A 49317-nucleotide genomic window follows, 5' to 3' on the forward strand; every position below is an offset into this window, starting at 1 on the left:
CCCCGGCAGGGCCACCCAGGGCGCTGAGGCTGGCGCTCCCCGATTCGCCATGCGCGATCTTGCCGTCGCGGATGTCGGTGAAGCGAATGTCACGATAGGTCGTGGACTGCTTCTGCTCGCCGAACGCCTGCTCCATGGTGAGCTCGGGCGCGCTGATCTCGGTTGCGGTCAGCTTCGCGATTCGGGTCGAGGCGGTTTCGTTCGCACCGCTGGCGAAAAGCGCGAGGAAGGCGTCCTTCTCGAGATTCGAGCCTTTGACGGCGACCTTCGGGATGCTGATGACGAGCCGGCCCAGATCGATGCGGACGTTGTCGACCTGGAAATCCGCGGCCCAGGCAGGAGCGGAAAGCGCGACGAAAACAGCCGCGAGGGCCGTGTTCCCGAGATGCGTTGGCCGGCGAAGGCGCGCAGCGGTCATGATATTCTCCTGTTCAGTGCCGGGCGAAACTGCCGCAACCGAGCGGCGAAAGAAAGCCGTCCTTCGCTCGAGGGCGTCATAGGAGCGAATGATCATGACGGAATTCTTGACCTGAGACGGCGGAAAGCTGCCTTCTGCCGAAGATTCGCCATCGCCGCCTTCTAGCTCGGAGCCCGGCGACGATCGCCATGGAGTTCAGAAGCGATGCATGCCCTCCGGACCGCTTTCGCCGCAATCGCGCTTTTCCTCGTCGCGCTCGCTCCCCTGGGGGCGAGGGCACAGGCCCAGCCGGCCGCAGGGGAGGCGCCCGGGCTCGAAGCGCTGACGATCGTGAGCGGCGGCACGCGGCACGCTTTCCATGTCGAGGTGATGCGCACGCCGGACCAGCGCGCCAAGGGCCTGATGTATCGCAACTACCTGCCGCCGGACCGGGGCATGCTGTTCGACTTCGGAGGCAGCGAGCCGGTGGCGATGTGGATGCAGAATACTTATATTCCGCTCGACATGCTGTTCATCAGGGCCGATGGCACGGTCGCGCGCATCGCGGAGAACACCGAGCCGCTGTCGACGCGGACGATTCCGTCCGGCGAGCCGGTGCTGTCGGTGCTGGAAATCAATGGCGGTGTCAGCCGGCAGCTCGGCATCAAGCCGGGCGACAAGGTCGAGCACGCGCTGTTCAAGCGCTGAACGGCGACGGGCGGCGTCCTGTGGGGGCGAGACCGCTTCGCTTTGGCTTGCGGGTTCGGCCCATGGCGTGATAGCGAACCGCAACGTTTCGAGTGCCGTCGGGGTATAGCGCAGCCCGGTAGCGCATCTGCTTTGGGAGCAGAGGGTCCCAGGTTCGAATCCTGGTGCCCCGACCACTGGAAACGTCACGCCGCAGCCTGGCTTTCGGGTTGCATGGGATTTTGTGACGGCAGAGCGCTTTCATGACCGCACGCATCTATCGCCCCGCCCGCACGGCCATGCAGTCCGGCACGGCCAAGACCGAGCGCTGGCTGCTCGAATACGAGCCGGAAAGCGCCCGCCAGATCGAGCCGCTGATGGGCTGGACCTCCTCCTCCGACATGAAGAGCCAGCTCAAGCTCTGGTTCGACAGCGAGGCCGAGGCGGTCGCCTATGCGACGCGCAACGGCATCCCCTATCGCGTCGAGCAGCCGCATGAGCCGGTGCGCCGCTCGATCTCCTATTCGGACAATTTCAAGTTCTCGCGCATCGGCCAGTGGACGCACTGAAGCGTCGAGGCGAGGATAGAACCGGTTACGGGCCCGTAGCTCAGATGGATAGAGCAGCAGCCTTCTAAGCTGCTGGTCGCAGGTTCGAATCCTGCCGGGCTCGCCATTGATTTCATTGCATAATCTCCGTTTGTTCCGTGACGCATTCTGACAAGGATGCTGTTGGTCATTCTGACTTTTGGCCAGTTTCTGTTCGCACGGCGCGGCGTTTCCTGGCTCCGTTGGCGACCTGCTTCATGGTCTTTTTGACGTAGCGCGGAAGCACCTTCGGAGAGGTCTGCGCCGACTGAGCCAGGATCTCGCGATCGGTCATGTCGGCGTCGCCGGTCTCAGTCAGGCCACCGTGGCGGAAGGACGTGAAGGTGATGCTTTCGGGCAGTCCTGCTGCCTTGGCGATCCGCTTCACCTCGTGTCGCATGTAGGTGAGGTCCCCCCTGTTCCCGGTCGGCCAGGGGAGCGGGCGCCCCTCCTTATCGTCCTTCCAGTCCCGAACCAGCATTAGGCCGCCGATGCGCTCGCGCTTGATGGCGTCGAGCCGGGACATGAGTTCGGGGAAAAGCGGAACGCGCTCGGGTTGCTCCGGGTCGAAGAGCGGCCACCAGACCTCCTTGCCGGTCTTCGGGTGAACGATTCGCACGTCGTCGGGGCGCTCCTTCGGCCGATAATGTGCCACCTCGAAGGAGCGGAAGATGTGCTCGCCTCGCTGCAACCACTCCCAGGTGATCATTGCGGCGGTGCCGAGCGACGAGCGCTTCTCCTTGTCCGCTTGGGCGACGAAGGCTTGGAGCTGCTCAAAGGTCGCGTCGGCGTTCGGCGTCGAAGATTCGTTCAGGCCCATGCGGGAAAAAGGGTTCTCCTTCGGAACAATGGCAGGCTCGGCCCGATAGGCGATGTTCCACGCGCGCCGGCATGATTTCATGGCCGCATTGGTCGTGGTCTTCCGCTCGCGCGTGACCTCGTTGCCGTCGTCATCCGTCTCGGTGACCGTCAGAAGCGCTTCGAACAGCGCGTCGACCATCTTCGTGGTGATGTCGCCGACCGGCTGCGCTCCTACCCGTGCGCCCTTCCGAGCACCCTTCGTCAGCACGTAATCAGCGACCATGCTGAAGCCGCGTTCGTGATTGCGCTTCTGACCGTCGCTCAGATCCTTGTAGCTCTTGTGGTTCTTGTAGAGCATGACCAGCCAGTCGAAGGAGCCGACGGCGCCGCGGACCTCCACAAGGTCGCTCATGCCGGCCGTGCGCCAGGAATCGAACTGGGGCAAGACGACGTCCTCCGCGTGATCCCACGCAGCGTCGCGCTCGGTGCCCAGTGGGACATCCTGCATTGGGCAGCCGCGCTCTCGTGCCCACGACGGCACAGTGAAGTACCAAGCCCAGCGTCGCTGCCCGCTGAGCCACTTCTTATTGGTGTACCTGGGCTTCTTCCTGATCTTCATTGTCACACCATGTCGGCCAGGTCTTCGGACACGACGCGATCGGCCGCGCCGGCATCGAACCGCCTGCCAATGAAGGCGAGGCAGTAGGATCGGGTCCAGACCGGCTCCTTGGCCTTGCCTGTCCCGATCGAGCCACATGGTGGAGGAACTTCGCCGCGGACGACAGCCGTCGCCAGATCCTTGGTGTCCTTCCTGTCGAAGAAGGCCGCAGCCATATCGGCACGCATCATCTCCGGCCATGCGCCGTGTAACGGATAGCGAGCCGGTAGAGCGCGGGCCACGGTCAAAATCCCCCGCCCGAGAATTGCCCAGCCGCAGCGCGGGCGATGGCATCTCGCAGTTTCGAATTGAGGGCGAACCACTCGCCCCGGACCCGCGCGCCTGCAAATTCGTCGTGGAGGCGGCGCTCATCGCTCCTCTTCCCCTTGATGATGACGAAAGCCGTCATTTCGTCGGCGAGGCCTGTTTTCAACGCGCTCGCCCGCCCAAAAGGCTGGGTCGAAAACCCGATCTTCACAAACCGAGCGGTCATGAGGAAGTACAGGTAACCCTGGCGCCGCGACGGGGTCAGGACTGGTCCGTCGATCTCTTTCCGAGCATTTCTCATGCCCTCATAGAGTTCCACAGCGCGGGATTTTGCTTGGTCTGAAGCCGGTCCCAAGGGGCGGGACTCAAAGCCAGCCGGAATGACGCCGCGAGGTTCCCAATACGCGCGGCCATTCCTTTCCGAATAATACCGCGGCAAGTGCCGGCCGGCATCAGCGAGCGTGCCGTCGCCAAGGATCTCGGTCACCAGCATCGGACGGGCGCGCGCCATCGTCAGCCCTCCGCCTTAGGCAGCAGGGATGATCGGAACGCCCATAGCTGGTCAGCGCAGCGCTTGGCTGCTTCTGCCGCCTGCTCCCGCTTCTTGGACGGCCTGCCACTGGCGAGGATATCAGAGGCGATCGCATCGCAGAGATGCGCCGCATCTCCATATGCGCTGATCATCCCGAATCGGCCATCGCCGGTCGGCGCTGTCCGCGCAGCAACGTCAGCCATGAACTTGAGGTGCCTCGCTGTTGCCGGTCCCATCGCTACGCCCTCCTCAGCGCGTTGCCGGAGGAGACCATGCGAAAGCCGTCCTCGAATTCGAGGCCAACGGAATTCATCGTGCCGCGCGCGAAGACGCGGCAGCGCTGGCCTTTGCGGCCCTGGCGGTCCCATCGATAGACATAGGCGATGGAAGGGATGGCTGCCGGCGCCCTTTGCTGGGAGGTGGCGCCGGCAGCCTGCGCATCCGTCAACGGGAGGATTCGGATGGCGGGCTCAAGCTGTCCGACTGAGCGATTCGCAGCGTCATCCATATGGAGGGGGTCCATCAGAGCAGCCTCCCAGCCCGATCGTCGGCATCCGCGCGCTGACGGAATTCCGATTCCATCTCCTCGAAAATCCCGATCTGAAAATCCGCATCAGCCTGCTTCATCCGGCCTTCTGCAACGCGGGTCGCATAGACGCGCCGGCGAAAGCCGATCTCGCGGGCGAGGGCCTGCTGTTTCTGACGGGCGGTGAAGCGGTCAGACATCAAATGTCCTCCCCGGCTTCACGGCGCATTCGGCGATCTTCCTCACGATGCCAAGCCTCGTCGGCCGCGGCCTCGTTTAACACGGCGGCGTCATCGAGGATCGGAGTTCCAGGGATCTGAGGACCCCAATGGTTGAGAGTGTAATCGGTCACGCTAAGAGCCGAGATCGGCGTCATCGTGGGTGCTTCCGGCTTCGCGACATAGGGGTGCCCGTGGACATAGGCGCTGGTCACCCGGAGCCAGCCCCAGTAGACAGTCTCGAACATCCGGGCCTCCAGGCTGAAACCCTTTGCTCTGATGCGTTCGATCATGGCGGTGACGGCCTTGACGCCGGCCTCGTCGATCTCCGTGCTAGCCATCAACGCCCCTCCCGCCCTGCGTTGGCCTTCGCCCGCTGGATCGCTCTGTTCGTGATGGCGGCCCGTTCGACGTTCAGCCGCTTCCATTCGGATTTGGCTGCGTCGGCTCGGGCGAGAACCCGAGCCTCATCAGCCGTGAGGAAATCGCGCCAGGGCCATTTCGGGGTGCGGGGCTTGAAGCGGGACATCAAAACGGAATCTCGTCGATTGCCGCCGGGTCTATGCGCTGAGCATCGTCCATCGGCGTGATCTCGACATCGCGCTTCACGACATGAGCGACGGTCTGGAGGACGAAGAACTCGACATCCGGCACGACCCGAGCGAGACGCCGCGCTTCGACCAGGGCGCCCTCGGCGGTATGATGCCGCACAGTCGGCGCGCGCTGGCCGGCGCCGTAGATCATCCAAAAGGTGCGAGGCAGGCTCACGGCTTGCTCCTCTTGCGATTGGGGAAGGTGCGGGGGCTCATGTGAATCGCCGGGGAGGAAGGGGCTTGGACAGCGGAGCCGTGGCGCGGCACTGCGGCGGAGCCGGGCGGCGGATCTGCTTCGGCCACTTCTTCCGCTCATAGGCGCCGGTGTGCTTGTCCCGCTGGCGGTCGGCTTTGCGGATGCGGGTGACATCGGCAGCGGTTTTCGGCGCATCGCAGGTGACGCACTGAACCTTGCAATTCTCCAGCGTCGGCTCTCCGCCCAGCGCATCCGGAAGGATGTGGTCGTAGCGGAACTTGCCGGGCATCAGGTGCGCGCCGCAGGCCTCGCAGTGGCCCTTCGATCGCTCGAATGCTTGCGCTCGCGTCTTGCGGGAGAACTCGCGCCGCATCAAGCGTCCTCCAACTGATCAGCCGGCGACAGCAGGCTCTTGAAGATCGCGATGTCGGTCGGGCGGTCGAGGAGAGGGCGGAAGCACGAAAGCTGGAACCGGACGGCGCCGCTCAACGGGCCATCGGACTGCATCAGTTCGATCTCATAGAAGGAGACATAGACCTCCCCTTCCATGCCGGTTCCGAAGCTGGCCTCACCGACGACGAAGTCGCGAATCGTGAGAACTTCGTCGATCATCGGGACGCGAGTGGGGATCGAGAACTCACCCTGGTGGACGGAGCAAAAATCGTCCTCGATGCAGATGCATTTCGCTCCGGGGAAAGCCCAAGAATAGGGAGATGCCATCACCGCGCCCTCCGCGGCTTCAGGCGCTCTGCCGTCTCAGCCTCAAGCGCAGCGACATCGAGCCCGAGATCAGCGGCAAAATCTTTTGCCTGCTCGGTGAACAGCGCGAGCTCGTCCCGGCTCATCTTGCCGATGGATTTGAACTTCGCTTCGCCGCCGGCTGCATCGAAGGTGACGCCGTCGAGCCAATGATGCGTAGCCTTCAGGCTCGCCTTGAGCTTCTGGTCCGTCATGGTCTGGTCGGGGTGCGCTTCCGCGAAGACCTTCAGGAAGACGGAGATGAAAGCCCGCGCGCCCTGAGTGCCGGGCTCCCATTTCCGAAGCGAGAACACGGTATCGGCGGGGAACTCAGCGATAGCGTCGCGATCGCGACCACCGACGGCGCGCAGCGCCATACCGTCCCAGCGCGCGAGAATTTCGTCGCCGCGCTGCATGGCTCAGCCCTTCGCCTTTTCGAGCTCGCCCTTGCGGGCAGCGAAGTGGTTTTGCAGCCGCTCGATATTAGCGTGCTCTTTGATGCCGAGGGCGTGCCGGACGGGACGCGTTGCGCTCCACCAGGAGCGGACCTCCTCGTAGGCATTGAAGTCGCCGGCGGCGGCCAGCTTCGCCTTCACCAGAGCCTCATAGGCTTCCGGCGTGCTCATATCCTCTTCGGCTGAGGACTGGTCTTCAGCCGGCGGTGGTGGAACATCGTCGCTGGCCTCGTCGGCAGCCGGCGCCGCGGGGGCGGCATCAGTCTGTCGGGAAACGCGCGCGACATGCCGGTCGCGGATATCACGGGCCCGCTCCACGAAGCCGGTGAAGTCGGCAAGGACCGCCTCGACGTCCGTCTCGACGTACCAGGCTTCTACGTCATCGGAATTTGTCGCGAAGCCGAGCTTCTCGTCGAGGTTCGACAGTTCGGCTTCGGGATCAATCGCGTCTTCCGAGGGTGCCGCCGGCGCGTCGGCGGCCTGGGGGGCAGTTGTCGATGCGCCGGCGGCGTCCGCTGCATCCTTGGGAGCGATAGCAGCGGATTCGGAAACGATGACTGCATCCTCAACTTTCAAGGCCGAATTGAGTTCATCGTCAGAAGGAGGCGGCGGCGGGGCTGAGTTGTTCGAGGAGATCGGGCGATAATTGGCATCCTCCGTCTCGTCACCGATCATCTCCTCGGCGATCGGCATACCCTTGAGGATATCGGTGAAGGCATCGCGCAGCGCGAAGGCGCGCGCTCGCATGGCGAGCATCCGCTTCGGGTTCGTTACCCACGGCGTCGGCCCCTTCGGTCCAGACTTGTTCCAAAGCTTCGCGACTACCGCATCGGCGATCGAATATTCCTTGACGACCTCGTCCTCGCCCTTGCGCTTGACGATGCAGACGGCCTTGTAGTCGCGCTCATCGTCCTTCGGGGACGGCCAATCCGCTGGCGGCGTACCAACCAGTTTCTCGCTGAACTTTTCGAGCTGCCCCGATCCGCGAACGACCGCCAGGGCGAGGTCGCCCCAGATGCGCGGCGCGCCATTGATGACGGCGATGCCCTGCACGGCCTGCATCGGCTTCACGCCGATCTCCAAGCCGGTCAGGATCGCGACGGAAACCTTCTCCGGCGTGTCCATGCCGTACGGCACGAGCCCGCTCCGGGAGAGGACCTGGGCGAAGCGGTAGACGTCGTCGAAGGTCTGCGGAACGATTGCGTTGACGCTACCCGGAGACAAATGAGCGACGCGCTGATGCGCTGGTTCGATGTTCGCGACGGCAGTTGACGGGGTCTGAGCGTTCATGATGGCCTCTCAGGCGACGTATTCGAGGGTTTTCAGTTCGCAGCCCGGCACGGCGACGCCGGTCTTCAGGTTCTGCTCGGCCATCTGCTTGATGACCGTCACGAACTGGACCGGGGGCTCGGGGAGGGCCGCATAGAAGGCTGCCGCGGCGGGCAGGTCATTGATGACGGCCACCTTGCGCGTCCGAACCGTCGTGCTGCCGGTGGCGACCTTGCTGCGGCCGCGCACGGGCGCCTGCTCAACCGGGGCGGCTTCGCCCATGGCGGCGGCAGCTTTCGCGCGGGCCTCGCGTTCGGCCGCCTCCTGCGCCTCGACAGCCCGCTTCTTCGCCAGCGAATAGACCGACATTCCGGTATTGACCTTGGTGACCAAGGCATCGGCGCGGTCGCGCGGCGGAACGAACTTCTTCTGGATCTCCTTGGCCTGCTGATCGATCGGCTTTTTTGCCGCGACCCGCATGTCCTCGATCTTGCCGGAGAGTTCGCGCGCCCGTTCCTTCCACTTGTCGGCTTGGAGGGCGCGGACATCGTCTCCGGCGAGGACCGGCGTCTTGAAAAACTCTGCGATCTTCAACTCGATCAGATCGAGCTCTGCGATCAGCGCCTCGAACGGATCGGTCGGAAAGTTGGACCGGGCATCATCGAGGCTCTCAATGTCCTCGGGCCACGGCTGGTTCTTGTTGGCGACGGCGTCGTAGAGATCTGACGAGATCGCGTCGCGGCAGAAGAACGAGAAGGTCGTCTCAGCGAACGAGGCGTCAGCCAGACGGCGCGTCTGCTGACCCTTGCGGCCGATCCAGGCAAACATGGTCCCGTCGACGACGCGGATCAGGACCGGATCGCCGCGGTACCGGTAGCAGCCGCAGCGCGGCAGCTTGTCGGTCAGTTCCGGCTTCTGGCCGGCCAACTGCGCCTTCCAGTACGAGAAATCCTCTTTCAGCGCGGCGCTCATGGTCAGGCGCCCTTCTTCATCTCGATGGCCGGGACCATCTGTTCGGACACGAAGGCGGCGATCTTCTGAGCAACCACATCGCGGGCCTGCTTCGTCACCGTGGCGACGGCATTGGTGGTGACGGGCTCGATGTGCTCGCGGACCATCGTCGCGATGATCCAGGCGGCGCGGGTCTTCTTGTTGTCGCTATGGTAGCTGTCGACTTGCCCCTTATCGTTGACTTTGGTGTTGAGATAACTGTCGACGATGCCGGGGATCAGTTCGGCGAAGGTGACGGTCGGGCCAGTAGGAGTGCCCCACTCGTTGGTCTTCTGGCGCGGCTTGTCGAGTATCTCGCGAACAAGCGTTTCGGCGCGATCGCCGATGACCTTTCGGACGCCATCATCGACAAGCTGCTCGACCTTCTCCATGACGGACTTCTCGATCCGACGGGAGGTCGAGTTCTCCAATCGGCTCGCGATGCTGGCCGCGATGCTTTCCAGCGCGGAGCCCGGCATGTTCACGGTGGCGGTGATGCCTTTCGGGTTCACCTTCACCTCGCCCTCGGCGATCTCCTCGATCTCGTCTTCGTCGAAATAGTTCATGTCGTTTTCCTCATCGGGAGGCGGACGACCGGCTTGCCGTCGCGCCAGGCTGTGATTTGCAGCCCGGCTTTGCGGGCTTCCGTTTCGGCTTGGAGCCGCATGTGGACTGCGAGGGTGGCGCGCCTCAACGAACCATCGGAGGCGCGCCGGGTTGGCATCAGGCGGCCGTGTAGGCGTCGAAATCGACACTCTCGACCCAGTGCCGAGCCATGGTGTCGCCGTAGAAACTTGCGACGCGGATGTCGTTGCGCCGCCCGAACTGGGTAGAACCGGCCCCCTCGGCGAAATGCGGATCCGGCCGGTCGCGGACCTCCAACACGACATGCGGCTTACCCGCACCCTTCATGTTGGTGCCCCTGCGAGGGGTGATGAGATCACCCGGCTTGAAGGGGCAGCCGGTCAGAAAATCTGCATAGGTCTTCTGGAATTCGACGAGGACTTCCGCCGCCATCGCTGGCTCTCGGCCGTCGCTTTCGTCTCGCTCGCCCGCGATGTCGGCCAGCAATTCTGCGATTCCCATTGTTGTCTCCCTGAGTGAAATCGCAGTGCCGCTGCGCCGGTCGAAATTGGTCAGAACGGCCGATGCCGGGCGTCGGCTTCCGGATCGTGCCGGCGGGGTTCGACATCCCAGTCCTCATCGTCGTGGACGGGCTCATCGTTGCGCTTGATGGCCCACCAGAGGGCGGCGGCCAGCAGCACGGCGCCGCAGATGATCAGCCAGCCGGCATCGAAGGACTGGAACAGAGGTTCAGGCTGCATCGCGATCTCCCTTGGGTTTGCTGGAGAGGCGGACACCATCCCGGTTCTCGACCATCGAGAGCGGGCCGGGCGAAGGGGGAACGGCGGCCTGCGCCGCCTCCCCAGCAAGGCGTGAAACGCGCGTCACAGCAGCGATACCAATCCGACGAGGAAGGGACCGCCGATGACGAGTAGGAGGGCGGCGACTGCCTGCCCCGCGGTATTGGCGACACGTGCGACCTTGATCCGGCCGTCATCGGTCAGCCCATCAACCATGATGATCGGGATCACGGTGTACGGGACGCGATGAAGCTCGGTCAGGGATGCGGCCGAAGCCTTCGCACGGGCCTCATCGAGGTACTGCTTGAGGCAGGGCACGCGACCAGCTTCGACAGCATGCGCTACTATGCGCGCCTCGCTCAGGCTCTTGGCCGGGATATGAAGGACGCGAGTGGTCATGCTGCGCTCCGTTCGATGCGGTTGAGGAGGGCGCGAGCGCGGCCGAGATTGCGCATGCAGTAGGCGCGACGGTCGCGGTCGTTCAGCTTGTTGGCGCTGACCAAAGCTCGCGTCAGCGAAGACACGACGAGGTTCAGGTAGAGGGATTGAGCCGCAGGCGAGCGCTCGAGTTCCCAGCGTTTCGTGTCCAGGTGAGCGGCGCGCAGCCAGTATTCGTATTCGCGGAGCACGTCGTTCGTCACGCGGCCCTCCGAAGATCGGAAGGAACCGGAACAGCCGGACCCCAAACAAAATCGGGAACCCACTGGACGAATTTCACGCCAGAGACGTGCACGCCGAGATATTCGGGGTCGTTGCGGTCTAGGCAGTTTTCGAAGACCTGCACGACTTCCCAATCGACGGATGCCCAATCCTCGCCTGCCGGCATGCGGGTCGGGTGAACGAGCTTTGCCCAGTAGTGGCCGGACTCGGTCGGCGTCGGGAAACGGGGCATTAGGAAGCCCTCCGCAGGATTGCGCGGTTCCGAACCATGCGGCGGTTGGCGGATATCGCGTTCTCAGCGACATCCGAGGTGATCTCGGTCAGTTGCTCGTCGGTCAGCCAGTCGAGGCCGTCGCGATAGATGCGCTCGCTGATGGCGGTGATTGCCGTGCGCAGCGGGCTCTTGTGAGCGTCGAAGCTGCGGAGGAAGCGATCTTTGCGGTCGCGGGAGGCGTGCTTCATGGCCATCACTCAGCCGCCTGCAGATGGACGGTGATGTCGTCGGACGCCGCGATCCCGGCCAGCGAACGATCGAAGGAGGCGAGGGCGCGGGCGAAGGTGTTGCGCCGAGCGTCGATGATCTGATTGCCAATGGCGGACTGGATGGCATCCATCCGATCGAAGGTATGGACGTCAGGGCCTTCAATGGCCTCGATGACGAAGGGCTCGGTGCGCGGAGGCGTCAGGCCGTCCAGCGCGCCGGCCACAAAAGCGGCAGCCGCACCCCAAACCCGATCCTGTTGGTCAGCAATCCAAGCCTTGCGCTCATCATCGGCAAGGCGCCGAACCCAGGCCAGAGCCTCGGACGTGCAGGCTTCGATATCCGAACGGCGCCAGCGGGCCAGATCATCCGCCTTGCGAGCGACCGCAACCGAGACCTTTGCCTCGTCGATCTGTCCTGCGGCATCCAGAAACTTGAAGGCCATGTGATCCCCCATCGCCAGTTGGCTGATGGAAGTATCGCTACATGAAGTAGCGATCCATGTCAACACGCCATGTAGCGATCATCGCCGGGCGTTTCCTGACAGCACGAGTCAGTAGCGCGAAAACTCGACTCGACTCGTGGCGTCGCGTCTGGCTTCAATGGGAACGCAACGAGAACAAAACTGGGTGGCGTCGAGATGAGCCAATGGGCGGAAGAGGGGCCGTGGCGGCCGGAGTTATCGCTATTTCGAGCGATCGACATCAGGTGTGAGGACTGTGGCCGCACCAAGCGAATGCCGCCTGGTGAGATCCGACGGCACATAGCAAATGGCGTCTTCAGCCTGATTGGGCTGCACGACAAACTGCATTGCGCCGTCTGCCGCGACCGTGGCGGCCTCGGCAAAAACGTCAGCGTCTATCCAATCAAGCGAGGTGAGTGATGAAACCGTGGCATGAAGGATTGCCCGAGACGAAGCAGATCGTCGTGTTCCCGCCACTCGGCAAGGAGCGCGCGTTCAATGGGGCGCGCGAGCGGATCGAAGCGTACCTGCGCCGCGAGTTCCCAGAGATGCAGTTTGAATTTGAAGAGTACGGCCTACACGAGGATGCTAGCGTCATGCCGATGTGCGGGACTGTTGGCGGAGCGAACAGCCGCGTGCTGGCACCGCCGTCAGAGTTCAAGCTCCGCGAAATCGAGCGAGAACTGCACGCGTTCAAGTTCGCAGCGATCAGCCTTTCATAATGGCGCTGTTGTCAGGAGACACACTGACCACCCATTGATATGGGCTCATACCATGTTATCTTGCTCGTACTCCTCCGTGGCCGAATCCACTGCCTACGGCAATGGGCCCGCTCAAGGCGGCTGGCGGCTCGACCGCCTAGGCTCGGAGGACCCCGCCCTCAACGAAGTTGTCTGTGCCAAATCGTAAATCGGCCAGCCATCCCGGTGTCGCGCGATGGGTCCCGTACTCGGGCTAAGCGAAGAATCTGGTCGGAGAGATCGCATTTGTGAGGCGACGCGCCTTCCTTCTGCCTGTGCCCGTTGACGTGGAACGCTACGGCGCCGAGCAAGATGTCAACAATCTGAAGGCAGTTGCAGGTGTGTGACTCCTTAAATTGAACCCGCCTGAAAGGCCAGTCTGCATCGCGGCGATAGCGTCTGGCTCCGTTGTTGAGCACAGACTTCAGATCAGTAAGGGGGATTGGAGTGTTTCGGCTGTCTAGATAAACGTTCATCAGCTTTCCGCTATTCAAACGGAAAACCTTCAGAAGCAGTTGGTAAATCTCCTTATTGAAGCCGATCTCTCGAGATCCATCATTATAAGAGCCATCTTTGATCTTGCTGGTGTCTATGATGATCGAGTGGAATTGAATGTTATTCAACACGGGAATGGGAGAGAAGAATACATCAACAGATCGGCGGTAGGCATCCAGTTTGGACCGGCTGACCTTCGTCCAAGCCATTTCGCCATGGGGCAGCTCTGGCCAGCGCGCATCCGCGACCAGGTCGCGAAACAAATCGGCGCGAGCCGATGGTACGACCATGGCCCCGAGCGCTAGGTATCGGTGCTTTGTTTGGCTGCTCTCATCGACATAGACGTCGACGTAGTTTTCCTGCGAAGCTGGTATACCCACCGTTCAGACCGCCAGCCCCATAGCCTCGGGGTAGGGGATAACACGGAGAATTTGCTTCACTCGATCGATAGGGAAGCGGATCTCCTTCTCGGGGTTCTGCTGCCACAGAACAACCTCGCCACCACGTCGTGAGATGAGCTTCTTCACAAACGCGGGTCCGGCTTGACCCTCTTGCTCGGAATAGAGTTCGACCAGGACGTCATCGACGCCCTCGACCGGCTTGCGCCCATCAGGGTCTACGAAGATCGGCCAGCTCGGCTTGTAGGAATGGATCATGCTGTGGTTTCGAATGACGACGGCAAATGCTCGCTTGCGTCCGACGAGCCCAGCAGGTCGATCCAAGAAGTACTGGACTTCACCATTGAGCTGAAAATCGCCTTCCTCCTCTGACCCTCCGAGGGCAATACCAGGCACAGGAAGGTCTCGAGCTCCGCCGCGCAGGGCTCGATCAGAGAGAGGAATGCGCGCGCCGGCTACGATGAGCTCGTCCGGCTTGGAAAAGTCATCCTGGGAAGCGTCAGCACTGGGACCGAACAGGATTTCTTGAGCGGTGATGCTTACCCCGGCGGCGCGAAAGCGTCGCGCATATGTCTCGGCGTCGTTCTGGCCGATCGTCCGGCTGCCGTTTTCGTGGGCGCGATAGCTGGACTCTGCCCAACCATTTTCAATCGCCGCTGCTCGTGACGAGCGCCACCCCGCTTTGAGGCGAGCTTCAGCGAGCCGCTGCCCCTGAACTTTTCGAATGCGGTCGTCGGTCATGCTACAGAATGTAGCGCCCATATCGCTACGTGCCGCATTGACCAGTATCGCTACTTAGTGTAGCGATACGGATATGCACAGCTTCGCATCCGTGATCGACGCCTTTGGCGTGAAGGTGGTCGCCGAGCTTCTCGGCGTGAAGGAGAGCCATGTCCGCGTCATGAAGACGCGAGGCTCGATCCCTGCGGAGTACTGGGGACTGCTCATTGAGGCGGCGCCCGAGCACGGCATCAGCGGGGTCGATTACCCGCTCTTCCGCCAATTGCGATCCCAGAAGTTCGCTCCCGCGAGAGAGGTCGCCTGATGTCGCGCGCCCTCGATCTCATCGTCGGCGTTCTCTTCGTTGGCGCCCTTGCGGCCGCCGGTCTCATCGCGTTCGCGCCGATCCTGCTGATCGGCCTCGTTTTGTCGGGGCGCTAGTCATGGTGGGCCACGCGCTTCTCCATCCACTGCCATCATCTCCTTCGAATTCCGGTGGGGTGCGGGTTGCCGCCCGCCATCCCCGGAAGGTCGATCCCGCGTCCGCCACCAAGCGATCTGCAGTGCCGTCCTCGTCTGTGAGCCCACAGTCGCAGAGGCCGGATTCCATGTCTGGGAAAGACGTTTTCAAGATTGGGCAGATCAATGGCGAAGCTTGCCCTGATCGTGCGGTCGAGTTCATCCGCAAGCTCTATCCAAACAAGACCGCCGATTGCGTTTCTGCCGATACCGGCGTGCCGGCTCAAACGGTGCGGCGCTGGCTTGAAGGCGTTGCGAAACCATCATGGGTCGCGTTCTCCCGGCTCATCCTAGCCTATGGCCCTGCGTTCCTTGTTGCGGTGTTTCCGTCCCGCCCTCGTTGGCTGGACGATGCCTACCAGCGTGAACAGCTTGCCGAGCTCGAAGCCGAGCAGGCCCGCATCCAATCGAAAATCAGCGCGCTCCGCGCCAACAAGTGAGGAAGCCGCAGATGCGCGGACTTCTGGCTTTTCCATTTCGGCTTTTCGCGTCCGTTCTGATCGTCGCCTCCAAGGGCACGTCTCGGATCGCGAACGGCTGCGTCTCCATCGCCAGCTTCATCGATCCGCAGGAGCCTCGCCCATGAAATCCCCAGACTGGCATGACTATGCCAAGCGCCTCCATGCAGAGGGAAAGCTGATCGGCGAGATCGCACGCCGCCTTCGGCGCCCGCGCAGTTCCGTCGCTTGGGCGCTGGATGTCGGCGACACCAAGCTGAAGCATCGCGAGCGCGTCCGCATGCAGCGGCGCGCTCCCTCAGAACGGATTGTCCGCGAGCCGGTCCGTCGTCAGCCGGCACCGCCTGAGGCAACGTCCGAGCCGGTGATTGAGGCCGGCCGGAAGCCGACGCTGCCTCACATCAGCATGCCGGATCTCGATGCACGCGAGCCGATGCGCGTCCTGCGCTTCGCGCCGCGCACCCGGTTCAAGACACCGTCAGCCGGCGCCGAGCGCATCCGCCAGATCCATCAGCGGATGATCCGCGAGGGCCGCATCCCCGAGCCCGGCCTCCCCGAACAGCTTCACCACTGACCCGCAGCAGGAGCACGCACGCATGTCGGAATCAACCAAACTCCCAAATGCCCAACAGATGCTCGGCATCGCCAAGGAAAGTCTGCGCGCCAAGGACAAGGCGACGCAGCTCCATACGCCGGTCAAGGATCGGAAGAAGACTTTCTATGAGGTCGGAAACGGCAATCCGAAGGCGATGTCGCTGCTGGAAAGCCTTCTCAAGATCCACGGCAATAACGAAATCCGCGCGCTCGATACGGCTGCGCACTGCCAGCAGGCGATCGAAATCTTCCTCACCGAATGCCGCGAGAAAGGCCATGTGGCCAATCTTGACGATATGGCGCGCCAAGCTGGCGACGACGATGAGGCCGACGCCCCGCAGGAAACCGCAGCCGAGGCCGCGAACCGCATCTTCACCGAGCAGAACCGTGCCGCCGCTGGCGAAGCGCTCGATCTCGAAAACCTGAAGCCCGAGCCGCCGACTGAGCCCACCAAGCCGAAGGGCAGGGGACGCAAGAAAGCTGTCGAGGCCCAGGCCGAGGAAGCCCCTCCCGCTCCGGTCGATGACGATGTCCCGGCCGCTCCGTCTGAGGACTTCGACGAGGACATCCGTCCTGCCTTCCTGCGCGCTCGCGAGGAAGAGCGCGAAGCCGGTTCGGTCCACTGACCATGAAGCTGCTCACCTTCGACATCGGCGTGAAGACGGGATGGGCGTTTGCTCCGATCGGCGGAAAGCTGATCGGCGGAACGCGCCGTCTCGCCCCGTCGGGATCGGATCACGGCAAGATCGCGGGTGAGCAGCTTCAGTTCGTTGGCGACATGATCGGGCTGCACAAGCCAGACCGCGTCGCCTTCGAATTCTCGACACAGACGATTGCCGGAAAGCAAGGCCAGGGCTTCACCAACATCGACACCATCATGATGCAGGCAGGGATGCGCTGGGGAATTCTCGGCATCTCCCATCTGCTGCGCGTTCGCTGTGACGAGATCCAGCCTGCGCAGGCCCGCATCGCTTTCCTTGGCAAGGGCAAAGGCCGCCTGAAACGCGAAGAAGCCAAAGCAGCCGTCAAGCAGGAATGCCTGACCCGCGGTCTCGAATTCGTCGACGACAACCACAGTGACGCTCTCTGCCTCTGGTTCGCCGTCGCCTTCAAAGCCGATCCCGATTTCGCCGCCCGCGATGCCGTCGCCCGGATGCGGATGCGCGACCCCTTCATCGCAGGAGCCGCCTGATGCGCGTCGGTCTCACTCCGCGCCAGCTCGATCTGCTGGAATATTTGCGAGAATACATCGGCCGGGAAGGGCACGCCCCGACCTACGATCAGATGTCCCTCGATCTCAAGACGTCGAGGGCGTTCGCGCACAAGCTGGTCTGCGGTCTGATCGAGCGCGGCTATGTGCAGCGGCTTCAGAACCGGCCGCGCGCTCTGGCGCTCGTTGACGAGCCCGAACGCTTCGCTCCGGTCGTTGAGAAGCAGATCGCCGCCTACTGCAAGCGCAACAAGGTCGATCGCGTCGCCGCCGTTTCCCGTGCCGTTGAGGCCTTCTTCGGGCGCGCGGCATGAACATCGCAGAGCCAGAGAACCGCCGCGCCCGCGTATCCCATATCTGGGAGCGAGAGGAGCATGAGCACTACGTCGAAAGCGCCTGGGTTGGTCGCCGGCTGTTCCAAGTCGAGCGTTTCGAAGGCGAGGTCTGCGATCCGTGCTGTGGCATCGGCAACATGGCGGAAGGCGCGCGCGCGGCCGGGCTCGAGGTTCGCGCCTTCGATATCGTCGATCGCGGCTATGAGCATCTGACCGGCATTTGCGACTTCCTGCAGAGCCGGCAGCGGTTCAGCAACTTCGCAACGAACCCGCCCTTCGATCGCATCCGCGAGTTCACGGAACTGGCTGTCCGGCTTGCAGAGAGGAAGGTTGCGGTCGTCTTCCCGGTGCGCCGCCTGAACGCCGCTGGCGCGTGGCTGAAGGCGTTGCCGCTGGCGCGCGTCTACTTCCTAACGCCGCGCCCGAGCATGCCACCTGGCCACGTCTACCGCGAAGCGATGGCAAAGGGCCGCGAGCCCTCCGGCGACACCAAAGACTACGCGATCTGCGTCTTTACCAAGAACTGGGAAGGCGAGCCGGTCACTCGCTGGCTTCATCGCGACGGAGTCGGCGTCAGCCCATCCATCACAACCGGAGGCCAGTCATGACGGCCATTCGCCGCATTCAGCCATTGCCGCTGCCCGATGATCTGTCCCCGGGGCCAATCGGCGACCGTCCGAAGATCGTTCGGATGAATCCGGCCGACCTTTCGGTTGACGCGGCATACCAGCGCGACCTTTCCCGCAAGTCGATCTCACTCATTCACAAGCTGATTTCCGACTGGGACTGGAAGCGATTCAAGCCTCCGGTCGTCGCAAAAGTCGGCGATGCTTGGCACGTCATTGATGGCCAGCACACCGCGATCGCAGCAGCATCCCATGGCGGCATTGGCGAAATCGACGTGATGATCGTCGACGCCGACGGTGGCGAAGACCGAGCGCGAGCGTTCATCGGGCACAACCGGGATCGCGTCCAGATCACCAACACCCAGATGTTTTTCGCGGCGGCTGCGGCCGGCGACGATGATGCTCTGACCACCAAGCAGGTCTGCGAGCGGGCGGGCGCGACGATCCTGCGGAATCCTTCGCCGGGGCGCCCGTTCCAGCCGGGCGAGGTCATCGCGGTCTCGGCGCTCGTCAAACTGGTCAAGGCTCGTTCGGCCATGAAAGCGCGCGTGGTCGTCGAGACACTGGTGAAAGCGCGGGTCGCACCGATCAGTGCAGACCTCATCCGCGCCGTCGATTTGATCCTACACGGCGATGACTATGCGGGCGAGCTCGTCGCCGATGATGTCGCCAGCACCATCATGCGGATGGGTCCGGCCATCGACGCCAAGGCCTCAGAGATCGCCCTCGCCAAGAAGATGCAGCGCTGGCGCGCCACGGCAATCGTCCTTTTCCAAAACACGAGGAAGCGTCGTGGATCTCAGCGCGCGGCTTGAGGCCCTTGAGGCCGAAAACGATCGCCTGCGCGATCGCTGTGAATTCCTGGAAGAGGCTATGGGCCTCACCGTCGATGCGCCCGTGTTCCTTGGGCTGACGAAGCACGAGGCGCGCCTATTCGGCGCTCTGCTGAAGCGCCCGATGCTCACCAAGACCGGTGTGATGGCGACGCTCTATTCCGAGCGGCCAGACGAAGAACCCGAGATGAAGATCGTGGACGTCTATGTCTGCAAAATTAGGAAGAAGCTCAAGCCGTATGGGCTCGAGATCGAGACCATCTGGGGGCAGGGCTATCGGATGACCGAGGCCATGCGAGCGAAGGCTGCCGCGCTGATCGAAACGAGGATCAGCGCATGAGCGCCCCCTTGCATCCAACGCCTTGGCGTGTCGAGCACAGACGGCGCTCTGACGGCTGCTTGAACTACGCATGGATCATCGATGCAGACGGTGCCACCGTCTGCCAGATGGCGATCTATCCGCCCTTCACGAACAGCCAAATGCCGTTCGAAGAGCCGGATCATGAGGTCGCGCTTCGGCTGGTCGCGCTTGTGAACGAGCGGGGAGGATGGCGATGAGCCTTAACCCCGACATCGTCGACATCGGCGCCGCTGGCTGGACGCTCGTGCTCACCACCCGTTCCAACGGCAGTGGCGACGCGAAGATCGCATGGGAAGCCATCGGCCAGCATGAGGCTGAGTTCCGAGCCGGACTCTCCAGCCCAGCCGCGGCGCTGGAAGTCATCCTCGCTCGCGTAGAACGGAATGGCGCCGTCTCGCCTCTCGATGTCCCTGCGCTCGTCGGTGTCCTCGTTGGTCACTTCCAGCGGAGGGCGAGATGAAGAAGCGTGTCGCCCACTTCGCCAGCGAGGCCGAGATGTGCACGCTGTTCATCGGCATAGCGACCGGTGAGGTGTCGAACGGCTATCGCGCCCGGGCAACCGGGTGGAAGGCCTATCCGGAGGTCTGGGGCGACATCCTCATGGTCCGCGAGGACGGCTTCCAGGTCGGGATTGAGGCAAAGCTTCGTCTCAATGACGACGTCATCCTGCAGGCGATGGATGGCGGCACCTCGTATGTCACGCAACCCGGGCCGGATTGCCGTGCTGTTCTGGTCCCTCAAGGCACCGGCAGCGCGCTCCATCGCGTAGCCTGCCAGAGGTTCGGCATCCAGGTCATCACGATAACGGCCGATCCCGAACCGCATCAACCGTTGGTCTATCCCGAACTGCCGCGACCAGGTCATTGGACGGGCGACGGCATGTGGCCCGAGATGTTCCCGATCGAGCGGGTGAGACTTCCCGACTTCATCCCCGACGTCGTCGCTGGCAGGCCGGCGCCGGTCCAGCTCACCGCCTGGAAGATCAAGGCAATCAAGATCGCCTGCATCCTTGAACGGCGTGGTTGGGTCTGCCGGCAGGATTTCAAGCACATCCAGATCGATCACCGCCGGTTCCTCGACAGTGGATGGCTGATTGCAGTCGATGGTGCATGGCGCCGTGGTCCGGCTTGGCCGGATTTTCGGATGCAGCACCCTCGCAACTTTGGCGAGATCGACGATCTGTTCGACGACTGGAAGCCGCCGGAGCTGCCAGCCCCGCAGCAAGCAACCTTCGGGAGGCTGCTGTGAACGCGATGGCCCCCGATCAATTCACCGACTGGTTCCGCGAAATCTCCGAAACGGAGATGGCGCTCGTTGGCGGCATGCTGATGGCGCCGCCGGCGATCAGCAGCGTTATGCTGACGGGCCTGCAGGAGGAGCACTTCGGCGATATCTCGGCCGGGGCCCTGTATCGCCGCATCATCGACATCGTCGCCCGAGGCGGCACGGTAGACTTCCGCACCGTCGTTCAAGGGGGTGCCTCTGTCCTGATGGGCGAGGGCGGTTCGATCGATAAGCTCGTCGCCCGCATGGCCGCCATCGCGGCCCCTGCCGGCTCGCTGGCCGAATACGCCAAGATCATCCGCAGTGCATGGGTCGTCCGTCGCATCTTCGACGCCGCCGACGGCGCCCGGAGCCAGATCGCGACGTCGGATGTCTCGGATCTGGCAAGGGGCCTTATCGAGTCCGTCGACGCTCTGCGCGACGCCGCGACCGATCAACGTCGGTCCAGTCGCGGAAGCTTGGGCGACATCGCTGAACAAGCTGGCCGCGAGGCTGAGGCCATGATGCGCGGCGAACTGGAGCGGCCGCCATCCTGCGGTATCCCAGACCTCGATAAGCATCTTCCCATGCGCGGTCTCGCGCCGGGGGCTCTGTATGTGCTTGCCGGGCGCACCGGGCAGGGCAAGACGCTCATGGGTTCCGCTCTCGCTTCGAAGATGAGCAGCCAGGGCGGGGGCACGCAGTACTATTCGCTCGAGGTGCCATCGAAAGAGATCGCCGCACGGGTCATCTGCGAGCGTCTCGGGTCAAAGGGCCCGACCTACGGTGAAGTCCTGTCGGGGCACACCACCGAGAACGAGCTTGAGGCCTATATGTGGGCCGCAGGTCAGGCGAAGAAGGAACCGCTCCGCATCGACGACACGCCGGCGCTCAGCATGGCGGACATTCTCGTTGAATCCCGCAAATACGCTGACCGTCTCGACAAGCAGGGAAAACGGCTTCGCCTCGCTCTGATCGACCACGCCATGCTGGTGAAGCCATCCGGCCGGTACCAGGGCAACAAGGTCAACGAGCTCGGCGAGATCGCCAATTCCGCAAAGGTCATGGCGAAGACGCTGGAATGCACGGTCATGCTGTGCTGCCAGCTCGGACGTGACGTCGAGAAGCGCGAGGACAAGCGCCCGCAGCTTTCCGATCTTCGCGCCTCCGGTGAGATCGAGGAGGCCGCCGACGCCGTCCTGATGCTTTACCGCGAGCACTATTACGCCACGCGCACAGAGGCTTTCCGCCGCGGCGACCAAGCCGCGCACGACGAAGCCGATGCCGTCCGCAATAACATCGAGATCGGCATCGAGAAGAGCCGGCAAGGCCAGACCGGCCGCGTCAACCTCTGGTGCGATCCGGGCCGCTCCATCGTCTGTGGCATCCATGGAGATGGCCGGTGAGCGAGCGCGGCGTATTCGCTGTTGATCGGGGCATCTTCGAGCACCCAGCCTTCCAGCGCGAGCCTTTCACGCAGCGCGAGGCATGGCTGTGGCTGGTCTCTGAAGCGGCATTTAAAGAGCGGAGCAAGAGGGCGGACGGGAAGGTCATCAACCTCCAGCGCGGGCAGCTCTGCCACTCGATCCGGTTCATGGCGGAGGCCTGGCAGTGGTCCAAGTCACGCGTCGACCGTTTTCTGACCATGCTCGAAAATCGGGACATGCTGCGATCAGAAACCGGGACAAGAACGCCTATCATAACCATTTGTAATTACAGCGAATATCAGAGGGTATCCCTGCCTGAGCGGGACAAGAGCGGGACAACTTCCGGGACAAGAGCGGGACAAGAGCGGGACAAACTAGAAAGCACTGAAAACACTGAAATACCCTCAGAGACTACGTCTCTTCGGGAGCCGCGCGCGGAGCGCGCTTCTCGCGATGCCGAGAAAAGAACTCCAGTCAAGCGAGCGCACCGTCTGCCCCCAGATTGGTGGCCGGATGAGGCACTGCGCGCTTATGCCAGGGGACCGTCTGCCAAGCAATCGCGCCTGCCAGGACGAGACCGAGAAATTCAAGAACTATTGGGCTGCGGCAGGCGGGAAGAACGCCGCCAAGCTGGACTGGGATGCGACCTATCGGAACTGGGTTCTGACCGCCGCCAAGTCCTACGGCGATGAGGCCGAACAGCCCCGCATCGGCTTCGCCGGGCCAATGCGCTCAGGACCAACCGGATCTCGAGACGCGCCACGACGGCCGTCCTCGGATGACCGATTGGTCGCAGGTCTCAGAACGGTGATGGAGCTTTTCCCCGATGAACAATAGCCTAACAATCTCAGCCGAGAAGCAGCCCGTTCCGGTGGGCGCCGAGCTTGTGCGGAAGGCCACGAAAGCCGAACTGCAGGCGAGCCTCTCGCTCCTTTTCCGCGCTTTTGCCAGCCAGCAACGCGATGACCCGGCTCAGCTTGCAGCCGTCTACGTCATGGTCCTTGGCGAGTTCAGTGCCTGGTCGATCAAGGAAGGTATCCGGCAACTGATTAGCGGCGAGGTCGATGGCATCGACAGGACCTGGCTGCCGTCGACGGCAGTCGTGGCGCATACCATCCGAACCATTGCCGCGAAGAGCCCGGAAGCCAAGGAGCGCCAGTGGCGTCACCGGCTGGAGGCATGGCGCACTGGTCAAGAATGGAACCCGCACTGGGCGCAGGACCCGGAAAGCCCGAGCTTCCCGCATCTGTGCCCTCCGCACCTCGTTCTCTTCTTCGAAGAAGCGACCCGTCAGCGCAAGCAGGCGAGGGCGGCATGAGCATGCTGCCTCGCGATTTCGGCGCCGATCCGATCCCCGGCAAGGTCGGCTGGACGGCTTGGTACATCGCGCCCGGCGTCGGTTTCCGCACCCTGACGGTCGACGGCGTCGTGACCCGCGAAAACGGGAAGCCGATCGCCCGGATTTTTCCGACCGAGGTCGAAGCGATCATCGCCGCGGCTCGAGCGAAGGACCGCGCCGAAGACCGCGGCCGCCAGCCTCTCACCCGCAGCGCGAAGGTGTTCCGACCGTCAGGGCAGGGGCGCCACCGCAGGATGGAGACCGCACGATGAACGAGCCGAAGGAGTTCACCGTCGAGATCTCGGATCAGGTCAAGGCGGAGATGGACGCCGATCCCGAGCTCGGCGCCGCGCTGCGGGAGTTCTTCGCGAACTGCCACCAAGCCCATGACGCTGTGGCGGCTGGCCGTCACCCCACCTTCGAAGCCGCCATCGAGGCGATCACCGGCCACAAGCTCAAGAAGATCGAAATCGACGACGAATGACCAATTCCGCCAACGGCGGGATCAACCGGGCCGCGCGCCCAACATGGAGAAGCCCAAGTGAACAAGGCAGAATTGATCCAGGCGATCGCCGACGACAGCGGGAAGAGCAAGACCGACGTCGCAACTGTGCTCGCCAGCCTCGGCCGCGCCGTCAGCGGCACGCTCAGCGCCGGCAGCGACATCACGGTGCCCGGCGTCGGCAAGCTTTCGACTGCGAAGCGCGCCGCCCGCGAAGCCCGCAATCCATCCACCGGCGCCACCATCGAGGTCCCGGCCAAGACCGTCGTGAAGTTCAAGGCGGTCAAGGATCTCGCTGACGCCGTCGCCTGAGAAGTCAGGCACCGATATCGGCCGGCGCATCCCCGCGCCGGCTGCCACCACCACGATGCGGCAGGATGATGGGACCGATCGACAGAACCAAATTCAGGCCAGCGCGGGACCGGGCTCCTAAGATCGCGGCTCTGGCTGCGGAGGGCATGACCAGTCATGAGATCGCGCAGGCGATTGGCGAGATCAGCCCGCAGCGCGTTCGCGCCATTGCCAAGCGGTACTGCATCAAGCTCGCCCGTCCCGGCGCCCGCCGCTTCGGCACCTACCTCCCCGACCGCAATGCCCGCGTTCTTACAGAGCTCGCAGCGGCCGCGAACGTCAGCGCCGCCACCATGCTCGACCGGATCACCCGCGTCGTCCTCGACGACGGGATCGAACACGCCCGCCGCCGCCTCGGCAAACTCGCCCTCCCAACACGGCCACGCCCATGAACGCTCATGCCATCGCCATCCCCGGATATCTCGGCCCCGCCGACGAGCTGGCCAGCCGCATCGCAGCGATAGGCGAGGGGGATATACCAACCTCGTGGACGCCTGAGCACGTCCAGAACCGTATGGTCGAGGCCTTCGATATCCTTGCCCGCTCAGGCACGCGCGTCGGGCCCCGCCAGCATGCGAACGGCTGGCCGGCGATGATCCACGAGTTCTCTGACCTCGTCGATGCTCAAGCCCGAGCTCTGGCGGAGAAGGAGAAGCAACAGGAGCGCGCCGCCCGCCCGACGGCCGATGAGCTCTCACGCATGAACGAAGCGCTCAAATGGCCGATGACCTATCTCGATGGCCGGCCCATGCAGTCGGATGCGCTGATGCTCTGGGCCTATGCCACCGCGCTGGGCCGAGACATGTCCGCCATGCTCCACCACCGGAAGAAGAAAGCCATGGCGTTGGCAGACGAGATCATGCGCCGCCACAACGCGCCGCCGCATATCCATGAAGGCGTCGTGATGGATACCCGTGATCCGGCAGTCGTCGACGCCTATCTTCGCCGTGTCGAGATAGCTCGGGAAGTCGCGAAGATCACGAACGACGCGCTGGCCCGGGCCAGCAAAACCACCCACGGCCAGATCAAAGTGCATGCCCAGTCGATATTCCGCGCGCGATGCCGGGAGGAGGGTTGCCTGCCCTTGGCCGTGAAGCCACATGAGGCAGTTCCAGGGCGGTGCCTGTCTCGGACTAATCTCGACCGGCAGCGGAGGGCTGCTGCCGGCGTGGTGGCAGCGCAATTATGCCGTGGCGGTGTCCCCGTCAGATAGGCTGCGGTTTTTCTCCGCGGTCCCTCCGCACGCGCCGCTGGACCTCCGCGGCGACGTTGATGGGGTCTTTATCTGCACGTACGCGGGAAACCGGGAAGGCCTCTGCCCACCACGCAAAGTCAGCCGGCCGCCGGCCGTGGGCCGCAAGCACATTCTCGCAATGCTGCCGGTGCATGGTCGCCGCCGCCTCCTTGTGCTTTCCGACAGCTTCGTGAAGCGCCGGATGCACGAGATCAGCCACCACCTGCCCGAAAGTGGTGGCACTCGCCTGGTCTGTGATGTCGCCCTTGTGTACGAGATCGTTGCGCAGCGAGACCATTGTCTGTGGCAGCAGCGGAGGCATCTGCCCGGTATCAAGCAAAAATGTCGCGGCGAAGAGCCCTAGCTGCCGCTCGCTCTGTTTCGCCACCTGACCCCAGAGATCTTTGCGCGTCGCCGCGTCTATGCCGCGCGCCTCCCAAATAAGCCGGACGTAGAACTCATAAAATCTTTCCAGGGCCGTGCTGAACGTCATGACGGCCTCGCGATAGTAGCCGTCTACTAGAGCCTGCATGCCAATTTCAAAGAGAACCTCAAACCTCACCGCGACGAGCCCGACGGTGATCTCGTGGCCTCGATGGCAGCGGAAGCTATAGATGTTGCTTTCGGAAAACGGCAGCCCGTACGCCGTCCCGTCAGAATCCTTTGCGCAAGTGGGGCAGGGCAAGAACAGGCGCATCGTGCGGATCCAGGGTTTGCGGAATGGTACTCAGAGCCTGAAATCAGCGCCTGCGCAACATCTCCATAATCTTGTAGCAATGCAAGATTTCCGGCTGAAAAAGGATGGTTGTCGAACCGCCATTTTGCATGCATGCTTTGGTCATCGTCGCGAAACGTGTCGCTACCGGCACCTCTCGGCCCCGCCTAGCGCGAAATGGCCCTTTGCGATGATGCAAGATTTAGATGTCGTGGCGACCGTCGGCGCACCAGCGCCGGTAAAGCAGCGCCACCGATCCCGGAGCACCGGGGCCAGCAAAGTCGGAGTGGTGTCCGGCGGAGCTTGTGCCGCCCGGGAGAGTTCAGAGTTCGACGCCGAGAGGAACGGCAACGGGGTGCGCCCAGCATCCTAGCCGCCCTGGGTGATCCGATAATTGACCATCGAAATCCGGGTTAGTGGTCAGCCTGTCCCTCTCGCAGGTGCGGAAATGGCGGCGTCGATCATTCCTTCGGCTTCGGCAGCGCCGCAGCCACATAGGCATCAGAGGCTGCAAGGGCGGCCTCGACCATAGGCCGGACAAGCGCTCGCAGGTCGCGGCGCCATTCCTCGCTCGACTGCGCCCAAGTGTATTGCCGCTTCTCGCGGCAAGTCTCGTGAAACGCCTTCGCGGCAGCCTCGACCGCAACATCGGTCCTAGTCTCGGGCATCGAACTGAACCCCAATTCGCCTTCACCGGATGTTGCCATGAAGCTCCTCGACACGGAAAGCCCCGCTGGCCGTGCGGTTGAGCTTGCCGCCTACCTCGTCAAGCAGGGCAGGATGTCCAAGGCCGAGGCGAGAGTGATCGAAGACCTCGTTTGGCATCCCGACATGCCGGAGAGCCTGAGGCAAGCGAACCGCGACAGCTTCGACCTCGATGCGTTTGCTGGCATCGACGATGCCACCGGGAAACCGCTCACGATGCGTGAACTCGGCTGGCGAGAAGATGGCACGTTCAATTACGCCAACGGCTTCACCGGACGGCTTCGTGCATCCGGCAGCCTCAGCCCCCGCACCTGACCAGTGCCAGTCCTTCGCAACAACCGACACGAGGCATTCGCCCAGGCGATTGCTAAGGGCTTAGCAGCCCGTACCGCCTACAAAGCCGCTGGATACGGGGCTTCTGACAAGGCCGCCGAAGCCTGCGCCTCGCGGCTGCTAACAGATGCTAAGGTCGCAGCAAGAGTTCTGGAGCTGCAATCCAAGGCCGCTCGCAAGGTCGAGGTGACGGTCGAAAGCATCGCTCGCGAATTGGAAGAGGCCCGGGTCCTCGCCATCGCGGAGAAGCAGTCCAGCGCGGCCGTCGCGGCTTCGATGGGCAAGGCCAAGCTGTTCGGCCTCATCGTCGAGAAGCACAAGCACTCCGGATCAATCGGCACCTATGACCTCACCAAGCTCTCAGATGACGAGCTCGGTAGCCTTGAGGCGATCCTCGGTCCGCTTGCCGACGCTGGCGGAGATCAGGGCGGAGAGGAATAGGCGAACTGCTGCGATCGAGCGTGATCGGATTGCCAAGGACGCCGAGGGCATCCGCGCCCGGTGCCAGACGCTGGCTGGCTTCATTCGCGAAGCATGGCGGGTGCTGGAGCCAAATGCGGCCCTGGTCTGGAACTGGCATCTCGACGCGATCTGCGCGCATCTTGAGGCGGTGTCTGCGGGGAGGATCAATCGCCTCCTGATCAACGTGCCCCCGGGCTCGTCGAAGTCGCTGATCGTCAGCGTCATGTGGCCTGCCTGGGAATGGGCACAGGGGCACCGATCGCTTCGGTATCTGACGACCTCGTTCAACGACGGCCCGGTCAAGCGCGACACCCGCAAATGCCGAGACCTGATCCTCTCGGATTGGTATCAGGCTCTCTATCCCGAGGTGGTGCTGACCCGAACGGGGGAGACCTCGTTCGCGAATAGCTCGACAGGATCCCGCGAGGGTGTCGCGTTCGGGTCGCTGACCTCCCAGCGCGGCGACAGGCTGATCATTGACGACCCGCACTCTACCGAGACTGCGGAGAGCCCGGCGGAGCGGCAGACGACAACGCGGCGCTTCCGAGAGGGCGCGCTGAACCGACTGAACGATCAGGAGAGGTCCGCGATCGTCGTCGTGATGCAGCGGCTGCACGCGGAGGACGTCTCAGGCACGATCCTGAAACTCGGCATGGGGTTCGTGCACCTCTGCCTGCCGATGGAGTTCGACGCCGATCGCCGCTGCCGAACGGAGATCGGCTTTGAAGACCCTCGCGAGGTCGATGGCGATCTGCTCGACCCGGTACGCTTCCCGCGCGAGACGGTCGAAGCCCTGAAGTCGGGCATGGGTTCCTACGCCTATGCTGGCCAATACCAACAGCGCCCGACGCCCCGCGAAGGCGGCATGTTCAAGCGGGCGTGGTTTGAAGACAAGATCATCGGCGAGGCGCCGCCAGGTACCCGCTGGGTTCGGCATTGGGACTTGGCGGCCTCGACGCGGAAGACATCGGCGCGGACCGCCGGCGTAAAGCTCGGGCGGACGCCTGACGGTCGCTATGTCGTCGGGCACGTCGTCATCACCCAGTCCGAGGGCAACGAGGTCCGGAAGCTGATCAAAGCACAAGCCGAGATCGATGGTCGCGGCGTCCATATCAGCCTGCCGCAGGATCCGGGACAGGCCGGCAAGGTCCAGAAGTCGGACATGGTCGCAATGCTTGCAGGGTTCATCGTTACGGCGGAACCCGAGACTGGTGACAAGGAAACCCGCGCCGAACCGTTCGCCGCTCAATGCGAGGCAGGCAATGTCTCGATCGTGCGCGGCGAATGGAATGACGCGTATCTCGATGAGCTTTGCCTTTTCCCAGGCGGCTCTTTCAAAGACCAAGTCGACGCGAGCTCAGGAGCATTTGGAAAGCTGATGAGCGTGCGCGGTCCTCTGGTTATCAGCGACGAAGTTTTGGCTCGCGCTGCGGCTGGTGGCCGGCGATGAGCTTCCGCCTGCGTCTCGCGGCATGGATCGCTGGGCCGCAGCCGGCGCCCGAGGTTGCCCCTGAGCAGCCGCGCAAGCCGTTCACGGTGAGTCCAGAGGCTGTCGCGCGATCCCGCATCCCGCCGGCCCAGCCGGAAGCCGAGAAGCTCAACCCGTTCAAAATCCTGCCGCCGCCGGCTGGGGTGCTGCCTGACAAGTCCATGGCAATGGACGAGAGTGCATTGCCCGGCCAGTCCTGGGCGATCCAGCAGGCGGCCGCGGGCCTCTACAACGAGGGAATGGCGTGGCTCGGGTTCCCGCACCTGTCGGAGCTCGCCCAGCGCCCCGAGTATCGGCGCATCTCGGAGATCATCGCGACCGAGGCGACGCGGCAATGGATCCGCGTCACCGCCGCCGGCGAGGACGACAAGGCCAAAAAGATCCAGGCCATCGGCGACAAGCTCAAGGAGTTCGGCGTCAAGGAGCTGTTCCAGCGGATCACAGAGCAGGATGGGTTCTTCGGCCGGGCGCATCTCTTCGCTGACCTCGGACAAACCGAGGGGCACGAGCTCGCCACCCCGATCGGCAATGGCGCCGACAAGGTGACGAAGGCCAAGGTCGGGAAGGGGGCTTTGAAAGGCTTCCGGACCGTCGAGGCCGTCTGGTGCTACCCGGCTGAGTACGAGACGAGCAATCCGCTCAAGCCGAACTGGTACAAGCCGTCGGCATGGTATGTGCAAGGCCAGAAAGTCCACGCGACCCGTCTCCTCACGTTCATCGCTCGCGAGGTGCCTGATCTCCTGAAGCCAGCCTATTCTTTCGGCGGCCTCAGTATGAGCCAGATGGCGAAGCCATACGTCGACAACTGGCTGCGGACCCGGCAGAGCGTCGCGGACCTGATCAGCTCGTTCTCGGTCAGCGGCATCAAGATCGATCTGGCGAATGTGCTGCAGGTCGATGCCGATGGGCTGTTCCGACGCGTCGAGCTGTTCAACAATCTCCGCGACAATCGCGGGACGATGGTGCTGAACAAGGGTTCCGGCCCGAACGACCCGGCGGAAGAGTTCTTCAACGTCTCGACGCCGCTTGGGACGCTGGATCATCTGCAGGCGCAGAGCCAGGAGCACATCTGCTCAGTTGCCGGCATCCCGCTGGTGAAGTTCACAGGCATCACGCCTTCGGGGCTCAATGCCTCGTCCGAGGGCGAGATCCGGGTTTACTACGACGGGATCGAGGCGCTACAGGAGAAGTTCCTGCGGCCGCACCTGACGACGGTCATCAACCTGATCCAGATGTCGGAATTCGGCGACGTCGACCCCGATATCGGCTTCGTATTCGAACCGCTTTGGAGCCTCGACGACAAGGCCAAGGCAGAGAAGCGGAAGGCGGAGGCTGACACCGACGCCGTGTACATCGATTCCGGCGTCCTCGACCCGCTCGAAGTACGCAAGCGCCTCGCGAGCGATGATGAATCGCCCTACGCCGGGCTCGACGTCGACGACGTGCCGCTGCCGGCCCCAGGCGAAGACAATCCTCCGGCACCTGAGACGAACGAGGAGGAAACCGAAGAGGCTGAGGCATGAGCCGTCGTCATCGCCTCGCCTACGATCGAGCCAAGCCGAGTGCCAAGAGCCTGTTCCTTCGGGCTCGCAAAGCCGAGGTCCAGTACGCCCGGCAATTGCGCAAGGTCGCACGCCATATCGGCGATTTGGTCATGGGCCTGTTCGACCAGGCTGATCCAACATCGGCCGGCATCGTTGAGCGCGCGCTGCGGCGCTACGCAGGCACCATCGAAGCATGGGCCAGTTCAGTAGGCGGTCGCATGGTGGCAGAGGTCGCCGCCCGCGATCGCAAGGCTTGGATGGCCGTCTCTCGCGAGATGGGTACCGCGATCCATCGGGAGATTGAGCAGGCTCCGACCGGCGCGCTTCTCCGGCAGCGGCTCGCGGACCAGGTATCCCTGATCACGTCGCTTCCTACCGAGGCGGCGGAGCGCGTCCACCAGTTGACGATCGAGGGCCTGAGCAAAGGAACCCGCGCCAGCGAGATAGCAGCCGAGATCATGCGATCAGGTGAGGTCAGCGCGGCTCGCGCCAACCTGATCGCCCGAACCGAGGTTTCGCGCACTGCCACGGACTTCACCGAGGCGAGGGCGCAGAGCGTCGGTTCCGAAGGCTATATCTGGAGGACTGCCGGCGACAGCGATGTCCGCGATTCACATCGGGCTATGGCCGGCAAATACGTGGAATGGAAAAGCCCTCCGACATTGGACGGGATGACCGGACACGCCGGGCAGTTCCCGAACTGTCGGTGCTATCCCGAACCCGTGATCCCTGACGTCTAGTCTTCGGGGTCGGAGGATCGATCCACCCAAGCCTGCGCGATCGCGATGCCATCCGGCGCGCCGGCCGCGATCTTACGGAAGTCCGCCAGCATCTCGCCGATCATGATCGCGGCCTCGCCCTCGATCGTCTCGGCTTCTGGGATGTCTGGGAAGGTATCCACGAAGCTGGCGCGGGCCAGCTCCTTGAGCGCCTCGATCACTTCGGTGGGGTCGGAAGGGTGCTCGATCATGCAGTTCGCACGATAGCCGAGCGGCATCAGCCATTCAAACGAGAGATGCCATGGCGACGGAACAGCCCGAGTTGCGGACGCTGTTCGCCAGGCGGCCAGTTGTAAACGGCGATGCCTTGATCGAGTGGGCGAAGGAGCAGGGTCTTTCGAAGCTCCTGAAAGCCTCGGACCTTCACGTCACGGTCGCCTACAGCAAGGAGAAGTTCGACTGGTTCGCGGCGCCCGACGATTTCGACCGCATTCGAATACCGTCTCTTGCTGATCACGAGGCGCAGCGCTCGGTCGAAGAACTCGGCGACAAGGGCGCCATAGTCCTTCGCTTCGAATCCTCCGACCTTGCCAAGCGCTGGCAGCAGTTTCGAGAGGCTGGGGCATCTTGGGACCACGATACCTACAGGCCGCACGTCACCATCACCTACGATCCGGGTGACGTCGATATCGCGGAGATCAAGCCATACAGCGGCCCTATCGAACTGGGCCCGGAAGAATTCTCAGAGATCGACGTGGATTGGAAGCCGAAGATGGCCGGGGATGCGCTCGCCTTCGACCGCGCCTCTGCGCGCACCTACGATCAGGACGGCCATCTCCATGTGGCTCGCACCCCGATCAGCAAGGCCAACGTCTGCCCCTACTACGGGCGTGAGATCCCCGATTGGGAAGGGCTCGGGCTCAATCCTGATCGCCTCTACCAACTCCTCCGGGATCCCGAGGAACTTGAGAAGGCAGCTGGAACGTTCGCCGGCAAGCCGCTGCTGAACATCCATCGGCCTGTCACGGCAGATGACCACGAACACGAGGTGGTCGCCGGCTCGGTCAGCAACCCAGTCTGGGATGCCCCTTACCTCAAAGCCGATCTCTCAATCTGGGACGGCCCGGCGATCAAGGCCATCGAAGCCGAGACGCAGAAGGAATTGTCGAGCGCGTACCGCTACCGCGCCGACATGACGCCCGGCACCTACGAGGGCGTCCGTTACGACGGCGTGATGCGCGATCTGATCGGCAACCACGTCGCCCTCGTGAAGGAAGGCCGCGCCGGGCCCGATGTTGTTGTCGGCGATGAAAAGCCTATCCCCAAAATCAAGGAGTTCATCAGCATGGCCAAGAAGCCATCGATCACCCGTGGTGGCGCGGCTGCGCTGACCGCTCTCTCCCTCTACCTGAAGCCGAAGTTGGCCCAGGACGCGAAGATCGATCTCGCTCCAGTGCTGGCGAAGGTGACTGCCGCCAATTTCGCGGCCAGCAAGCCGGCCATCCTGACCGGCCTGCAGAAGGCGGCCGAAGGCAAGCTCGCGAAGGATTCCTCGATCGAGGACGCCGCCGAGGTCATCGAGGCTCTGGCCGATATCCTCCCCGAGGAGGAGGCCGATCTCGCGACCGACGAGGACGAGACCGACGAGGACGGCGAGAAAAAGAAGAAGGTCGCCGAGGATGAGGACGGCGATGACGAGGAGGACGACAAGGTCACCAAGACTGCCATGGATGCGGCCATCGCCGCTGCAGTGAAGTCCGCGACCAAGTCGGCTACCGCCGCTGCGATCAAGACCCAGCAGGATATCCGCGAGGCGGAGCGCGCCGTCCGGCCTTACGTCGGCGACCTCGCAATGGCGCATGACAGCGCCGATGCGGTTTACCGCACCGCCCTGACCTCGCTCGGCGTCGATGTCGACGGCGTCCACCCGTCCGCCTTCCCGGCCATCCTGAAGCTGCAGCCCAAGCCCGGCGACACGCTGCCGGCGCGCAAGCCGATCGCGCAGGACGCCGCTGCCTCGAAGGAATTCGAGACCCGCTTCCCGCACGCCAACCGCCTCAAGGTTTGAGGAAGGAGATCAGCACATGCCTTTCCAGACCCAGGTCAATCTGACCCAGGCGCCGGCCGTCGAAGGCGACTTCGCCAGCGCCAATCCGCGCCATTCGGTGCTCTCCGTCGAGGGCGGTTTCGTCGCAGGCCCCAGCGGGCTTACCATCGGCCGCTTCTGCTGGGCCGATGCCTCGACGAACCGCATCCTGGCCAACACCGGCACCGGCGCCCCGACCGGCTTCCTGCATCGGGATCTCCAGGCGCTCATCACCACGTACCTCGCGGAATCCGGGATGGTGATCCCGGCCGGCTTCGGCATCGGCGAACTGTTCAACGGCGGCGACTTCTGGGTGAAGAACGCCGGAGCCGGCGCCGTGACCGTCGGCATGAAGGCTTTCGCCAAGAACGCCGACGGCACGATCAGCTTCGCGGCCGCGGGCGCCACCGTCGCCGGCAGCACCGAAACCAAATGGTTCGCCATGACCGCCGGCGCGGCTGGTGAACTCGTCAAAATGTCCGACACCCCGCTGGGCTGAGGGAGCAACCACACATGACCCGCAATTCCGACTTCGCTCGCCTCGAGCGCGAGTGGGGCATCCATCTGCCGTTGGCGATGGACTGGATGCCCCGAGAGTTCCGTGCCGATTTCCAGTTCGCGCTCGATGCGCAGCCGGCGCTCGCCACGACTGCCAGCGGCGGTATCCCGGCCTGGCTGACGCAGTATGTCGACCCGGAAGTGGTCCGCATCCTGCAGTCGCCCAACGAGGGCGCCGACATCCTTGGCGAGAAGAAGACCGGCGACTGGACTGCCCAGACCGCGGTCTTCACGGTCGTCGAGAATACCGGCGAGGTCTCCAGCTATGGCGACTTCAACACCAACGGCCGGTCGGACGCGAATGCCACCTTCCCGCAGCGTCAGTCCTACCTGTTCCAGACCGTCGTCGAGTACGGTGATCTTCAGATCGACCGTGCCGGTGCGGCCAAGCTGAACTGGGTTGGTGAGCTTCAGACGTCCGCCGCGGCGACGCTCGACAAGTTCGCGGACTACACCTACCACTTCGGCGTCTCGGGGCTGCAGAACTACGGCCTGCTCAACGATCCGTCGCTGTCGGCAGCTCTCACGCCTTCCACGAAGGCCGCTGGCGGCGTGAAGTGGATCAACAACAACGCCATCGTCGCGACCGCCAACGAGGTCTTCGCCGATGTCCAGGCGATGTTCTCCCAGCTCGTCGCGCAGACCGCAGGCCGCGTGAAGAAGAGCGACAAGCTCACCCTGGCGATGTCGCCGGGCTCGGAAGTCGCACTGACCGCGACCAACTCCTTCGGCATCAGCGTCTCCGACCTGCTGAAGAAGAACTTCCCCAACCTGACGGTGAAGACCTCGTATCGGTACGGCACGGCGGCCGGCAACGTCGTCCAGCTCATCGCCGACAGCTTCGACGGCCACGATACCGGCTACTGCGCCTTCAACGAGAAGCTCCGCGATCATGCGATCGTCCGCCAGCTCTCGTCCTGGCAGCAGAAGAAGACCAGCGGCACCTGGGGCGCGGTCATCCGCTATCCGGTCGCCATCTCGCAGATGCTGGGGGTCTGAACCATGGCCGCAACCGTCACTGTCGCCTGCAAGCTGCCCCATGGGCTGCTGCTGCAGCTCCAGAACCCCATCGAAGTCGCTGAGCCGACGCAAAGCAATCCCGAGCGGAAGGTTACCCGCTACGAGCGCGTCGGCAAGGTCGTCCGCATCAACGGATGCGCCATCCCAATGGATCGCCCCTCGACCAAGGAGCTTCGGGGCGGCTACGCCCTGACGCGCGATGTCGATGCCGATTTCTTCTCCAAATGGCTGGAGCAGAACAAGGCGCATCCGGCGGTCGAAGGCGGCTTCATTTTCGCCTCCGAGCAGCCGGCGGCAATCGACAAGTATGTCGATCGCTACGCCGACAAGCGCACGGGTATGGAGCCGGCCGATCCCCAGAACCTGCCCGCAGAATTTCGGAAGATCGAAACCGCCAGCGTCGGAGGCTGACATGGGCAAGACCGTCACCATCGCCAGCCGTATCCCGATGGCGATCCGCATCGAGGAGCCCGAGGGCAATCCGGACAAACCGGGGCTGTCCAAGGATCGTCAGTCGACCGTCATCAAAGGGGCCGGGAACGATCTCGGCACCGTCGAAGGGCTCACTACCGGTGTCGACGAAGACGTCTTCGATGCCTGGGTGAAGGCCAACCCGAACCATGCGGCGGTCGTCAATGGCATGCTGCGAAAGGTTCCCGGCGACGAAGCTCCCGCTGAAATCGTCTACGGGTTCGAGACGGCACTCCCGGTTCCGGAGGCTCCGGCCACCGCCAAGGACAAGAAGAGCTGAGGGCATCGCCGTGGCGGTCACCTACGACGACTTCGTCGCGGCGTTCCCCGAGTTCTCGGATGCGACTGTCTATCCGCAATCGCAGTTCGATTTCTGGGAGGCACAGGCCTACCTGCAGCTCAATGCAGGGCGGTTCGGTCCTTCGCTCGATCTCGCGGTGATGCTCTTCGTCGCGCACAACCTCGTGCTCTCGGCGCAGGCCAAGAAGTCGGCGCAGAGCGGCGGTGGAGTGGTCACAACGTCTTCAAGCCTGGTTGCGTCGAAGGCTGTCGACAAGGTCAGCGTCAGCTATGACACGACCACTACGACGATTGCCGGGGCAGGGCTCTGGAACGCGACCGTTTACGGGCAGCGCCTCTACGCCTTGATCAGGGCCTTTGGCGCCGGCCTCCTCTATGTCCCGAACAAGCGCTTCGCGATCCCGTGACGGTCAAGGTCACGAAAGATGGCGTGCCGGCTCTCCTGAAAGCGATCAAGGACTTGACCTCGAAAGAGGTGCTGGTCGGGATCCCCGACACAGCCGCCGGCCGGGATGACGAAGACGCCATCAGCAATGCCGAAATCGGCTACCTGATGGAGACGGGTTCCCCAACCCAGAACATCCCACCGCGGCCGCATCTGGTGCCTGGCGTCGAATCCGCTCGCGATAAGATCGAGAAGCGGATGAAGACCGGGGCGCAAGCCGCGCTTTCAGGCAAATCGTCGGACGCTGATGCCACCCTGACCGCAGTCGGGATCGTCGCGGAGAACGCGGTGAAGGCGAGGATCACCGAAGGGCCGTTCGCGCCCCTTTCGCCGGTCACGATCGCCAAGCGCAAGGCCAAAGGCCGCACGGGTACGAAGCCGCTGATCGATACGGGGCAGTACAGGCGCGCAATCACCCACGTCGTGCGAAAGAAGGGTGAGTGATGCCGCTCCTGGACGTTTCCGACGTGTTGGCGGACCCGCTCTTCGCCGACACAGCCACGATCACGCGCACGGTCGTGACAGTTGATCCCGCCACCGGGCGCACGATCGAGACCCCGACCACCACGCCGATATCGGTTGTGGTCACTTCGGATAAGGGCCGCAACCTTCAGCGCAACCCCGAGGCTGCACTGTCGGAAGGCTCGATCATCGTCCACACCGCCTTCACTCTGACCGAAGGTGGAAACGGCGTGGACGCCGACATCATCGACTGGAACGGCCGGAAATGGACCGTCGTCACGGTCGATGACTATTCCCGCTACGGCGCCGGCTTCACCTGCGCGATGTGCCGCCTTCTCGACCTGCGGTGATCCGACATGGCCAACACCTCTGCGACTGGCGGACCTCTGGTCCCGTCATCGACGACGCCTGTCGAGGATGATGCCTTTGAGGATCTGATCGGCAACACGATTTCAGGCCTCACTGGGATCACCCGGGGAATGGTTCGGCCGCGCTGGCAGCCAACACCGCCGCCAATGCCGCCCGACAATGTCTCATGGTGCGCCTTCGGCATCATGGAGCTCGATGCGGACTGGGGCGCTCACCAGCAACATCACCCAGAAGGTGACGGCAGCACCGAACTGACGCGGCACGAGACGCTGACGATGCTCGCCAGCTTCTACGGGCCCAATGGCTACTCCAAGGCCTCCCAGCTTCGCGACGGGCTCTGGATCAAGCAAAATTGGGACTCGCTGAACGCCGCTGGCGTCGCGCTGCTCGAATGCAGCCGGGCCCGTACAGCAACTGACATCGTCAACGAGCGCTACATCCGCAAGATCGACCTCGAGATGCAGTTCCGGCGCGTGATCACGCGCACCTATCCCATTCTCAACCTTCTCTCGGCCCAAGGTTCGTTCACGACGGACACCGGCCATCTGCAGCCCTTCATCGTGGAGAACTGAACCATGGCCCAGGGCCTAGCGGTATCAGACGTCGTCAAGGTCGACATCACACTATCGCCCGTCGCGGCGCCAACTCGGAACTTCGGTGCCGGCATGCTGATCGGAGCAACCGACGTCATCGATGTCGGCGAACGCATCCGCGGCTATTCGAACCTGTCCGGCGTCGCGCAGGATTTCTCGACCACCGATGTCGAGTACCGCGGCGCGGTCAAGCACTTCTCGCAGGTGCCGCAGCCGTCCATCCTCTATATCGGCCGCTGGGCTCGCACGGCGACGCATGCGACCCTCGGCGGCGGCGTGCTAACCACGGCAGAGCAGGCCCTGGCCAACTTCACCGCGGTCACGTCGGGTGCCTTCTACTTCGTGCTTGACGGCATCCCGCGCGCGGTCTCCGGCCTCAACTTCTCGGCACAGACCAATTTGAACGGCGTCGCCTCTGTGCTTCAGACGGCGATTGCTGCCCTGGTCGCGAGCTCGACGGTCGTCTGGGATGCCGACAACGGCCGGTTTGTCATCAAATCCGGCACGACCGGCGCGACCTCGTCGATCTCGTTCCTCAGCGATCCGACGGCCTTCGGTTCCATTGCCTTCGCGGTCGGCAACGCGGCGAACAACGACGTCGTGACCGTCAATGGAACGGCGGTGACCTTCAAGACGACCGGCGCGACCGGCAATCAGGTCAACATCGGCGCCGACAACATCGCCACGGCTGCAGCCTTCGCGACCTTCCTCAACGGCTCGACGGATGCCGGCATCGCTGCGGCGAACTACTTCGCGCTGAATGGCACGATCTATGTCGTCTATGACATCCCCGGTACGGTAGGGAATGCCTTCACGCTCGCGAAGACTGGCGGCACCAACATCACCCTCTCTGGCGCCACGCTGACCGGTGGCTCGGGCACCTCGATCGCTGGCCTGCTCAAGGGCAAGTCTACGCAAGCCAGCCTGCCCGCTAATGGCATCGCTGCCGAGACGCTGGCTGCGGCTGTCAGCGCTCTGATCGCAGCGTCGGGCGACTGGTATTCCGGCGAGCTTGTCGAGGAGGGCGTCGACACCAACTCGATCATCGCTGCGGCCAACATCATCGAGGCGCAGCAGAAGAAGCGCATCTTCGGCGTCACCATCACCGATACGACGGTGATCGATCCGACGAGCACGAGCGATCTCGGCAACTTGCTGAAGGCCAACAACCTCGGTCGGACCTACGCGCAGTACAGCCAGTACGATCCGCAGGCGGTGGCGTCGTTCTTCGGCCGAGCCTCGACGGTCAACTTCAACGGGTCGAAGACGACCCTGACGATGAAGTTCAAAGTCGAGCCGACTGTCCGCGCGGAAGTGATCACCGAGAATCAGGCATCTGCGCTTAAGGCGAAGAACGTCAATGTTTTCGTTGCCTACGACAACGAAACGAGCATCATCCAGGAAGGGGTGATGTCTAACGGCACCTTCTTCGACGAACGCCACGGCCTCGATTGGCTGGAAAATGCGGTTCAAACCGCCGTTTGGAACGCCCTGTACACCTCGCAGACGAAAATCCCGCAGACCGACGAGGGAATGCACACCCTCTGCACGGTTGTTGAAAACGTGCTGGTGCAGGCTGTCACCAACAGCCTCGTCGCGCCGGGCGTCTGGAATGCTGCTGGCTTCGGGCAGATCAAGCAGGGGGATTTTCTGTCGAAGGGCTATTACGTCTACGCCCCGCCGATTGCTTCTCAAAGCCAGGCTGACCGCGAGGCCCGCAAGTCGGTGCCGATCCAGATCGCGGTGAAGCTGGCTGGAGCTGTCCACTTTGTCGACGTGATGATTTCTGTAAATCGCTGAGGGCTGATCGATGGCATCCGCAACCTATTCGTTCCTCAGCGCCCTAGCTGAGCTCGTCGGGCCGAACGGCCGCGTTTCGCTCGGCAACGGGGCAGGGGCGGCGGAGGAGGGCATCACGATCGCCCAGACCGAAGACCGCGACACGATGACGATCGGCGCCGACGGCAGCGGCATGCACAGCCTGCATGCTGGCAAGTCGGGGCAGGTTACCGTCCGGCTGCTGAAAACCTCGCCGACGAATGCGATCCTGATGACGATCGCCAATGCCGACTTCGCATCCCCGGCCAATCATGGACAGAACACCATTCTGATCCGTGATGTCCAGCGCGGCGATGCTGTCGCATGTTCTTTCTGCGCCTTCCGCCGGGTTCCCGACCTCTCCTATGCGAAGGTCGGCAACACAGTGGAGTGGACGTTCAACTCCGTTTCGATCGACTACATCCTCGGCACTGGTACGCCGGCCGCGGTGTTCTGATGCGCGAGCCTGCTGAATTTGAGGTCGGGGCTTACCGGTATCGGTCGGCTCTGCTCTCGGCGATGGATCAGGTTCACCTCGTCCGCCGCCTCGCTCCCATCCTGTCCGCGCTGCGTGAGGCTGCTCAAGACGGCGATCCGCTCGGCATGATCGGGCCAGCCGTCGAAGCCCTCGGCTCGATGCCTGATGCCGCCGTGGACTACGTGATCAATACCTGCATGGCCGGCGTGTCTCGCCAGAAGCCGGGCGATACCGGGTGGGCCAAGGTTTGGCAGGCTTCGGTGCGCCGTCCGATCTTCGACGACATCACCGGATTCGAACTCATTTCAATCACGGCAAACGTGGTGATGGCTGAAGTCGGCCCTTTCTGGGCAGGGCTGGCGTCCAGTTTGAGCGCCGCCAGCCAGGGCTAAAATTCGAGCCGGTTCACATGCCGGACGGCGAGGACTACGTCCTGCGCCCCGTCATGGAAGGGCTCTGTCGATATGAATCCGTGATCGACGGCTCGCTGTCCCTCGCGGACATCGCCCGGTTGAACGACGCGCTCGATATCCGCGACGAAAACGCCCATCGGGCAAGAGAAGCCGCCAATGGCTGATGTCATCCGCGAATTCCTTGTCAGCCTGGGCTACAAGGTCGACCCAAATTCCGAGAAGCGCTTCGAGGCATCGGTCCGTTCGGCGACATTGCAAGCGGATCTACTGGGCCGCGCCATAGCCAAGTCGGCGGAAAAGGTCTTCGAGGGCGTCCAGCAGATCTCGAAGTCCTTCGAGCAAGTGTACTGGCAGGCGCAGCGGACACAGGCGACCGTCCAGGGCATCCGCGCCATCGGCTATGCCGCTTCGCAGCTTGGATCATCCGCAGAAGGTGCCGGCGCCTCGATCGAGAACTTTGGGCGGCAGCTCAAGTGGAACCCCGGATTTGAGGGGTTCCTGAAGCAGCTTGGCGTCGCAACCCGTGACAGCAAGGGGTTGCGGGCATCCACCGATACCCTGATCGATTTCGCGAACAGGATCAAAGGCAGGCCGAAAGCTGAGCAACTTGGCCTGGCGGAAGTTGCCGGCATCGACCTCGCGACGCTTGAAGCCATCCAGTCGGGCACGTTTCAGAAGCGGCTCGATGAGTACAACGCCAAGGTCAAGGCGCAGGGACTGAACTCAGAGGAAGCCGCAAAGCGCGGCGCCGAGTTCACACAGGCCATGAAGTCCCTCGGGGCTTCGCTCGAGATCGTCGGGCAGAAGCTGATGGCGGAGTTTGCTCCTGCCTTGCAGCGCGTCGTTGTCGCTTTTGATAAGTGGACGAACGAGAACGGGAAGTCCTACGTCGAATTCATCGAGAAGGTCGGTCGGACGCTCGGGGAACTGGCGACGGTTGCCGAGAAAGTCGTTTCGGCCTTGAAGCCCATTTGGGAAGGCTTCGACAATTTCTCGCAGAAGCTGACGGGGCAGAACGGCATAACGCTCGCGGTTGAGGCACTGATCGGGCTGAAGCTTGCCCAATGGCTGATGAGCGTGGCGGCAGGCATCATCGCCGTAGGTAATGCCGCTTCGGCCGCAACCATCGGGGGGGCGCTGACGCGCTTCTTCGGAATGCTCGGTATCGCTGGCGCGGGCGTCGGCGGCCTCGCCTATGGCGGGTACAAGCTCTACGAGAGCGATGCGGACTTCAACTCTCGTCGCAACGCGATCGAAAACCCCGGAGGCCGGAACCCTTTTGCCGCGATCGACGAGAAGGCGGCCAAGGAGAAGGCTACCAGGGAAAAGGCGAAGCCATCACTTTGGGAGCGCACGAAGCGCTTCTTCGGGTGGGGCAATGACGAATCCCCGGCAGGCGGCCTCCCCGGCCTTTCTGAGAAAGCCGCCGAAGATTACGCGAACCGCTTGGGCCGCAGGGAGAGCGGGAACAATTATGCTCAACCCGGAAACCAATATGGATTTCGGGGGAGGTGGCAGATGGGCGGCCCGGCTCTCGCAGATGCTGGCTATGTGCGTCGTGGAACGACGAACACCGGACTTACGGACGCATCAAACTGGCTCGGCAAGGATGGCTTGAACAGCCTTCAGGATTTCCTCGCCAATAAGGGGGGCGGCCAGGATAAGGCTTTTGCGGGCCATACCGCCATCAACCATGCCCGGATGAAGAAGGCCGGTATTATCAAAGACGGCATGTCAGAGGAGGAGATTGCCGGCTGGCTCGCGGTTGCACATCTCAAAGGCATCGGTGGTGCCAAGCAGCTTCAATCCGGCATGGACAACTATGATGCCAACGGCACGAGCGCGAGCTCGTATTTCGGCATGATGAAAGGCCTCAAGACCGGATCTTCCCAAAAGCAGGGTGGTCCCGATCTTCCCCCTCTCGCTCGCGTCAGCCCGACCGCACTAGGCATCGCTGCCGACAACGCTTCGAAGGTCGGCAGCGGCACCGGATCTGCATCGGGCGCCACGCTCACCCCGTCGATTGCCAGCCGCGGCGATACAACCGTCACGATAAACCAAAACAACCGCGTTGAAGTCGTCGGAAGCGGAGACCCGTCGCTTACGGCAAATCAGGTCGGAGATGCCCAGCGCGGACTTGGGCAGGTGCTATTGCGCGACGTGAAGGGTGCCGTCCGCTAATACTTGAACTTGGGTGCCGGACCTTCTTTCAACGCCTTCATCTCAGCCTTGCTGCGGGCAATGGACAGTTTGTCCTGGTAACACATGTTTAGAACCGTGTAGTTCATCGCCTTCGCCGAATTGGCCAGATTCGAGCAGTAGGCCTTGTCCTCATCTGACACATCAGAGCGCAGGTAATTGGCTCGGTTATATGCTCTTTGCTCGTTGTTGATGCAGTCGGCGTAGGCAGCACGATCGCCCAACGTATGCGTCTTGCAGCGCTGCTCGACCGGGAACATTGGGAAATCGCCTTCGCCGGCCCAGGCCGCCCCGCTCACCATCACTGCCAGAGCTATCAAGATCGCGCGCATGCTCGCCTCCGTCGCTTGGAAACTATCAGGCAGAAGTCGCTCGGAGAAGTCAGAGGGTTCAGCGAACGACCTCACGCTCTTCAACTTCGCCGCATGCTGAACATGTCCACGTCTCGTCCATCGCGCCGACATCGCCAAAAACACCGGCTGACTTTCTCCGGCTAGTGCGGCGCATCGCCCGTTGGCCGCATGCTTGGCAAGGCTCGCCAGGAAGGATTGCCGGAGCCGCGTTCGCCTCATCAAGCTTCGCCTTGAGTGCCACCACCTGATCTTCAAGAGCGGCAACCCGCTTCGGCAGCGCGGACACAGTCTTCCAGATCGGAATCTGCTCAAGGATTTTTAGAATGTCGGAAACCGAAATCACGGATGCCCCCAAGCCCCCGGCAATCGATCCTGCCGTCGCGGAAATCCTGCTGCTCTTCGGCGATAGAGTCGAGTCGGTTACGGTCTCAACAGTGAGCGGAGATCTGCGGCGGGAGACACGGGTGGGCATCGGGCCGTCGAGCGCCGCGCTTGCTGAGTTAGGGCTGCCGGACTCCGTCAATCAGCGGGTGATCCGCAATATGAAGCCGCTCGTCCGTTAATTCGCGCCCTCGGGGCCTTCACGGTGGGGGAGGAGGCCTAGGGTCGTAAGCTGCTCCGTGACGAGTGTTCGGACGGCTTCGGGACGGGAGGCGGGGGGCGATTGATCCGCCGCGAATTGATCGATGGCATCGAGGATTTTCCGCTCGGCACGGAAGCGGACAAGATCGGAGTCCACAGGAGGGCGGCCGCGGGCTTTATTTTTTGTGCTCATTAATGTTGACGCCTCGAATTAATGAGCATATAAAATAGCGGACCGGGCGAGAGGGTGCAACCTCAAACCCGGCCCTGACCTCAAGCACGGTGATGGCCATGCTCAAAGCTTCGAACAGCATACCTCTTTCGCAACTCGTCCGCGACCCCGCCCTTCGCCGCTTCTTCGAGCGTGGCGAGCGCGACAATGGCGCGGCCTTCGCCATTCCGACCCCGAAGCCCCTGCCGATCGTTGGCGGCGCGGTACGGGAGCTCGAAAATGCTTGAGACGCGCCGGCTCTTCATCAAAGGCATGGCCGCCATTGCGGTGGCCGCTGCGGCTGGCGCGGGATTGGGCCCCAACAAGGTCTACGCGCTGACCCCGGAGGAAATGGAAAAGGGGGATACGGTCGCCCGCGTCCCTCACATGCTCCGATACTTGGACGAGGCAGGTGCGGTGTACTCGGCGGTTCCTGGAATGGCCGGATACTACCAAGCCGAGTGGTCCGATCCCGATCTATCCGACGTGCCCATCATCTGGATGGCGAGCGTGGAGACCAACGATTTCGATTGGCTGTACGCCCGCGCCTTCCGAGCGAAGGTCGAGGGCTGGGAGAATTTTTAGCTCCGCGAAAGCGGATGGCTGGCGGCCAAGGTTGAGACGATCACCATACCCGATCTGCCGCCAGCCTTTCATTCGAATGCCCTGCCTACAGGCAGGGCGAGACCGGCGGCCAGTAGTTGACTGGACCCCAAACGTCTTCTGCCGCCGGTCACTCATTTCCATGACTGCCCCGTCCGCCAACGGGTAGACGCGATGCCCCGAGCTCTCCAGCTCCGGGGATCGTGAAAGCGATCACCTGACTTGCGTCCAGGTCTTGGCGGCCCGGATGCTGGAGAGAACCGATGAACGCACAAGCTAAGACCAGAGAGATCGATTACGTCGCCGAGGCCGCGCGCCGGGCTCTGGACGATGCCCAGGGTGATGTCCGTGAGGCGACACGGATGATGCAGGAGGCAGTGAAGCAGAGCCGCAGGCTTCGCGATCTGCTGACCGAGCCTCTGATCGCAAATGCCTGCTACGACGCCATCCGCGCTCAGGTGCATCTCGACCGCCGCAATGCGTGGAAAGCGCCGGTCGAAAAGCTGGTGCCGAGCAAGTCGGGCGTGACGGGATCATATCGCGTCGTTCAGTTGGCAGCCGGAACGCTCCTCATGTTCCCGTTGCCCGGAGGCAAGAAGCTGGGTGAAGCGACCCGCGAGGATATCGCTACTGCGGCATCATTCTATGAGAGCCAGTCTGCGGATATGGCGCACAAGGCGAGATGGCTCAGGCTGGTCAGCCAGCACCTTGAGGGGGACAACACCGTCGGTGACGTCATGACCGACAAGCGGCTGCGCGAGCTCCAAGAGGAGGCTTCGCGTGGATAATTTGCAGATGCTGGGTGTTACCCAGCGCGAGGATGGCCGCACGGCTCGTGATGCCCAAGGAGGAGGTGCTATCCTCGCACCCATTCAGTTCGCCGGAAACGGCGAATGCGAGGTCGACCAAACTCCTTGCGGCTCCCATGAGATCATTGTCGACCTCGCGCCCATCATCGCGGAGATCAGGGAGCAATGGCGGCGGCGGCAAGCTTGGCATCGCGCCGAAAAGTCCCTGACGCTGCAGGCAAGGGCACTTTGCCGACGCCTCGCGGAAGGCGGCGACAAGAAGGAAGCTGAAGCGATCTACAACGCCGCGTTTAGCAAGGGGGCGCACGAGATGGCGGAGATCGCGCTAGCGGCGATTTTTCCGCTGACCGAGGCGAGGGATGGTGTCGAGAAGCATCGGAAGCTTGTCGAGAAACGGCTGGTGAAGCTCGCGAAGGAGCTTCCGGTTGCCTCCTGGGTCGAGAGCGTCCGCGGCGTTGGCCTGGCGTCACTCGCGGCGATCATCGGCGAGGCGGGCGACCTTTCAGCCTATGACAACCCTGCGAAGCTCTGGAAGCGGATGGGCCTAGCCGTAATGCCGGACGGTGGGCGGCAACGCCGGATTGGTGGCGTAGAAGCTCTCGATCATGGCTATAGCCCGGCCCGACGCTCGGTCATGTGGAACCTCGGTGCCTGCATCGTAAAGGCAGGCGGTCCGTTGAAGGACGTTTACGACGTGCGGAAGCTCTACGAGGCCGAACGCGTCGAGACGAAGATGCACGCTCACAATCGGGCGCAGCGATATGTCGAGAAGCGTTTCCTGCGGGACCTCTGGTCTCGATGGAGGCGGGCGGCCATTGATGTTCTGTAACCCAGTCGGTTCACGCCGCCCGCAAGTGACAGAACCTCCCGGCTTCGGCCGGGAGGTTTTTAGTAGGCGTGCGCGTCAACGCGAAGAGGTTCATGCCGCGACGAGGGCGAGTTTCAATCCCAGAGCTTTCGTAGCCTTCGTGAGGGTGTCTAACGTCGGGTTCCCTCCCGGCTTGAACGCCTTGTAGATCGCTTCCCGGCTTAGCCCTGTCTCGCGGGCAAACTCAGACACGCCACGAGCGCGCGCGACCACGCCGAGGGCATGGGCGATATAGGTAGGGTCCCCTTCCTCGATCGCGTCCTTGAGAAGCTCGATCTGGGCCTCTTCGCTGGTCAGGAATTCCGCTGCATCGAAGGGAGTGGTTTCGAGGGGCATTTCAGACCTCCTTGGCCATTTCGATGGCCCGCTTGATGTCGACCCATTGGGTGGCCTTGTCGCCACCGCAGAGCAGGATGATGACGACGTTGCCGCTCTTGGTGAAATAGACCCGGTACCCCGGACCGTAGTCGAAGCGCAGTTCGCCGATTCCGTCGAAATACTTCACGTCGCCCATCAACCCGGCGCTGATCCGAACCATCCGCTTAGCGATGATTTCCTGAGCCTTCCGGTCCTTCAGTCCGGAAATCCATTCCCGGAAAACGGCTGTCTGGCGGACTTCGATCATGTGTATCTTAGTACACGGCCGGGCGACGATTGTCAACTTAAATACACAAAGATAGGTCGATTAAATTGGCCCTACTCGATGACACCTTCGCGCTGATCCGGCGCCCGGGCGTGACTATCGACACGATGGTCCCTGACGTAATGGTCCGCGAGGCGGGCCGCGACACTCTGATCACCACGGATCACCCCGTGGAAAGCGGCGCGGCCATCTCCGATCATGCGTTCAAGATGCCCGCCGAGATCGAAATGATCGTCGGGTGGTCGGATTCGACCGGTGGCTATACCGGCTACAGCGACGAGGCATATCAGATGCTGCTCGCTATTCAGGCACGGCGGCAGCCGATCGAGGTTTCGACCGGGCGGCGCAACTACCAGAACATGCTTCCGGTCGGTATCCAGGAGACGCGGGACGAGTCGACAGCCAACGTGCTGATGTGCTCGTTGCGTCTGCGCGAGATCATTATCGTCAACACGCAGACGACGACGGCTCCGAAATCTGCCCAAGCCAATCCGGCCAAGACTGGATCGACTACCGATGTCGGGCAGCAATCGCTCAAGACCGGGCCGGGCGGCCGCGTCGTCGGTGGCGTATAATGGCGACGAGACAGGAATTCCCACTGCGGCCCGAAGCGCAGAAGATGACGATCGAGCTCGCTTCGGTCCTTTACACGGTGCGGTTCGGCTGGGGCGACACACCGGACGGCGGCTGGTTCATCGATCTCAGCACCTATGAGGGTGTCCCGCTCATCATGGGGCTTCCGCTGACCGCCGGCGAGAACCTCTTGCAGCAGTTCGACTACCTCGGCATCGGCGGTGAAATACGCGTGGATACCGACGGGAACGTCCTAGTCGAGCCGACCTTTGACAATCTTGGGTCGAACGGCAAGGTTCTGTTCGTCACGCCATGACCAGGCAGTGGCTGCGCAAGCTCAATCTCACCGTCGAGGGCGGTGGGAAGACGCTCGATCTCTCGGAACTGCGCGTGCGCTTCATCGTGCAGCAGGAGCTTCAGCGGCAGCGGCCGGCGGTCGCGCAGATCACCATTTCGAACCTGTCCGACGACACCGCCAACGCGATCAACAAGGAAGGCAAGATCGTCTCCCTGTCTGCCGGCTATGAGGATGGCTTCGGACAGATCCACAAAGGCGAGATCTACCAGAAGCGCGGCCCGGCTCGGGAAACCCCGGTCGACAAATATCTGGTCCTGAACAGCAAGTCTGGCGACACCGCCTATTCCTATGCGGTGGTGAACAAGTCGCTCGCAGCCGGCCATACCTATCGGGACCAAGTCGATGTCGCGCTTGAAGCGATGAAGCCGTTCGGCATCACCGCGGGCTTCATCGCCGATCTCGGCTCGCAGAAGATGCCGCGGGGCAGGGCGCTGTTCGGGATGGCGCGCGATGTCCTCCGCACCGTCGCGCAGTCGACGAACAGTGCTTGGACGATCCGCGATCAGAAGCTTGAGATCGTCAAGAACGACAAGGCCATGGAGGGGCAGGCCTTCGTCCTCAATTCGCAGACCGGCATGATCGGGATGCCGGTGCAGACGACAGGCGGCATCCAGGTCAGGATGCTGCTGAACCCGAAGGTCCGGCCAGGAACGCGGCTTAAGATCGACCAAGCATCGATCCAGCGCGCAGCGCTCAACCAAGACTATTTCAACCCGGTCGAGCTCCAGCAATTGGTTTTGCCGAGCATCGCGGCGGATGGTTTCTACAAGGTGCTCTATCTCGAGCATTCCGGAGATACCCGCGGCACCGCCTGGTACACCGACTGCGCCTGTGTGGCGACGAGCGAGCAAGGCCTCGTGCTGGCGAATTTCGCCAAACAGGGCATCCCCACGGACGTTTGATGACCATCGACCTCAGAGATCGCAGCGACAGCTTCGAAGAGACGCTGCGCGCCATGTTCGATTCCTTCCGCTCCGGCTTCTTCACAGCCATGCCGGCCCGCGTGGTGAGCTATGACCCGCAGAAGCAGACCATTTCGGCCCAGCCGGCGATCAAGGCCTATCAGCTTCAGCCGGACGGCACGTCCAAGGCCGTCGACTATCCGGTGATCCCTGACATCCCGGTGCAGTTCCCCGGCGCCGGCGGACAGACGATGACGTTCCCGGTTTCGGCCGGCGACGAATGCTTGCTGAACTTCTGCTCGCGCTCGCAGGATTCCTGGCAGCAGAGCGGTGGAACCCAGGTGCCGATGGATGCCGGCGGGAACAACCTATCGAATGCCTTCGCCATGCTCGGCTTTCGGTCCAACCCGCGGGCACTCCAGAACGTCTCGACGGACGCGACTGAGGTCCGCTCCGACGATGGCAACACCAAGATCAGCCTGAGCGGGGCAGGGGGCGTCGGCATCTCGACGGACAAGCAGGTCGGTATCGCCGCTGCCAACGGGGTCAACATCTCCGGCGGGGCTGGCAACGTGAATTTCGCAGGCACGATGATCGTGACGGGCGAGATCATCCTGAACGGGATCCACCTTTCGACACACAAGCACACCGGCGTTCAGCCGGGAGGCGGCACGTCGGCTGGGCCCACGGACTGAGGAGATCAGAATGTCTTCAGCCGAAAATGAAGCGTGGCTTAGGCTCCGAGCTGCCCTTGACGCTTATGCTACTGCTACTGAGCCCGCTCAGCGCAGCATCCAGGATTTGACGCGCTTGATAGCCGAGTGCGGCCTTCACAGCTTCGTGGAAGTCGTCCTCATAACCGCACCCGGGACAGCGAATCCTGCGTGTCGTGTCCGCCTTCACGACGGCTTCGGCCGGTACGTTGCACGTGCTGCAGAGTATTGGACGC

General features: G+C 63.0%; 81 protein-coding genes and 2 tRNA genes (1 of these 83 only partly in view). 52 read left to right on the top strand and 31 right to left on the bottom strand.

Annotated elements, in window-relative coordinates; translation table 11 throughout:
- Positions 1-418 carry the 5' end (the start) of a hypothetical protein gene (locus AB6806_RS27135; RefSeq protein ID WP_162737980.1) on the bottom strand. It extends 1412 nt beyond the left edge of the window, so only the first 418 of its 1830 coding nucleotides appear in the window; its start codon is at positions 416-418; its stop codon lies off the left edge, out of view.
- Between the two features lie 204 nt (positions 419-622).
- Here AB6806_RS27135 and AB6806_RS27140 point away from each other — a divergent pair, with 204 nt between their 5' ends.
- The 4 genes from AB6806_RS27140 to AB6806_RS27155 all read left to right on the top strand — a co-directional run bounded on the left by AB6806_RS27140 (position 623) and on the right by AB6806_RS27155 (position 1759).
- A complete protein-coding gene (locus AB6806_RS27140) occupies positions 623-1105 on the top strand; it encodes a DUF192 domain-containing protein (protein WP_142021884.1) in 483 nt (160 codons plus the stop codon).
- Between the two features lie 99 nt (positions 1106-1204).
- A tRNA-Pro gene (locus AB6806_RS27145) sits at positions 1205-1281 on the top strand.
- 66 nt (positions 1282-1347) lie between these two features.
- Positions 1348-1653, top strand: coding sequence for an ETC complex I subunit (locus AB6806_RS27150; protein ID WP_038358630.1), 306 nt, complete (start codon positions 1348-1350; stop codon positions 1651-1653).
- A 29-nt stretch (positions 1654-1682) separates the two neighbouring features.
- Positions 1683-1759 (top strand) — tRNA-Arg (locus AB6806_RS27155).
- 60 nt (positions 1760-1819) lie between these two features.
- Here the strand turns inward: AB6806_RS27155 and AB6806_RS27160 are convergent.
- From AB6806_RS27160 to AB6806_RS27260, 21 genes are all read right to left on the bottom strand, one after another.
- Positions 1820-2917 carry a hypothetical protein gene (locus tag AB6806_RS27160; protein ID WP_370956104.1) on the bottom strand — a complete coding sequence of 366 codons (1098 nt, stop codon included), beginning with the start codon at positions 2915-2917 and terminating at the stop codon, positions 1820-1822.
- A gap of 176 nt (positions 2918-3093) precedes the next feature.
- Entirely contained in the window at positions 3094-3306 is a 213-nt protein-coding gene (locus tag AB6806_RS27165) for a hypothetical protein (RefSeq protein ID WP_370956105.1), read from the bottom strand.
- Between the two features lie 68 nt (positions 3307-3374).
- Entirely contained in the window at positions 3375-3908 is a 534-nt protein-coding gene (locus AB6806_RS27170; RefSeq protein ID WP_370956106.1) for a GIY-YIG nuclease family protein, read from the bottom strand.
- A gap of 259 nt (positions 3909-4167) precedes the next feature.
- The gene (locus AB6806_RS27175; RefSeq protein ID WP_370956107.1) at positions 4168-4377 is read right to left on the bottom strand and encodes a hypothetical protein; all 210 of its coding nucleotides are present in this window, start codon (positions 4375-4377) and stop codon (positions 4168-4170) included.
- 74 nt (positions 4378-4451) lie between these two features.
- Positions 4452-4655 carry a hypothetical protein gene (locus AB6806_RS27180; protein ID WP_370956108.1) on the bottom strand — a complete coding sequence of 68 codons (204 nt, stop codon included), beginning with the start codon at positions 4653-4655 and terminating at the stop codon, positions 4452-4454.
- Complete coding sequence (locus AB6806_RS27185) at positions 4655-5014, bottom strand: hypothetical protein (protein WP_370956109.1); 360 nt, start codon at positions 5012-5014, stop codon at positions 4655-4657. The genes AB6806_RS27180 and AB6806_RS27185 overlap by 1 nt, the downstream gene beginning before the upstream one ends.
- A complete protein-coding gene (locus AB6806_RS27190) occupies positions 5014-5202 on the bottom strand; it encodes a hypothetical protein (protein WP_370956110.1) in 189 nt (62 codons plus the stop codon). The genes AB6806_RS27185 and AB6806_RS27190 overlap by 1 nt, the downstream gene beginning before the upstream one ends.
- The gene (locus tag AB6806_RS27195; protein ID WP_370956111.1) at positions 5202-5441 is read right to left on the bottom strand and encodes a hypothetical protein; all 240 of its coding nucleotides are present in this window, start codon (positions 5439-5441) and stop codon (positions 5202-5204) included. Before AB6806_RS27195 ends, AB6806_RS27190 begins: the two co-directional genes overlap by 1 nt.
- Positions 5442-5478: 37 nt before the next feature.
- Positions 5479-5835 (bottom strand): HNH endonuclease, encoded by a 357-nt coding sequence (locus AB6806_RS27200; RefSeq protein ID WP_370956112.1) that lies wholly within the window; start codon positions 5833-5835, stop codon positions 5479-5481.
- Positions 5835-6182: a hypothetical protein gene (locus AB6806_RS27205; protein ID WP_370956113.1), complete on the bottom strand. Its 348-nt coding sequence runs from the start codon at positions 6180-6182 to the stop codon at positions 5835-5837. Before AB6806_RS27205 ends, AB6806_RS27200 begins: the two co-directional genes overlap by 1 nt.
- Entirely contained in the window at positions 6182-6616 is a 435-nt protein-coding gene (locus AB6806_RS27210) for a hypothetical protein (RefSeq protein ID WP_370956114.1), read from the bottom strand. Before AB6806_RS27210 ends, AB6806_RS27205 begins: the two co-directional genes overlap by 1 nt.
- 3 nt (positions 6617-6619) lie before the next feature.
- Complete coding sequence (locus AB6806_RS27215) at positions 6620-7945, bottom strand: recombinase RecT (protein WP_370956115.1); 1326 nt, start codon at positions 7943-7945, stop codon at positions 6620-6622.
- Between the two features lie 9 nt (positions 7946-7954).
- The gene (locus AB6806_RS27220) at positions 7955-8896 is read right to left on the bottom strand and encodes a hypothetical protein (RefSeq protein ID WP_370956116.1); all 942 of its coding nucleotides are present in this window, start codon (positions 8894-8896) and stop codon (positions 7955-7957) included.
- Between the two features lie 2 nt (positions 8897-8898).
- Positions 8899-9480, bottom strand: coding sequence for a hypothetical protein (locus AB6806_RS27225; protein ID WP_370956117.1), 582 nt, complete (start codon positions 9478-9480; stop codon positions 8899-8901).
- Positions 9481-9637: 157 nt separating this feature from the next.
- Positions 9638-9985, bottom strand: a complete 348-nt coding sequence (locus tag AB6806_RS27230) for a hypothetical protein (protein WP_370956118.1) — start codon at positions 9983-9985, stop codon at positions 9638-9640.
- A gap of 65 nt (positions 9986-10050) precedes the next feature.
- Entirely contained in the window at positions 10051-10239 is a 189-nt protein-coding gene (locus AB6806_RS27235; protein ID WP_370956119.1) for a hypothetical protein, read from the bottom strand.
- A 123-nt stretch (positions 10240-10362) separates the two neighbouring features.
- Complete coding sequence (locus AB6806_RS27240; protein WP_370956120.1) at positions 10363-10677, bottom strand: hypothetical protein; 315 nt, start codon at positions 10675-10677, stop codon at positions 10363-10365.
- Positions 10674-10919, bottom strand: coding sequence for a hypothetical protein (locus AB6806_RS27245; RefSeq protein ID WP_370956121.1), 246 nt, complete (start codon positions 10917-10919; stop codon positions 10674-10676). The genes AB6806_RS27240 and AB6806_RS27245 overlap by 4 nt, the downstream gene beginning before the upstream one ends.
- Positions 10916-11170: a hypothetical protein gene (locus AB6806_RS27250; RefSeq protein WP_370956122.1), complete on the bottom strand. Its 255-nt coding sequence runs from the start codon at positions 11168-11170 to the stop codon at positions 10916-10918. Before AB6806_RS27250 ends, AB6806_RS27245 begins: the two co-directional genes overlap by 4 nt.
- Complete coding sequence (locus tag AB6806_RS27255; protein WP_370956123.1) at positions 11170-11400, bottom strand: hypothetical protein; 231 nt, start codon at positions 11398-11400, stop codon at positions 11170-11172. Before AB6806_RS27255 ends, AB6806_RS27250 begins: the two co-directional genes overlap by 1 nt.
- A 5-nt stretch (positions 11401-11405) precedes the next feature.
- Positions 11406-11930, bottom strand: a complete 525-nt coding sequence (locus AB6806_RS27260; protein ID WP_370956124.1) for a hypothetical protein — start codon at positions 11928-11930, stop codon at positions 11406-11408.
- A 371-nt stretch (positions 11931-12301) separates the two neighbouring features.
- Between AB6806_RS27260 and AB6806_RS27265 the strand changes: the two genes are divergently transcribed.
- The gene (locus AB6806_RS27265) at positions 12302-12604 is read left to right on the top strand and encodes a hypothetical protein (RefSeq protein ID WP_370956125.1); all 303 of its coding nucleotides are present in this window, start codon (positions 12302-12304) and stop codon (positions 12602-12604) included.
- Positions 12605-12762: 158 nt separating this feature from the next.
- Here AB6806_RS27265 and AB6806_RS27270 read toward each other — a convergent pair whose 3' ends face one another.
- A complete protein-coding gene (locus tag AB6806_RS27270) occupies positions 12763-13497 on the bottom strand; it encodes a DUF3800 domain-containing protein (protein ID WP_370956126.1) in 735 nt (244 codons plus the stop codon).
- 3 nt (positions 13498-13500) lie between these two features.
- The gene (locus AB6806_RS27275) at positions 13501-14256 is read right to left on the bottom strand and encodes a hypothetical protein (RefSeq protein WP_370956127.1); all 756 of its coding nucleotides are present in this window, start codon (positions 14254-14256) and stop codon (positions 13501-13503) included.
- Between the two features lie 73 nt (positions 14257-14329).
- On the opposite strand from AB6806_RS27275, the gene AB6806_RS27280 reads away from it, so the two are divergent.
- From AB6806_RS27280 to AB6806_RS27370, 19 genes are all read left to right on the top strand, one after another.
- A complete protein-coding gene (locus AB6806_RS27280) occupies positions 14330-14560 on the top strand; it encodes a helix-turn-helix domain-containing protein (protein WP_038367906.1) in 231 nt (76 codons plus the stop codon).
- Positions 14561-14843: 283 nt separating this feature from the next.
- Positions 14844-15194: a hypothetical protein gene (locus tag AB6806_RS27285; protein WP_370956128.1), complete on the top strand. Its 351-nt coding sequence runs from the start codon at positions 14844-14846 to the stop codon at positions 15192-15194.
- A 142-nt stretch (positions 15195-15336) separates the two neighbouring features.
- Positions 15337-15786, top strand: a complete 450-nt coding sequence (locus tag AB6806_RS27290; RefSeq protein WP_370956129.1) for a hypothetical protein — start codon at positions 15337-15339, stop codon at positions 15784-15786.
- A 175-nt stretch (positions 15787-15961) separates the two neighbouring features.
- Positions 15962-16432 (top strand): hypothetical protein, encoded by a 471-nt coding sequence (locus AB6806_RS27295; RefSeq protein WP_370956130.1) that lies wholly within the window; start codon positions 15962-15964, stop codon positions 16430-16432.
- 2 nt (positions 16433-16434) lie between these two features.
- A complete protein-coding gene (locus AB6806_RS27300) occupies positions 16435-16998 on the top strand; it encodes a hypothetical protein (protein WP_133563940.1) in 564 nt (187 codons plus the stop codon).
- Complete coding sequence (locus tag AB6806_RS27305; protein WP_370956131.1) at positions 16998-17330, top strand: LexA family protein; 333 nt, start codon at positions 16998-17000, stop codon at positions 17328-17330. Before AB6806_RS27300 ends, AB6806_RS27305 begins: the two co-directional genes overlap by 1 nt.
- Positions 17327-17959 (top strand): gamma-glutamylcyclotransferase family protein, encoded by a 633-nt coding sequence (locus AB6806_RS27310; RefSeq protein ID WP_370956132.1) that lies wholly within the window; start codon positions 17327-17329, stop codon positions 17957-17959. Before AB6806_RS27305 ends, AB6806_RS27310 begins: the two co-directional genes overlap by 4 nt.
- Positions 17956-18792, top strand: coding sequence for a hypothetical protein (locus AB6806_RS27315; protein WP_370956133.1), 837 nt, complete (start codon positions 17956-17958; stop codon positions 18790-18792). Before AB6806_RS27310 ends, AB6806_RS27315 begins: the two co-directional genes overlap by 4 nt.
- Positions 18770-19150 carry a winged helix-turn-helix domain-containing protein gene (locus AB6806_RS27320; RefSeq protein WP_370956134.1) on the top strand — a complete coding sequence of 127 codons (381 nt, stop codon included), beginning with the start codon at positions 18770-18772 and terminating at the stop codon, positions 19148-19150. The genes AB6806_RS27315 and AB6806_RS27320 overlap by 23 nt, the downstream gene beginning before the upstream one ends.
- A complete protein-coding gene (locus AB6806_RS27325; protein ID WP_370956135.1) occupies positions 19147-19368 on the top strand; it encodes a hypothetical protein in 222 nt (73 codons plus the stop codon). The genes AB6806_RS27320 and AB6806_RS27325 overlap by 4 nt, the downstream gene beginning before the upstream one ends.
- On the top strand, positions 19359-19631 hold the full coding sequence (locus tag AB6806_RS27330; protein WP_370956136.1) for a hypothetical protein: 273 nt from the start codon (positions 19359-19361) through the stop codon (positions 19629-19631). The genes AB6806_RS27325 and AB6806_RS27330 overlap by 10 nt, the downstream gene beginning before the upstream one ends.
- A complete protein-coding gene (locus tag AB6806_RS27335) occupies positions 19628-20419 on the top strand; it encodes a hypothetical protein (protein ID WP_370956137.1) in 792 nt (263 codons plus the stop codon). The genes AB6806_RS27330 and AB6806_RS27335 overlap by 4 nt, the downstream gene beginning before the upstream one ends.
- 5 nt (positions 20420-20424) lie before the next feature.
- Positions 20425-21840, top strand: a complete 1416-nt coding sequence (locus AB6806_RS27340; RefSeq protein WP_370956218.1) for a replicative DNA helicase — start codon at positions 20425-20427, stop codon at positions 21838-21840.
- 847 nt (positions 21841-22687) lie between these two features.
- The gene (locus tag AB6806_RS27345; protein WP_370956138.1) at positions 22688-23179 is read left to right on the top strand and encodes a hypothetical protein; all 492 of its coding nucleotides are present in this window, start codon (positions 22688-22690) and stop codon (positions 23177-23179) included.
- Positions 23176-23472, top strand: a complete 297-nt coding sequence (locus AB6806_RS27350) for a hypothetical protein (protein ID WP_370956139.1) — start codon at positions 23176-23178, stop codon at positions 23470-23472. The genes AB6806_RS27345 and AB6806_RS27350 overlap by 4 nt, the downstream gene beginning before the upstream one ends.
- Entirely contained in the window at positions 23469-23684 is a 216-nt protein-coding gene (locus AB6806_RS27355; protein WP_370956140.1) for a hypothetical protein, read from the top strand. The genes AB6806_RS27350 and AB6806_RS27355 overlap by 4 nt, the downstream gene beginning before the upstream one ends.
- Positions 23685-23741: 57 nt before the next feature.
- Positions 23742-24014, top strand: coding sequence for an HU family DNA-binding protein (locus AB6806_RS27360; RefSeq protein ID WP_370956141.1), 273 nt, complete (start codon positions 23742-23744; stop codon positions 24012-24014).
- A 65-nt stretch (positions 24015-24079) separates the two neighbouring features.
- Positions 24080-24445, top strand: coding sequence for a hypothetical protein (locus tag AB6806_RS27365; RefSeq protein WP_370956142.1), 366 nt, complete (start codon positions 24080-24082; stop codon positions 24443-24445).
- Entirely contained in the window at positions 24442-25266 is an 825-nt protein-coding gene (locus AB6806_RS27370; protein WP_370956143.1) for a hypothetical protein, read from the top strand. The genes AB6806_RS27365 and AB6806_RS27370 overlap by 4 nt, the downstream gene beginning before the upstream one ends.
- Here AB6806_RS27370 and AB6806_RS27375 read toward each other — a convergent pair.
- Positions 25259-25984 carry a hypothetical protein gene (locus AB6806_RS27375; protein ID WP_370956144.1) on the bottom strand — a complete coding sequence of 242 codons (726 nt, stop codon included), beginning with the start codon at positions 25982-25984 and terminating at the stop codon, positions 25259-25261. The genes AB6806_RS27370 and AB6806_RS27375 overlap by 8 nt on opposite strands.
- A gap of 479 nt (positions 25985-26463) precedes the next feature.
- A complete protein-coding gene (locus AB6806_RS27380; RefSeq protein WP_370956145.1) occupies positions 26464-26670 on the bottom strand; it encodes a hypothetical protein in 207 nt (68 codons plus the stop codon).
- A gap of 37 nt (positions 26671-26707) precedes the next feature.
- On the opposite strand from AB6806_RS27380, the gene AB6806_RS27385 reads away from it, so the two are divergent.
- Genes AB6806_RS27385 through AB6806_RS27405 form a run of 5 tightly spaced genes read left to right on the top strand, consistent with a single transcriptional unit; the run spans position 26708 to position 31275 of the window.
- On the top strand, positions 26708-27022 hold the full coding sequence (locus AB6806_RS27385; RefSeq protein WP_370956146.1) for a hypothetical protein: 315 nt from the start codon (positions 26708-26710) through the stop codon (positions 27020-27022).
- A 3-nt stretch (positions 27023-27025) separates the two neighbouring features.
- Positions 27026-27481 (top strand): terminase small subunit, encoded by a 456-nt coding sequence (locus tag AB6806_RS27390; protein ID WP_370956147.1) that lies wholly within the window; start codon positions 27026-27028, stop codon positions 27479-27481.
- Positions 27405-28952 (top strand): phage terminase large subunit, encoded by a 1548-nt coding sequence (gene terL / locus AB6806_RS27395; RefSeq protein WP_370956148.1) that lies wholly within the window; start codon positions 27405-27407, stop codon positions 28950-28952. The genes AB6806_RS27390 and terL overlap by 77 nt, the downstream gene beginning before the upstream one ends.
- Positions 28949-30514: a DUF1073 domain-containing protein gene (locus tag AB6806_RS27400; RefSeq protein WP_370956149.1), complete on the top strand. Its 1566-nt coding sequence runs from the start codon at positions 28949-28951 to the stop codon at positions 30512-30514. Before terL ends, AB6806_RS27400 begins: the two co-directional genes overlap by 4 nt.
- Positions 30511-31275, top strand: a complete 765-nt coding sequence (locus AB6806_RS27405; RefSeq protein ID WP_370956150.1) for a phage head morphogenesis protein — start codon at positions 30511-30513, stop codon at positions 31273-31275. Before AB6806_RS27400 ends, AB6806_RS27405 begins: the two co-directional genes overlap by 4 nt.
- On the opposite strand, the gene AB6806_RS27410 is transcribed toward AB6806_RS27405, so the two are convergent.
- Positions 31272-31532, bottom strand: coding sequence for a hypothetical protein (locus AB6806_RS27410; RefSeq protein ID WP_370956151.1), 261 nt, complete (start codon positions 31530-31532; stop codon positions 31272-31274). The two genes, AB6806_RS27405 and AB6806_RS27410, sit on opposite strands and share 4 nt — an antisense overlap.
- Before the next feature lie 23 nt (positions 31533-31555).
- On the opposite strand from AB6806_RS27410, the gene AB6806_RS27415 reads away from it, so the two are divergent.
- Genes AB6806_RS27415 through AB6806_RS27480 form a run of 14 tightly spaced genes read left to right on the top strand, consistent with a single transcriptional unit; the run spans position 31556 to position 42448 of the window.
- On the top strand, positions 31556-33322 hold the full coding sequence (locus AB6806_RS27415) for a DUF2213 domain-containing protein (protein ID WP_370956152.1): 1767 nt from the start codon (positions 31556-31558) through the stop codon (positions 33320-33322).
- Between the two features lie 16 nt (positions 33323-33338).
- Positions 33339-33839, top strand: a complete 501-nt coding sequence (locus AB6806_RS27420) for a structural cement protein Gp24 (RefSeq protein ID WP_038367862.1) — start codon at positions 33339-33341, stop codon at positions 33837-33839.
- A 14-nt stretch (positions 33840-33853) separates the two neighbouring features.
- On the top strand, positions 33854-34897 hold the full coding sequence (locus AB6806_RS27425; protein ID WP_370956153.1) for a hypothetical protein: 1044 nt from the start codon (positions 33854-33856) through the stop codon (positions 34895-34897).
- A 3-nt stretch (positions 34898-34900) separates the two neighbouring features.
- Positions 34901-35329 (top strand): hypothetical protein, encoded by a 429-nt coding sequence (locus AB6806_RS27430; RefSeq protein ID WP_370956154.1) that lies wholly within the window; start codon positions 34901-34903, stop codon positions 35327-35329.
- 1 nt (position 35330) lies between these two features.
- The gene (locus AB6806_RS27435; RefSeq protein WP_370956155.1) at positions 35331-35669 is read left to right on the top strand and encodes a hypothetical protein; all 339 of its coding nucleotides are present in this window, start codon (positions 35331-35333) and stop codon (positions 35667-35669) included.
- 10 nt (positions 35670-35679) lie between these two features.
- Positions 35680-36096, top strand: a complete 417-nt coding sequence (locus AB6806_RS27440; protein WP_370956156.1) for a DUF4054 domain-containing protein — start codon at positions 35680-35682, stop codon at positions 36094-36096.
- Complete coding sequence (locus tag AB6806_RS27445; protein ID WP_370956157.1) at positions 36093-36578, top strand: hypothetical protein; 486 nt, start codon at positions 36093-36095, stop codon at positions 36576-36578. The genes AB6806_RS27440 and AB6806_RS27445 overlap by 4 nt, the downstream gene beginning before the upstream one ends.
- Complete coding sequence (locus tag AB6806_RS27450; protein ID WP_370956158.1) at positions 36578-36946, top strand: hypothetical protein; 369 nt, start codon at positions 36578-36580, stop codon at positions 36944-36946. The genes AB6806_RS27445 and AB6806_RS27450 overlap by 1 nt, the downstream gene beginning before the upstream one ends.
- Before the next feature lie 6 nt (positions 36947-36952).
- Positions 36953-37537: a phage neck terminator protein gene (locus AB6806_RS27455; protein ID WP_370956159.1), complete on the top strand. Its 585-nt coding sequence runs from the start codon at positions 36953-36955 to the stop codon at positions 37535-37537.
- A 3-nt stretch (positions 37538-37540) separates the two neighbouring features.
- Positions 37541-39358, top strand: a complete 1818-nt coding sequence (locus AB6806_RS27460; RefSeq protein WP_370956160.1) for a DUF3383 domain-containing protein — start codon at positions 37541-37543, stop codon at positions 39356-39358.
- 10 nt (positions 39359-39368) lie between these two features.
- Entirely contained in the window at positions 39369-39833 is a 465-nt protein-coding gene (locus AB6806_RS27465; RefSeq protein WP_370956161.1) for a phage structural protein, read from the top strand.
- Positions 39833-40246 (top strand): phage tail assembly chaperone, encoded by a 414-nt coding sequence (locus AB6806_RS27470; RefSeq protein ID WP_370956162.1) that lies wholly within the window; start codon positions 39833-39835, stop codon positions 40244-40246. The genes AB6806_RS27465 and AB6806_RS27470 overlap by 1 nt, the downstream gene beginning before the upstream one ends.
- A 17-nt stretch (positions 40247-40263) precedes the next feature.
- Complete coding sequence (locus AB6806_RS27475; RefSeq protein ID WP_370956163.1) at positions 40264-40431, top strand: DUF6889 family protein; 168 nt, start codon at positions 40264-40266, stop codon at positions 40429-40431.
- Complete coding sequence (locus tag AB6806_RS27480; RefSeq protein WP_370956164.1) at positions 40424-42448, top strand: phage tail tape measure protein; 2025 nt, start codon at positions 40424-40426, stop codon at positions 42446-42448. Before AB6806_RS27475 ends, AB6806_RS27480 begins: the two co-directional genes overlap by 8 nt.
- On the opposite strand, the gene AB6806_RS27485 is transcribed toward AB6806_RS27480, so the two are convergent.
- Both AB6806_RS27485 and AB6806_RS27490 read right to left on the bottom strand, forming a co-directional pair.
- Complete coding sequence (locus tag AB6806_RS27485) at positions 42445-42798, bottom strand: hypothetical protein (protein ID WP_370956165.1); 354 nt, start codon at positions 42796-42798, stop codon at positions 42445-42447. The genes AB6806_RS27480 and AB6806_RS27485 overlap by 4 nt on opposite strands.
- Before the next feature lie 58 nt (positions 42799-42856).
- Positions 42857-43162, bottom strand: coding sequence for a hypothetical protein (locus AB6806_RS27490; protein ID WP_370956166.1), 306 nt, complete (start codon positions 43160-43162; stop codon positions 42857-42859).
- Between AB6806_RS27490 and AB6806_RS27495 the strand changes: the two genes are divergently transcribed.
- The 5 genes from AB6806_RS27495 (at position 43143) to AB6806_RS27515 (ending at position 45853) form a co-directional block, all read left to right on the top strand.
- The gene (locus tag AB6806_RS27495) at positions 43143-43382 is read left to right on the top strand and encodes a hypothetical protein (RefSeq protein ID WP_370956167.1); all 240 of its coding nucleotides are present in this window, start codon (positions 43143-43145) and stop codon (positions 43380-43382) included. The two genes, AB6806_RS27490 and AB6806_RS27495, sit on opposite strands and share 20 nt — an antisense overlap.
- A gap of 310 nt (positions 43383-43692) precedes the next feature.
- Positions 43693-43860 (top strand): hypothetical protein, encoded by a 168-nt coding sequence (locus tag AB6806_RS27500; RefSeq protein WP_370956168.1) that lies wholly within the window; start codon positions 43693-43695, stop codon positions 43858-43860.
- Positions 43853-44197 (top strand): twin-arginine translocation signal domain-containing protein, encoded by a 345-nt coding sequence (locus AB6806_RS27505; RefSeq protein ID WP_370956169.1) that lies wholly within the window; start codon positions 43853-43855, stop codon positions 44195-44197. The genes AB6806_RS27500 and AB6806_RS27505 overlap by 8 nt, the downstream gene beginning before the upstream one ends.
- A 281-nt stretch (positions 44198-44478) precedes the next feature.
- The gene (locus AB6806_RS27510) at positions 44479-45003 is read left to right on the top strand and encodes a hypothetical protein (RefSeq protein WP_370956170.1); all 525 of its coding nucleotides are present in this window, start codon (positions 44479-44481) and stop codon (positions 45001-45003) included.
- The gene (locus AB6806_RS27515; RefSeq protein ID WP_370956171.1) at positions 44996-45853 is read left to right on the top strand and encodes a hypothetical protein; all 858 of its coding nucleotides are present in this window, start codon (positions 44996-44998) and stop codon (positions 45851-45853) included. Before AB6806_RS27510 ends, AB6806_RS27515 begins: the two co-directional genes overlap by 8 nt.
- Before the next feature lie 90 nt (positions 45854-45943).
- On the opposite strand, the gene AB6806_RS27520 is transcribed toward AB6806_RS27515, so the two are convergent.
- Positions 45944-46228, bottom strand: a complete 285-nt coding sequence (locus tag AB6806_RS27520) for an addiction module antidote protein (RefSeq protein ID WP_370956172.1) — start codon at positions 46226-46228, stop codon at positions 45944-45946.
- Position 46229: 1 nt separating this feature from the next.
- Entirely contained in the window at positions 46230-46517 is a 288-nt protein-coding gene (locus AB6806_RS27525; RefSeq protein WP_370956173.1) for a type II toxin-antitoxin system RelE/ParE family toxin, read from the bottom strand.
- A 65-nt stretch (positions 46518-46582) separates the two neighbouring features.
- Here AB6806_RS27525 and AB6806_RS27530 point away from each other — a divergent pair, with 65 nt between their 5' ends.
- From AB6806_RS27530 to AB6806_RS27545, 4 genes are read left to right on the top strand one after another with little or no spacing between them, the layout of a single operon-like run.
- A complete protein-coding gene (locus AB6806_RS27530; protein WP_370956174.1) occupies positions 46583-47110 on the top strand; it encodes a phage baseplate protein in 528 nt (175 codons plus the stop codon).
- Positions 47110-47424, top strand: a complete 315-nt coding sequence (locus tag AB6806_RS27535; protein ID WP_370956175.1) for a phage baseplate plug family protein — start codon at positions 47110-47112, stop codon at positions 47422-47424. The genes AB6806_RS27530 and AB6806_RS27535 overlap by 1 nt, the downstream gene beginning before the upstream one ends.
- Positions 47421-48368, top strand: coding sequence for a phage protein (locus tag AB6806_RS27540; protein ID WP_370956176.1), 948 nt, complete (start codon positions 47421-47423; stop codon positions 48366-48368). Before AB6806_RS27535 ends, AB6806_RS27540 begins: the two co-directional genes overlap by 4 nt.
- Entirely contained in the window at positions 48368-49063 is a 696-nt protein-coding gene (locus AB6806_RS27545; protein ID WP_370956177.1) for a Gp138 family membrane-puncturing spike protein, read from the top strand. Before AB6806_RS27540 ends, AB6806_RS27545 begins: the two co-directional genes overlap by 1 nt.
- The last annotated feature ends 254 nt before the right edge of the window (positions 49064-49317 follow it).

The sequence above is a fragment of the Allobosea sp. RCC_152_1 genome (assembly GCF_041360765.1).
Lineage (GTDB): Bacteria > Pseudomonadota > Alphaproteobacteria > Rhizobiales > Beijerinckiaceae > Allobosea > Allobosea spartocytisi.

Bases quoted from the DNA above. Each gene is read 5' to 3' on its own strand.
- AB6806_RS27485 (WP_370956165.1), bottom strand. From the start codon at position 42,798: ATGCGCGCGATCTTGATAGCTCTGGCAGTGATGGTGAGCGGGGCGGCC.
- AB6806_RS27265 (WP_370956125.1), top strand. From the start codon at position 12,302: ATGAAACCGTGGCATGAAGGATTGCCCGAGACGAAGCAGATCGTCGTG.
- AB6806_RS27510 (WP_370956170.1), top strand. From the start codon at position 44,479: ATGAACGCACAAGCTAAGACCAGAGAGATCGATTACGTCGCCGAGGCC.
- AB6806_RS27180 (WP_370956108.1), bottom strand. From the start codon at position 4,655: ATGTCTGACCGCTTCACCGCCCGTCAGAAACAGCAGGCCCTCGCCCGC.
- AB6806_RS27465 (WP_370956161.1), top strand. From the start codon at position 39,369: ATGGCATCCGCAACCTATTCGTTCCTCAGCGCCCTAGCTGAGCTCGTC.
- AB6806_RS27340 (WP_370956218.1), top strand. From the start codon at position 20,425: ATGGCCCCCGATCAATTCACCGACTGGTTCCGCGAAATCTCCGAAACG.
- AB6806_RS27380 (WP_370956145.1), bottom strand. From the start codon at position 26,670: ATGCCCGAGACTAGGACCGATGTTGCGGTCGAGGCTGCCGCGAAGGCG.
- AB6806_RS27375 (WP_370956144.1), bottom strand. From the start codon at position 25,984: ATGCGCCTGTTCTTGCCCTGCCCCACTTGCGCAAAGGATTCTGACGGG.
- AB6806_RS27495 (WP_370956167.1), top strand. From the start codon at position 43,143: ATGTCGGAAACCGAAATCACGGATGCCCCCAAGCCCCCGGCAATCGAT.
- AB6806_RS27505 (WP_370956169.1), top strand. From the start codon at position 43,853: ATGCTTGAGACGCGCCGGCTCTTCATCAAAGGCATGGCCGCCATTGCG.
- AB6806_RS27170 (WP_370956106.1), bottom strand. From the start codon at position 3,908: ATGGCGCGCGCCCGTCCGATGCTGGTGACCGAGATCCTTGGCGACGGC.
- AB6806_RS27205 (WP_370956113.1), bottom strand. From the start codon at position 6,182: ATGGCATCTCCCTATTCTTGGGCTTTCCCCGGAGCGAAATGCATCTGC.
- AB6806_RS27450 (WP_370956158.1), top strand. From the start codon at position 36,578: ATGCCGCTCCTGGACGTTTCCGACGTGTTGGCGGACCCGCTCTTCGCC.
- AB6806_RS27310 (WP_370956132.1), top strand. From the start codon at position 17,327: ATGAACATCGCAGAGCCAGAGAACCGCCGCGCCCGCGTATCCCATATC.
- AB6806_RS27315 (WP_370956133.1), top strand. From the start codon at position 17,956: ATGACGGCCATTCGCCGCATTCAGCCATTGCCGCTGCCCGATGATCTG.
- AB6806_RS27430 (WP_370956154.1), top strand. From the start codon at position 34,901: ATGGCCGCAACCGTCACTGTCGCCTGCAAGCTGCCCCATGGGCTGCTG.
- AB6806_RS27425 (WP_370956153.1), top strand. From the start codon at position 33,854: ATGACCCGCAATTCCGACTTCGCTCGCCTCGAGCGCGAGTGGGGCATC.
- AB6806_RS27470 (WP_370956162.1), top strand. From the start codon at position 39,833: ATGCGCGAGCCTGCTGAATTTGAGGTCGGGGCTTACCGGTATCGGTCG.
- AB6806_RS27520 (WP_370956172.1), bottom strand. From the start codon at position 46,228: ATGCCCCTCGAAACCACTCCCTTCGATGCAGCGGAATTCCTGACCAGC.
- AB6806_RS27370 (WP_370956143.1), top strand. From the start codon at position 24,442: ATGAACGCTCATGCCATCGCCATCCCCGGATATCTCGGCCCCGCCGAC.
- AB6806_RS27385 (WP_370956146.1), top strand. From the start codon at position 26,708: ATGAAGCTCCTCGACACGGAAAGCCCCGCTGGCCGTGCGGTTGAGCTT.
- AB6806_RS27330 (WP_370956136.1), top strand. From the start codon at position 19,359: ATGGCGATGAGCCTTAACCCCGACATCGTCGACATCGGCGCCGCTGGC.
- AB6806_RS27480 (WP_370956164.1), top strand. From the start codon at position 40,424: ATGGCTGATGTCATCCGCGAATTCCTTGTCAGCCTGGGCTACAAGGTC.
- terL (WP_370956148.1), top strand. From the start codon at position 27,405: ATGACGAGCTCGGTAGCCTTGAGGCGATCCTCGGTCCGCTTGCCGACG.
- AB6806_RS27415 (WP_370956152.1), top strand. From the start codon at position 31,556: ATGGCGACGGAACAGCCCGAGTTGCGGACGCTGTTCGCCAGGCGGCCA.
- AB6806_RS27225 (WP_370956117.1), bottom strand. From the start codon at position 9,480: ATGAACTATTTCGACGAAGACGAGATCGAGGAGATCGCCGAGGGCGAG.
- AB6806_RS27285 (WP_370956128.1), top strand. From the start codon at position 14,844: ATGTCTGGGAAAGACGTTTTCAAGATTGGGCAGATCAATGGCGAAGCT.
- AB6806_RS27255 (WP_370956123.1), bottom strand. From the start codon at position 11,400: ATGAAGCACGCCTCCCGCGACCGCAAAGATCGCTTCCTCCGCAGCTTC.
- AB6806_RS27165 (WP_370956105.1), bottom strand. From the start codon at position 3,306: ATGGCTGCGGCCTTCTTCGACAGGAAGGACACCAAGGATCTGGCGACG.
- AB6806_RS27455 (WP_370956159.1), top strand. From the start codon at position 36,953: ATGGCCAACACCTCTGCGACTGGCGGACCTCTGGTCCCGTCATCGACG.
- AB6806_RS27305 (WP_370956131.1), top strand. From the start codon at position 16,998: ATGCGCGTCGGTCTCACTCCGCGCCAGCTCGATCTGCTGGAATATTTG.
- AB6806_RS27220 (WP_370956116.1), bottom strand. From the start codon at position 8,896: ATGAGCGCCGCGCTGAAAGAGGATTTCTCGTACTGGAAGGCGCAGTTG.
- AB6806_RS27190 (WP_370956110.1), bottom strand. From the start codon at position 5,202: ATGTCCCGCTTCAAGCCCCGCACCCCGAAATGGCCCTGGCGCGATTTC.
- AB6806_RS27235 (WP_370956119.1), bottom strand. From the start codon at position 10,239: ATGCAGCCTGAACCTCTGTTCCAGTCCTTCGATGCCGGCTGGCTGATC.
- AB6806_RS27420 (WP_038367862.1), top strand. From the start codon at position 33,339: ATGCCTTTCCAGACCCAGGTCAATCTGACCCAGGCGCCGGCCGTCGAA.
- AB6806_RS27475 (WP_370956163.1), top strand. From the start codon at position 40,264: ATGCCGGACGGCGAGGACTACGTCCTGCGCCCCGTCATGGAAGGGCTC.
- AB6806_RS27365 (WP_370956142.1), top strand. From the start codon at position 24,080: ATGATGGGACCGATCGACAGAACCAAATTCAGGCCAGCGCGGGACCGG.
- AB6806_RS27250 (WP_370956122.1), bottom strand. From the start codon at position 11,170: ATGCCCCGTTTCCCGACGCCGACCGAGTCCGGCCACTACTGGGCAAAG.
- AB6806_RS27345 (WP_370956138.1), top strand. From the start codon at position 22,688: ATGAACAATAGCCTAACAATCTCAGCCGAGAAGCAGCCCGTTCCGGTG.
- AB6806_RS27280 (WP_038367906.1), top strand. From the start codon at position 14,330: ATGCACAGCTTCGCATCCGTGATCGACGCCTTTGGCGTGAAGGTGGTC.
- AB6806_RS27435 (WP_370956155.1), top strand. From the start codon at position 35,331: ATGGGCAAGACCGTCACCATCGCCAGCCGTATCCCGATGGCGATCCGC.
- AB6806_RS27150 (WP_038358630.1), top strand. From the start codon at position 1,348: ATGACCGCACGCATCTATCGCCCCGCCCGCACGGCCATGCAGTCCGGC.
- AB6806_RS27540 (WP_370956176.1), top strand. From the start codon at position 47,421: ATGACCAGGCAGTGGCTGCGCAAGCTCAATCTCACCGTCGAGGGCGGT.
- AB6806_RS27535 (WP_370956175.1), top strand. From the start codon at position 47,110: ATGGCGACGAGACAGGAATTCCCACTGCGGCCCGAAGCGCAGAAGATG.
- AB6806_RS27140 (WP_142021884.1), top strand. From the start codon at position 623: ATGCATGCCCTCCGGACCGCTTTCGCCGCAATCGCGCTTTTCCTCGTC.
- AB6806_RS27545 (WP_370956177.1), top strand. From the start codon at position 48,368: ATGACCATCGACCTCAGAGATCGCAGCGACAGCTTCGAAGAGACGCTG.
- AB6806_RS27410 (WP_370956151.1), bottom strand. From the start codon at position 31,532: ATGCCGCTCGGCTATCGTGCGAACTGCATGATCGAGCACCCTTCCGAC.
- AB6806_RS27200 (WP_370956112.1), bottom strand. From the start codon at position 5,835: ATGCGGCGCGAGTTCTCCCGCAAGACGCGAGCGCAAGCATTCGAGCGA.
- AB6806_RS27525 (WP_370956173.1), bottom strand. From the start codon at position 46,517: ATGATCGAAGTCCGCCAGACAGCCGTTTTCCGGGAATGGATTTCCGGA.
- AB6806_RS27240 (WP_370956120.1), bottom strand. From the start codon at position 10,677: ATGACCACTCGCGTCCTTCATATCCCGGCCAAGAGCCTGAGCGAGGCG.
- AB6806_RS27185 (WP_370956109.1), bottom strand. From the start codon at position 5,014: ATGGCTAGCACGGAGATCGACGAGGCCGGCGTCAAGGCCGTCACCGCC.
- AB6806_RS27460 (WP_370956160.1), top strand. From the start codon at position 37,541: ATGGCCCAGGGCCTAGCGGTATCAGACGTCGTCAAGGTCGACATCACA.
- AB6806_RS27300 (WP_133563940.1), top strand. From the start codon at position 16,435: ATGAAGCTGCTCACCTTCGACATCGGCGTGAAGACGGGATGGGCGTTT.
- AB6806_RS27295 (WP_370956130.1), top strand. From the start codon at position 15,962: ATGTCGCTGCTGGAAAGCCTTCTCAAGATCCACGGCAATAACGAAATC.
- AB6806_RS27350 (WP_370956139.1), top strand. From the start codon at position 23,176: ATGAGCATGCTGCCTCGCGATTTCGGCGCCGATCCGATCCCCGGCAAG.
- AB6806_RS27400 (WP_370956149.1), top strand. From the start codon at position 28,949: ATGAGCTTCCGCCTGCGTCTCGCGGCATGGATCGCTGGGCCGCAGCCG.
- AB6806_RS27325 (WP_370956135.1), top strand. From the start codon at position 19,147: ATGAGCGCCCCCTTGCATCCAACGCCTTGGCGTGTCGAGCACAGACGG.
- AB6806_RS27335 (WP_370956137.1), top strand. From the start codon at position 19,628: ATGAAGAAGCGTGTCGCCCACTTCGCCAGCGAGGCCGAGATGTGCACG.
- AB6806_RS27210 (WP_370956114.1), bottom strand. From the start codon at position 6,616: ATGCAGCGCGGCGACGAAATTCTCGCGCGCTGGGACGGTATGGCGCTG.
- AB6806_RS27500 (WP_370956168.1), top strand. From the start codon at position 43,693: ATGCTCAAAGCTTCGAACAGCATACCTCTTTCGCAACTCGTCCGCGAC.
- AB6806_RS27405 (WP_370956150.1), top strand. From the start codon at position 30,511: ATGAGCCGTCGTCATCGCCTCGCCTACGATCGAGCCAAGCCGAGTGCC.
- AB6806_RS27355 (WP_370956140.1), top strand. From the start codon at position 23,469: ATGAACGAGCCGAAGGAGTTCACCGTCGAGATCTCGGATCAGGTCAAG.
- AB6806_RS27290 (WP_370956129.1), top strand. From the start codon at position 15,337: ATGAAATCCCCAGACTGGCATGACTATGCCAAGCGCCTCCATGCAGAG.
- AB6806_RS27215 (WP_370956115.1), bottom strand. From the start codon at position 7,945: ATGAACGCTCAGACCCCGTCAACTGCCGTCGCGAACATCGAACCAGCG.
- AB6806_RS27275 (WP_370956127.1), bottom strand. From the start codon at position 14,256: ATGACCGACGACCGCATTCGAAAAGTTCAGGGGCAGCGGCTCGCTGAA.